Origin of the sequence: Flavobacterium sp., from assembly GCF_044339515.1 — a bacterium.
In the GTDB taxonomy this organism is placed as follows: Bacteria; Bacteroidota; Bacteroidia; order Flavobacteriales; family Flavobacteriaceae; genus Flavobacterium.
The window spans coordinates 1-48,217 of record NZ_JBIIVK010000025.1 but is presented as its reverse complement, the minus strand read 5'-3'; the positions used below and the strand labels follow the sequence as shown (position 1 = coordinate 48,217).

General features: G+C 34.7%; 45 protein-coding genes and 1 pseudogene. 14 read left to right on the top strand and 32 right to left on the bottom strand.

Going from position 1 to position 48,217, the window contains the following annotated elements:
- A pseudogene (locus ACIQ0M_RS08670) lies at positions 1-166 on the bottom strand (lipoyl(octanoyl) transferase); the annotation flags it as partial.
- 295 nt (positions 167-461) lie between these two features.
- On the opposite strand from ACIQ0M_RS08670, the gene lysS reads away from it, so the two are divergent.
- Positions 462-2,153, top strand: a complete 1,692-nt coding sequence (gene lysS, locus ACIQ0M_RS08665) for a lysine--tRNA ligase (RefSeq protein WP_396151453.1) — start codon at positions 462-464, stop codon at positions 2,151-2,153.
- Positions 2,154-2,209: 56 nt separating this feature from the next.
- Here lysS and ACIQ0M_RS08660 read toward each other — a convergent pair whose 3' ends face one another.
- Positions 2,210-2,470, bottom strand: coding sequence for a hypothetical protein (locus ACIQ0M_RS08660; RefSeq protein WP_396151452.1), 261 nt, complete (start codon positions 2,468-2,470; stop codon positions 2,210-2,212).
- A gap of 138 nt (positions 2,471-2,608) precedes the next feature.
- Between ACIQ0M_RS08660 and ACIQ0M_RS08655 the strand changes: the two genes are divergently transcribed.
- Positions 2,609-3,073 (top strand): hypothetical protein, encoded by a 465-nt coding sequence (locus tag ACIQ0M_RS08655; protein WP_396151451.1) that lies wholly within the window; start codon positions 2,609-2,611, stop codon positions 3,071-3,073.
- A gap of 77 nt (positions 3,074-3,150) precedes the next feature.
- Positions 3,151-3,522, top strand: a complete 372-nt coding sequence (locus tag ACIQ0M_RS08650) for a hypothetical protein (RefSeq protein WP_396151450.1) — start codon at positions 3,151-3,153, stop codon at positions 3,520-3,522.
- Positions 3,523-3,552: 30 nt separating this feature from the next.
- Here ACIQ0M_RS08650 and hemL read toward each other — a convergent pair whose 3' ends face one another.
- From hemL to ACIQ0M_RS08630, 4 genes are all read right to left on the bottom strand, one after another.
- Complete coding sequence (hemL, locus tag ACIQ0M_RS08645) at positions 3,553-4,839, bottom strand: glutamate-1-semialdehyde 2,1-aminomutase (RefSeq protein WP_396151449.1); 1,287 nt, start codon at positions 4,837-4,839, stop codon at positions 3,553-3,555.
- Between the two features lie 15 nt (positions 4,840-4,854).
- Positions 4,855-5,553: a glucosaminidase domain-containing protein gene (locus ACIQ0M_RS08640; RefSeq protein WP_396151448.1), complete on the bottom strand. Its 699-nt coding sequence runs from the start codon at positions 5,551-5,553 to the stop codon at positions 4,855-4,857.
- Positions 5,554-5,707: 154 nt separating this feature from the next.
- Complete coding sequence (locus ACIQ0M_RS08635) at positions 5,708-6,616, bottom strand: 1-aminocyclopropane-1-carboxylate deaminase/D-cysteine desulfhydrase (RefSeq protein ID WP_396151447.1); 909 nt, start codon at positions 6,614-6,616, stop codon at positions 5,708-5,710.
- 82 nt (positions 6,617-6,698) lie between these two features.
- Positions 6,699-8,624: a T9SS sorting signal type C domain-containing protein gene (locus tag ACIQ0M_RS08630; protein ID WP_396151446.1), complete on the bottom strand. Its 1,926-nt coding sequence runs from the start codon at positions 8,622-8,624 to the stop codon at positions 6,699-6,701.
- 403 nt (positions 8,625-9,027) lie between these two features.
- On the opposite strand from ACIQ0M_RS08630, the gene ACIQ0M_RS08625 reads away from it, so the two are divergent.
- Both ACIQ0M_RS08625 and ACIQ0M_RS08620 read left to right on the top strand, forming a co-directional pair.
- Positions 9,028-10,716 (top strand): hypothetical protein, encoded by a 1,689-nt coding sequence (locus ACIQ0M_RS08625; protein ID WP_396151445.1) that lies wholly within the window; start codon positions 9,028-9,030, stop codon positions 10,714-10,716.
- Between the two features lie 186 nt (positions 10,717-10,902).
- The gene (locus tag ACIQ0M_RS08620; RefSeq protein ID WP_396151444.1) at positions 10,903-13,374 is read left to right on the top strand and encodes a T9SS sorting signal type C domain-containing protein; all 2,472 of its coding nucleotides are present in this window, start codon (positions 10,903-10,905) and stop codon (positions 13,372-13,374) included.
- On the opposite strand, the gene ACIQ0M_RS08615 is transcribed toward ACIQ0M_RS08620, so the two are convergent.
- A complete protein-coding gene (locus ACIQ0M_RS08615) occupies positions 13,371-13,697 on the bottom strand; it encodes a hypothetical protein (protein WP_396151443.1) in 327 nt (108 codons plus the stop codon). The two genes, ACIQ0M_RS08620 and ACIQ0M_RS08615, sit on opposite strands and share 4 nt — an antisense overlap.
- A 28-nt stretch (positions 13,698-13,725) precedes the next feature.
- On the opposite strand from ACIQ0M_RS08615, the gene ACIQ0M_RS08610 reads away from it, so the two are divergent.
- The 8 genes from ACIQ0M_RS08610 to ACIQ0M_RS08575 all read left to right on the top strand — a co-directional run bounded on the left by ACIQ0M_RS08610 (position 13,726) and on the right by ACIQ0M_RS08575 (position 23,090).
- Complete coding sequence (locus ACIQ0M_RS08610; protein WP_396151442.1) at positions 13,726-13,902, top strand: DUF5522 domain-containing protein; 177 nt, start codon at positions 13,726-13,728, stop codon at positions 13,900-13,902.
- Between the two features lie 30 nt (positions 13,903-13,932).
- Positions 13,933-14,409: a hypothetical protein gene (locus ACIQ0M_RS08605; RefSeq protein ID WP_396151441.1), complete on the top strand. Its 477-nt coding sequence runs from the start codon at positions 13,933-13,935 to the stop codon at positions 14,407-14,409.
- 53 nt (positions 14,410-14,462) lie between these two features.
- Positions 14,463-16,457 (top strand): urocanate hydratase, encoded by a 1,995-nt coding sequence (locus ACIQ0M_RS08600; RefSeq protein ID WP_396151455.1) that lies wholly within the window; start codon positions 14,463-14,465, stop codon positions 16,455-16,457.
- A 112-nt stretch (positions 16,458-16,569) separates the two neighbouring features.
- Positions 16,570-17,112 carry a DUF4136 domain-containing protein gene (locus tag ACIQ0M_RS08595; RefSeq protein ID WP_396151440.1) on the top strand — a complete coding sequence of 181 codons (543 nt, stop codon included), beginning with the start codon at positions 16,570-16,572 and terminating at the stop codon, positions 17,110-17,112.
- Positions 17,113-17,407: 295 nt separating this feature from the next.
- A complete protein-coding gene (locus tag ACIQ0M_RS08590; protein ID WP_396151439.1) occupies positions 17,408-17,731 on the top strand; it encodes a hypothetical protein in 324 nt (107 codons plus the stop codon).
- Positions 17,732-17,739: 8 nt separating this feature from the next.
- Complete coding sequence (locus ACIQ0M_RS08585; RefSeq protein WP_396151438.1) at positions 17,740-18,849, top strand: HigA family addiction module antitoxin; 1,110 nt, start codon at positions 17,740-17,742, stop codon at positions 18,847-18,849.
- A 211-nt stretch (positions 18,850-19,060) separates the two neighbouring features.
- A complete protein-coding gene (locus ACIQ0M_RS08580; RefSeq protein WP_396151437.1) occupies positions 19,061-20,821 on the top strand; it encodes an ATP-dependent nuclease in 1,761 nt (586 codons plus the stop codon).
- Positions 20,802-23,090: a UvrD-helicase domain-containing protein gene (locus tag ACIQ0M_RS08575; RefSeq protein ID WP_396151436.1), complete on the top strand. Its 2,289-nt coding sequence runs from the start codon at positions 20,802-20,804 to the stop codon at positions 23,088-23,090. The genes ACIQ0M_RS08580 and ACIQ0M_RS08575 overlap by 20 nt, the downstream gene beginning before the upstream one ends.
- Before the next feature lie 231 nt (positions 23,091-23,321).
- Here the strand turns inward: ACIQ0M_RS08575 and ACIQ0M_RS08570 are convergent, their stop codons facing one another.
- From ACIQ0M_RS08570 to ACIQ0M_RS08480, 19 genes are all read right to left on the bottom strand, one after another.
- The gene (locus ACIQ0M_RS08570) at positions 23,322-23,837 is read right to left on the bottom strand and encodes a hypothetical protein (RefSeq protein WP_396151435.1); all 516 of its coding nucleotides are present in this window, start codon (positions 23,835-23,837) and stop codon (positions 23,322-23,324) included.
- Between the two features lie 8 nt (positions 23,838-23,845).
- Positions 23,846-24,892 carry a helix-turn-helix domain-containing protein gene (locus ACIQ0M_RS08565; RefSeq protein WP_396151434.1) on the bottom strand — a complete coding sequence of 349 codons (1,047 nt, stop codon included), beginning with the start codon at positions 24,890-24,892 and terminating at the stop codon, positions 23,846-23,848.
- Positions 24,893-25,330: 438 nt separating this feature from the next.
- Positions 25,331-27,394, bottom strand: coding sequence for a thiamine pyrophosphate-dependent enzyme (locus ACIQ0M_RS08560; protein WP_396151433.1), 2,064 nt, complete (start codon positions 27,392-27,394; stop codon positions 25,331-25,333).
- A 101-nt stretch (positions 27,395-27,495) separates the two neighbouring features.
- Positions 27,496-28,560 carry a branched-chain amino acid aminotransferase gene (locus tag ACIQ0M_RS08555; RefSeq protein WP_396151432.1) on the bottom strand — a complete coding sequence of 355 codons (1,065 nt, stop codon included), beginning with the start codon at positions 28,558-28,560 and terminating at the stop codon, positions 27,496-27,498.
- Positions 28,561-28,603: 43 nt separating this feature from the next.
- On the bottom strand, positions 28,604-29,884 hold the full coding sequence (locus ACIQ0M_RS08550) for a dihydrolipoamide acetyltransferase family protein (protein WP_396151431.1): 1,281 nt from the start codon (positions 29,882-29,884) through the stop codon (positions 28,604-28,606).
- A gap of 67 nt (positions 29,885-29,951) precedes the next feature.
- Positions 29,952-30,548 (bottom strand): transferase hexapeptide repeat family protein, encoded by a 597-nt coding sequence (locus tag ACIQ0M_RS08545; protein WP_396151430.1) that lies wholly within the window; start codon positions 30,546-30,548, stop codon positions 29,952-29,954.
- Between the two features lie 85 nt (positions 30,549-30,633).
- Positions 30,634-31,383, bottom strand: a complete 750-nt coding sequence (locus tag ACIQ0M_RS08540) for an enoyl-CoA hydratase/isomerase family protein (RefSeq protein WP_396151429.1) — start codon at positions 31,381-31,383, stop codon at positions 30,634-30,636.
- Positions 31,384-31,461: 78 nt separating this feature from the next.
- Positions 31,462-33,957 carry a phenylacetic acid degradation bifunctional protein PaaZ gene (gene paaZ, locus ACIQ0M_RS08535; RefSeq protein WP_396151428.1) on the bottom strand — a complete coding sequence of 832 codons (2,496 nt, stop codon included), beginning with the start codon at positions 33,955-33,957 and terminating at the stop codon, positions 31,462-31,464.
- A 51-nt stretch (positions 33,958-34,008) separates the two neighbouring features.
- Positions 34,009-35,214, bottom strand: a complete 1,206-nt coding sequence (gene pcaF / locus ACIQ0M_RS08530) for a 3-oxoadipyl-CoA thiolase (RefSeq protein WP_396151427.1) — start codon at positions 35,212-35,214, stop codon at positions 34,009-34,011.
- A gap of 2 nt (positions 35,215-35,216) precedes the next feature.
- Positions 35,217-35,720 (bottom strand): hypothetical protein, encoded by a 504-nt coding sequence (locus ACIQ0M_RS08525; RefSeq protein ID WP_396151426.1) that lies wholly within the window; start codon positions 35,718-35,720, stop codon positions 35,217-35,219.
- An 18-nt stretch (positions 35,721-35,738) separates the two neighbouring features.
- The gene (locus ACIQ0M_RS08520) at positions 35,739-36,143 is read right to left on the bottom strand and encodes a PaaI family thioesterase (protein ID WP_396151425.1); all 405 of its coding nucleotides are present in this window, start codon (positions 36,141-36,143) and stop codon (positions 35,739-35,741) included.
- A complete protein-coding gene (locus ACIQ0M_RS08515; RefSeq protein ID WP_396151424.1) occupies positions 36,143-37,306 on the bottom strand; it encodes a 3-hydroxyacyl-CoA dehydrogenase NAD-binding domain-containing protein in 1,164 nt (387 codons plus the stop codon). Before ACIQ0M_RS08515 ends, ACIQ0M_RS08520 begins: the two co-directional genes overlap by 1 nt.
- Positions 37,296-38,078: an enoyl-CoA hydratase-related protein gene (locus ACIQ0M_RS08510; protein ID WP_396151423.1), complete on the bottom strand. Its 783-nt coding sequence runs from the start codon at positions 38,076-38,078 to the stop codon at positions 37,296-37,298. The genes ACIQ0M_RS08515 and ACIQ0M_RS08510 overlap by 11 nt, the downstream gene beginning before the upstream one ends.
- A 97-nt stretch (positions 38,079-38,175) precedes the next feature.
- Positions 38,176-38,676, bottom strand: a complete 501-nt coding sequence (paaD, locus tag ACIQ0M_RS08505) for a 1,2-phenylacetyl-CoA epoxidase subunit PaaD (RefSeq protein WP_396151422.1) — start codon at positions 38,674-38,676, stop codon at positions 38,176-38,178.
- A gap of 51 nt (positions 38,677-38,727) precedes the next feature.
- On the bottom strand, positions 38,728-39,480 hold the full coding sequence (paaC, locus tag ACIQ0M_RS08500; protein WP_396151421.1) for a 1,2-phenylacetyl-CoA epoxidase subunit PaaC: 753 nt from the start codon (positions 39,478-39,480) through the stop codon (positions 38,728-38,730).
- A gap of 1 nt (position 39,481) precedes the next feature.
- Positions 39,482-39,766: a 1,2-phenylacetyl-CoA epoxidase subunit PaaB gene (gene paaB, locus ACIQ0M_RS08495; RefSeq protein WP_396151454.1), complete on the bottom strand. Its 285-nt coding sequence runs from the start codon at positions 39,764-39,766 to the stop codon at positions 39,482-39,484.
- A gap of 70 nt (positions 39,767-39,836) precedes the next feature.
- A complete protein-coding gene (paaA, locus tag ACIQ0M_RS08490; RefSeq protein WP_396151420.1) occupies positions 39,837-40,793 on the bottom strand; it encodes a 1,2-phenylacetyl-CoA epoxidase subunit PaaA in 957 nt (318 codons plus the stop codon).
- A gap of 20 nt (positions 40,794-40,813) precedes the next feature.
- A complete protein-coding gene (paaE, locus tag ACIQ0M_RS08485; RefSeq protein ID WP_396151419.1) occupies positions 40,814-41,887 on the bottom strand; it encodes a 1,2-phenylacetyl-CoA epoxidase subunit PaaE in 1,074 nt (357 codons plus the stop codon).
- Positions 41,888-41,981: 94 nt separating this feature from the next.
- A complete protein-coding gene (locus ACIQ0M_RS08480; protein WP_396151418.1) occupies positions 41,982-42,572 on the bottom strand; it encodes a TetR/AcrR family transcriptional regulator in 591 nt (196 codons plus the stop codon).
- A gap of 238 nt (positions 42,573-42,810) precedes the next feature.
- Here ACIQ0M_RS08480 and ACIQ0M_RS08475 point away from each other — a divergent pair, with 238 nt between their 5' ends.
- Positions 42,811-43,119 (top strand): rhodanese-like domain-containing protein, encoded by a 309-nt coding sequence (locus ACIQ0M_RS08475; RefSeq protein ID WP_396151417.1) that lies wholly within the window; start codon positions 42,811-42,813, stop codon positions 43,117-43,119.
- Here ACIQ0M_RS08475 and ACIQ0M_RS08470 read toward each other — a convergent pair whose 3' ends face one another.
- The 6 genes from ACIQ0M_RS08470 to ACIQ0M_RS08445 form a co-directional block, all read right to left on the bottom strand.
- Positions 43,120-43,812: a DUF4230 domain-containing protein gene (locus tag ACIQ0M_RS08470; protein WP_396151416.1), complete on the bottom strand. Its 693-nt coding sequence runs from the start codon at positions 43,810-43,812 to the stop codon at positions 43,120-43,122.
- Positions 43,813-43,841: 29 nt separating this feature from the next.
- Positions 43,842-44,492 (bottom strand): response regulator, encoded by a 651-nt coding sequence (locus ACIQ0M_RS08465; RefSeq protein ID WP_396151415.1) that lies wholly within the window; start codon positions 44,490-44,492, stop codon positions 43,842-43,844.
- A gap of 4 nt (positions 44,493-44,496) precedes the next feature.
- A complete protein-coding gene (locus ACIQ0M_RS08460; protein ID WP_396151414.1) occupies positions 44,497-44,763 on the bottom strand; it encodes a hypothetical protein in 267 nt (88 codons plus the stop codon).
- Between the two features lie 74 nt (positions 44,764-44,837).
- Entirely contained in the window at positions 44,838-46,736 is a 1,899-nt protein-coding gene (locus ACIQ0M_RS08455; RefSeq protein WP_396151413.1) for a tetratricopeptide repeat protein, read from the bottom strand.
- Between the two features lie 315 nt (positions 46,737-47,051).
- Complete coding sequence (locus ACIQ0M_RS08450; protein ID WP_396151412.1) at positions 47,052-47,582, bottom strand: DUF6252 family protein; 531 nt, start codon at positions 47,580-47,582, stop codon at positions 47,052-47,054.
- A 95-nt stretch (positions 47,583-47,677) separates the two neighbouring features.
- Positions 47,678-48,076, bottom strand: a complete 399-nt coding sequence (locus ACIQ0M_RS08445; protein ID WP_396151411.1) for a hypothetical protein — start codon at positions 48,074-48,076, stop codon at positions 47,678-47,680.
- Positions 48,077-48,217: the final 141 nt, after the last annotated feature.

Genomic DNA, 48,217 nt, shown 5'->3' with positions numbered 1-48,217 from the left:
GCGGATGTTCTACAAATAAAAAATAATTTGATGTTGGTAAGTTGACCTCTTCTCGCCTGTTTCGTATTTTTAAATCGACAATCTCCTTAAACAAAGCCTCCTGAAAATCCCAAGCCAATTTATAATCCAACAAACCTAAATCATCCTTCCAAACAACTTTATTCATAATCTCGTTTTAATGTACAAAAATACAATTTTATACCTTAATATATATCCCTATTTTTTTTGAAGCGAATGGCTCGGGCTTTTTCAGTAAACCATGTTCCCGCCATCCGCTTTATCTTTTGCTTTGCAAAAGGATGCCGCTGCTGTCGGGGCTAAAAAGTAATCCTTGTAAAAACCCCACTTCAAAATAAATTCATACCGAAAATTAACTCATCAATACATCGACACATCCACACATTAAACCATTGACACATTCCCAAATAATCCCTATCTTTGCACGCTTAAAAAACGATACTATGCAACTTTCGGAACAAGAAATCATCAGAAGAGAAAAACTGAACGGACTTCGTCAGTTAGGGATCAATCCCTATCCTGCCGATTTATTTCCTGTAGACCATACTTCCAAACAAGTGAAAGAAAACTTTGAAGAAGGAAAAAAGGTGATCATCTCCGGAAGAATCATGAGTATTCGCGATCAAGGAAAAGCTTGTTTTGCCGAACTGCAAGACAGCACAGGTCGTATTCAACTGTATGTGAACCGTGATATGCTTTGCCCGGGCGAAGACAAAACCTTATACAACCAAGTTTTTAAAAAGCTAACCGATTTAGGCGATTTTGTAGGTATAGAAGGTGAATTATTTACCACAAAAGTGGGTGCTCAATGCGTTCGTGTTGATCACTTTACTTTTTTGAGCAAAACTTTACGTCCACTACCTTTACCAAAAACAGACGAAGACGGGAAAGTATACGACGCTTTTAACGATGCTGAATTACGTTACCGCATGCGATATGTTGATTTAGTTGTAAATCCGCATGTGAAAGAAGTTTTTGTAAAGCGAACAAAACTTTTTAATGCCATGAGAACGTTTTTTAACGACAGAGGTTACTTTGAAGTTGAAACTCCCATCTTGCAATCTATTCCAGGTGGAGCAGCGGCACGTCCGTTTATCACACACCACAATAGTTTAGACATTCCGTTATACATGCGAATTGCCAATGAATTATACCTGAAAAGGCTAATTGTTGGTGGATTTGACGGTGTTTATGAATTCTCCAAAAACTTCCGTAACGAAGGAATGGACAGAACCCACAACCCGGAATTCACTGCCATGGAAATTTATGTAGCCTACAAAGACTACAATTGGATGATGGAATTTACTGAAAACTTATTGGAATATTGTGCTTTACAAGTAAACGGTACGACGAATGCAACATTTGGTGAGCATAACGTGAATTTCAAAGCACCTTATGCACGTGTAACCATGACCGATGCCATCATTCAATTTACGGGTTTTGATATTTCCGGAAAATCGGAAGATGAGCTCAGAACAGCTGCTTTAGGAATGGGAATCCAAGTGGATGACACAATGGGAAAAGGAAAATTGATTGATGAAATTTTTGGAGCAAAATGCGAAGGAAATTTTATTCAACCCACTTTCATCACTGATTATCCAAAAGAGATGAGTCCGCTATGCAAAGAACATCGCTCAAACCCTGAACTTACGGAACGATTTGAATTAATGGTTTGTGGCAAAGAAATCGCGAATGCTTATTCTGAATTAAACGATCCGATTGACCAACGCGAACGTTTTGAAGCCCAATTAAAATTAGCCGATCGTGGTGATGATGAAGCCATGTTTATTGATAATGATTTTTTAAGAGCCTTAGAATATGGAATGCCACCCACATCCGGTTTAGGAATCGGAATGGATCGCTTAATTATGTTTTTAACTAATAATCAATCCATTCAAGAAGTTTTATTCTTTCCGCAAATGCGTCCTGAAAAAAAGCAAGTTGAATTGACCGACGATGAAAAAGTAATTATCGAAATATTGAAAACGTCCAACAACATTGGCTTAACTGAACTAAAAGAAAAAACTGCGTTAAGCGGAAAAAAATGGGATGCAGCCATGAAAGGTTTGGCTAAACATGCTTTAGTTAAAGTAAATGTTGATGGAGAATTAAAAACTGTTGAGTTAAAAAGCTAAGAAGAACACTTTAGTAAAACAAATCCCGACTTATAAAAAGTCGGGATTTTTTATTTCTAGTAGCTTTGTGAACCTGCAAGAGCTGAAGCAAATATTGCTCCAAACAAAACGCCAAATAAGATCACCAAACCGATTACTACAGCTAAAACAATCAACTGTGCTTTGGCCCAATTTTTCCTATTTACATTTTCGGTATCGCTAAAAGCATATACAAAAAGCATAATAAAACCTACCAAAGGAATGGCCATAATTAACAAGGTAATAAGCCAGTCTTTTACTGACATTGGTTTTTGATTTGAATTGTCTAATTCATTCATGATTTTAAAGTTTTTTATGGTTAATTTCATGCAATATATAAAATATATTTTCTTAATCTGTGTGCAAATAAAAAATTAAAAATTAAACCTTTTTCTACTTACATAGTCTTAGCTATATAATCATTAAAATCAAAGGAAATGAAAAAATTAGTAGTTGTCGCAGTTCTGTTAGTTGGATTTCTAACATTTGCACAAGAAAAAGGAGAACAAAAAGGAGACAGAAAAGCCCGTATGGAAAATCGTGAAAGTCTTTCCCCGGAACAGCAAGCCGAACTTCAAGTGAAAAGAATGACTCTTGATTTGGATTTAAATTCAAAACAACAGGGAGAAATTAAAAAAATTGTGTTGGAACAAGCTAAAAAAAGAGAAGCTAAAAAAACGCAATGGAAAGCAAATAAAGAAGCCGGAAAAACAGCAAGTAAAGATGAAAAATTTGCTATGAAAAATGAAGCATTGGATGAACAGATTGCTATGAAAGCTGAGATGAAAAAAATTCTTACAGCGGAGCAATTTTCAAAATGGGAAGCCAAACAAGCTGAAAGAAAAGACAAAATGGAAAAACAAAGAGACAGAAAAGCAAAAAAACAAAATGAACGCAAATAAATTTAAAGATAATATTTTGTTAATTAGCCATTTTGATTTATATTCGCCTTTTAACTAATCAAATAATTAACTTTATCATGAAAAAAATTGTTTCTATAGTAGTATTAATGATTGCTTTTGGCTTTTCAGCAAACGCTCAATCTAATTTGAAATTAGAGTCTGACGCAAAATCAAAAGATCAAAACGTTAAAGAAATGGCATACAGCGAGTTGAGAGAGCTTTCATCTGTTGTTGAATTAACACCTGAATTAAAAAATGATTTTCTTACCTTGTTAGTAATGAGAAATGAAGCCGTAAATAACGCTAAAACTTATGAAGAAAAGGCTGCAATTTATGAGCGATTTGGTCAAAAACTTTTAAGTGGTTTAAGTGAACAGCAATCAAAAAAGTTGTCAGAAAACAAAGAGCTATATAATAAATTAACGAATTTAAAATACAGCATGAAATAAAAAAATCCCGGTTTAAAACCGGGATTTTTTTTATAAATTTTTTGAAACTTTATCAATTGCTTTAATTGTAAAATCTAAATCGTCATAAGTTAAAGCATCTGTTATAAACCATGTTTCGTAAGCTGAAGGAGCAATGTAAATTCCTTCTTGCAATAATCCGTGAAAGAACTTTTTAAACCTATCATTATCCCCTCCTTTTGCTGTTTCAAAATCAACTACCGGACTTTCATTAAAATGAACCGAAATCATTGAACCAACTCGGTTAATTGTAAAAACGACGTTGTTTTGATTCAAAACCCGACGAATTCCATTCTCTAAATAAGCAGTCTTTTCGTCTAATCGTTTGTAAATATCTTTTTCGCTGTTAAGTTCTTTTAACATTGCCATACCGGCTGCCATAGCCAAAGGATTTCCGGACAAAGTTCCGGCTTGATAAACCGGTCCTAATGGAGCCAAAAAGTTCATTATTTCACTTCTTGCTGCAAAAGCTCCCACCGGCAAACCTCCACCAATAACTTTTCCAAAACAAACGATATCCGCATATACATTGTACAATTCTTGTGCTCCACCTTTTGCAAGTCTGAATCCTGTCATAACTTCATCAAAGATTAATAAGGTTTCGTTTTCATTGCACAAATTTCTTAATCCCTCTAAAAATCCCTTTTGCGGTGGAATACAGCCCATATTACCGGCTACGGGTTCTACTATGATAGCTGCAATTTCATTTTTATTATTTTCAAATAATTCCTGAACGTTTTTCAAATTATTATATTGAGCCAATAAAGTATCTTTAGCGGTTCCTTGGGTTACACCCGGACTATTTGGTATACCAAACGTACTAGCCCCACTTCCTGCCTGAATTAAAAAAGAATCCGAATGACCATGATAGCAACCGGCAAATTTGATAATTTTATCTCTTTTAGTAAATCCGCGAGCAAGACGAATGGCACTCATACACGCTTCTGTACCTGAATTAACGAAACGAATTTTATCAATGTTGGGCACCATTGAAACAACTAGTTCTGCTATTTGTGTTTCCAGTTCAGTGGGCATTCCAAAAGAAGTTCCCAATTTGGCTCTTTCCGTGATGGCTTGGATGACAGGTTCATGGGCATGACCCAGAATCATTGGTCCCCATGAATTTATATAGTCAATGAGTTTATTTCCGTCTTCATCATATAAATAAGCACCTTTGGCACTTTTAGCAAAAATTGGAGTTCCACCTACTCCTTTAAATGCTCTTACCGGAGAGTTTACTCCGCCTGGTATTACTTTTTCAGCTTCCGCAAATAATTTGCTGCTTCGTTGGTATTGCATGGGTAATTTTTTGAATTATTTTAGATAAATAACCTGACCTACAGATAATGAATCTGATTTCATGTTATTATTGCGTTTTATTTCTTCTATCGAAATATTGAACTTTTTAGAGAGTGAATACAATGTATCACCTTTGGTTACCACATATTCCTTATCTACAGATTTACTTGAAATAACTTTTTTCGAGGAAGAAGCTGAACTTCCTAATACTTCTTCATCATATTGATTTAACTGATAGCGTTCAATCAAGCTGATCAATTTGTCAGGATATTTTGTGTCGGTTGCATATCCTGCTGCTCTGAGACCATTTGCCCATGCTTTGTAATCATCTTTTGGCAATTCAAAAAGGGATGCATAACGGCTTCTTGTAGTCAAAAACAAAGAGTGGTCTCGGTAGGAGTCGGCTGGGTCATCATATTTTCTAAAACATTCTTGAGCGGCATCATCATCATGTCGAACGCTTGGTCCGCTCCATTCTTTATGACACTTTATTCCAAAATGATTATTAGCTCTTTTGCTTAAAGAGCCTTGTCCAACTCCCGATTCCAGAATACCTTGAGCAAGAGTTATACTTGCAGGGATTCCATGTTGACGCATGTTGTCTTTCGCTATATCTTTAAAATCATCGATGTAACTGAGAACCATTTCTGTTGTCACTTTTACATTCGACGTAGCTTCCAAAACCTCTGTTGTCGGTTTTTCAGAATTTTGCATTGGTTTTTGAGTCGATTTACCGGAGGTTGTAGATTTAGCTATAGGTTTCTTTGTGGTACGAGTTACTGGTGTACTTTTCTTAGTTGTTCGCACAACCGGTTTCGAACTTGAACAAGCAACTATTAGTAACAAACCGAAAATAAATAACATTCTTTTAAACATCGAACTCTATTTTTTGTAATTTTTTGTTTTCTAACTTTACATTCATCCCCTTAACACCTTGTAATCCGCCGGTATGTATGGCTAAGATTTTTGAGCCTATTGGAAAATAATTTTTCTTTATCAAATCCTCTATTCCAAACATCATTTTACCTGTGTAAACGGGATCTAAAGGTGTTTTAGTGTTATTGTAAAATGAATTTATATATGCTATCAATTCATTTGATGTTTTAGCATAACCTCCAAAAGTATACTCTTCTATTAATTCCCAATTTTCTTTGGTTACAAATTTACGAATATCATTTTTTAAAAAACCTCCTGATAAAGCTGAAAAACCAATTATTTTTTGATGTTTTAAGCTAGTGTTTATTAATCCGGAAATCGTTCCGCCGGTTCCTACTGAACAACAAATATAGTCAAACGTATTGTCATCTTCTGTTAAAATCTCTTCACAGCCAAGAATGGCCAATGTATTTGTTCCTCCTTCCGGAAGCAAATAAAAGTTTCCAAAAAGTGATTTTAAATTCTTTAAGTATAATTCTGAATCTTTATTTCTGTAGTTTTCTCGTGTTTCAAAGTAGAATTTCATTCCGTTTTCTTGAGCAAACGAAAGGGTAGAATTTTCCATTACTTTTGATGAAAGTTCTTCTCCGCGAATTACACCAATCGTTTTAAAACCATATTCCTTTCCGGCAAAAGCAACAGCGGCAATATGATTTGAAAAAGCTCCACCAAAAGTCAATAAGGTTTTATGTCCTTCTTCTTGTGCTTGAATGAGGTTATATTTGAGTTTTCGATATTTATTGCCGGATATAAAAGGATGAATCAAATCTTCTCTTTTTATGTAAAGCGAAACTTGATTATTAAATTCTTTTATTTCCTGATTAAAAACATCAAAAATCATAGAGATACAAAGGTATTGAAATGCTATTAAATAAAAAAGACAGCTCGTTTGAACTGTCTTCGAATTATTGTATAAATTATTTTTAATTCACTCTAAAAATAGAAACTTTTTTACTTATTTCTTGATTGTCTGCTGTTACTAATTTTACAATGTAAATACTTTCACTCAATCCAACTGTAGGAAAGGAATAAAGCTCCTCGGCTCCTAACTTTTCTTTTGTAAAAATCAATTTACCAGTAATATCAAACAATGTAGCTGATTTCAAATCAACTAAATTGGGGTTTTTGATGGAAAGTAATTCATTTTCATTGTTTTGTACAATCATGAATTGTTCACTTTTAACTGTTTCATTACCCAACGATTCGTCTAAGAAAGTAACTTCAAATCGATTTGCTGTAGTTCCACCAGCCGGTAAAGTAATATCTACAAAACCATTTTTGATATCATGATAAATATTGGTTTCACTATCAAAAAGAAAGATATTCTCAGCATCATTAAAATTTATAATTTCGCCAACATAGACTCTGAAAGTAGACTGATTAACCGCTTTTAAGGCAAATGGAACTCTTTTATTAATAATGAAAGGCAATGTTGAAATAGCAAATTGGTTATTATCGGTTAAAGGAAAATAAACGTCTGTCGGTAAATTTAAACCTTGCATTGGTGCGTCGTAAGCATTGTCAAGACCATCGGTTGCGTTTGGATTGAAAGCTAAAACAACCTCTCTGGTAAACTGATCATTCAGTATCGTTTGAATCCTGATTTGAGGAACTTGCAATTTAGAAAACTGTGTATAATCAGTTCCTGTTAAATTTGGAATTGAAGGCCAATTCATATCTGATTCTGAATTTGTCAAATCGTTTGTTGCATTACGTTCAAATTGAGAATTTTCCACAACACCTTCTTTATTGAAAACTCGGTAGCGATTTCTCATTATTGCATTTCCTGAAGCAACTGATCCTTTTATGATAAATCCTTGTCCGACTGGAGAAAACATTCTACGGTAATTTACTCCTGAGGATCCAGCAGATGTATTTGGAGAACCATCTCCATTGTAAGTGTTCCAAGGAGCACTCGTATAGGTTCCGGGAGAAAATGCGTTAACATTATTTGGTGTATAAACCCCATAACCGCCAACATAATCTGATAAGGTATGCGATGTAGCCGGTTTCTGGTGTTCCCAAAAATAAGCAAGACCATTGATTATTGGCGAACCTGAAGGTGTCACAACCCCAGTTACATAATCTACAGAGTAACCGTTATTTTCTAATAAAAACAAATTTAAATTAATTGCAGAAGGATATGGATTACCTGTTAAAGTACTTTCTGTATATCCGGTTCCTCCATCAACAGAATTTCCGACAGGAATATTAATTGTACCATCGTTTGGTTTACCTCTGAAATCATAACGCTGGTTGTTTCCGGGATTATTTTGAACACCTAAAACAGTGGTATTATCAGAACCGCTTACACCTTTCATTGTGAAACCTTGACCGGCGGCAATGGAAGTGGCTGCAGCAATGTAACTCCAATTTGAATATTGACTTGTTGTAGTTAGTGTATATATCCAACGACTTGAAATAGTAAGTGCAGTATTAGTGGTAGAACCATTCAAACTTGTTGTAATAGCTTCGCCTCCAAATGACGTTAAACCGGTTGGACGTTTTAATAACGTAATTCCAAAATTTGAATTACCCACAGAGGCAGAAGGCTCACCTACGGGTGAACACCAATAATTATAACCAAAATTATTTGAAGTTCCTTCTTGAAAAGCGGACAATGCTCCTAATCCTGTATTGGAAGAACCTCCTGTAGTCTTTTGAAGCAATTGACTTTCATTTCGCAAATAAATATTTCCTGTGCTAGCCAAATTTACATCTTGGGTAACCGTTACATACTGATCATTCACATACAAAAAGCTACCGGAGCTAACAAACAATTGAGCTTGAGATTGCACCGCGAAAGTAACAATTCCGATAAAGACAAAAAACTTGAGTAATCTTCTCATAATTAAAAACTTAAAAAACAAATTTAACTATTTATTTCATTCAGTAATGATTTACAGATATTTTTTTTTAACAGAATAAGAAAATAAGCTAATCATTGTTAAAAAAAGTATTGAAATTATCGACAAAGAGCATATAAAATTAACATTTAAATATTACTTTTCTTATATTTTAAATATTTTTATGCATTTCATCGATTTTTTTATACACTTTATCGACTTTGTGATATATTTGTCCAGTCAAAAATTAAGAAATGAAAACTCAATTTAAAATTAATAAGTTATGAAAAATTATTCTACACTAATTAATAGCATAAAGATAGTTTGTTCAAGTGTGAACAAAATAACAAAAATAGTTATAGTATTTTGCTTGCTTATAAGTCAATATTCTATATCTCAAACTGTCTTGATTGATCCTAATACAGTCGGCGGATTTGAGAGCGGAACAACTTTTGCGGCAAATGGATGGACAGCAACAACAGGAACAACATCTCAAAACCAATGGGTATGTAGTTCTGGAGCAACCGCAGGATTTTCTGGTGCTCGCTGTGCATATATTACGAATAATACGGCCGTTCCGACTCCACCCCACAATTATACATTGAATGCAAACCGCAGAACTCATTTATACAGGGATGTAACAATACCTTCGGGAGAAACAAATATTGAATTATCTTTCGATTGGATTGGAAGAGGTGAAGTAACAAATGACCGATTAAGAGTTTGGGTTACACCCACATCATTTACCCCAACATATGGAAATGCTATCGGTGCATCAGGTTCTGCACCAACAGGTAGAATATTAATTGGCACCTATGATAATCAAGCAAGTTGGACAAATGCAACTTTAAACTTACCTACAAGTTATGCAGGAAATTCATTTCGTTTAATTTTTGAATGGGTTAACAACAGTAGTTTGGGAACACAACCACCAGCAGCGATAGATAATATTTCGTTAACATCTGTTGTGCCCCCTGTTAATAATGAATGTTCAAATGCTATATCATTGACGGTTAACGGTGGATTGAATTGTACATCAACAACGGTTGGAACATCGAGCAATGCTACTGAATCACAAGTAGCTTGTTCAGGTACTGCAGATGATGACGTTTGGTATAGTTTTGTTGCCACATCATCCAGACACTTTGTAACAGTTTCAGCGGGAACAATGCTAAATCCCGTTTTGGAAGTTTTTAGCGGTAATTGTGGCTCACTTACTAGTATTTCATGTAGAAATGCTAATAGTGACAATAGTGACGAAGTAGCCTCTCTAACTGCTCTAACGATAGGAAATACCTACTATGTTAGAATTCATAGTAATGGGAACAAAACTGGTGAAGGAACTTTTACATTGTGTGTGACTAGCTTAAATGATAATTGTTCGGATGCTATTGCACTTATGGTAAATCCAGATTTAACCTGCTCATTAATAACAAATGGAACAACTCAATCAGCAACTCAATCTCAAGCCGGTTGCTCCGGAACCGCAGATGATGATGTTTGGTATAGTTTTGTGGCAACTTCAACCTATCACTTCGTAACTGTATCAGCAGGTACTCTTGTGAATACTGTTTTACAAGTTTTTAGTGGAAATTGTGGTTCACTTACTAGTATTTCATGTAGAAATGCTTTCAGTAATAACAGTGATGAAGTAGCTTCATTTACAAACTTAACAGTTGGTGCCACCTATTTTGTCAGAGTACATAGTGCTGCAAATGGTAGTGGTCAAGGAACTTTTTCTTTGTGTGTCACAACCATTCCAAACCCTATTAATGATAATTGCCCTAATGCTATTGCTTTACCTGTAAATCCTGATTTATCATGTTCACTAACAACTAGTGGAACTTCAGAATATGCTTCACAATCTCGAACGGGTTGTACGGGAACAGCAGATGATGATGTTTGGTATAGTTTTGTGGCAGTTAGTGACTTTCAAGTTATTACAGTTACTCCTGGCACAATGAACAATGTTGTTTTCGAGGTCTTTAGTGGAAACTGTGGAGCATTAACAAGTATAGTATGTAGAAATTTAACAACCGGAAGTTCTGCCGAAACAGCAAATGTTACAGGCTTAACTATTGGAAGCACCTACTAAGTAAGAATTTATAGTACCACTAACACTACTGGTCAAGGAACATTCACAATCTGTGTTAATTCTTCAAACGAAAATTGTGGTGGTGCTTTCAATGTACCTGTCAATCCCACCTCAACTTGTTCTACCTCACTAAGCGGTACTTATGCTCCACCCTATCAATTTAATTGTCTCCAAAATCCGGTGAGTGTGAATATTGACGACATTTGGTCCCCCGTAATTAATATACCTTTTGATTTTTGCTTTTATGGAAATACGTATAATTCCTGTATTATGGGTTCAAATGGTATGATTTCGTTTGACACGACTAATGCAAGTAGTCCTTCTGGATACGCTTTTAGTAATAATCTTCCAAGTTTAGTAGGTGCTTTATTCCCCAATACAATTTACGGCGTTTACCACGATATTGATCCTAGTGTTGGAGGAACAGTTGGATGGGAGTTAATTACACTAAACACGGGCTGTAGAGCACTTGTGGCTTCATGGAACGATATTCCCATGTTTTCAGCTACTTGTAATTCAATACTCTATACCGGAATGATTGTTTTATATGAAGACACGAACGTAATTGAAGTTTACATCAAAGAAAAAAATGTTTGTGCCTCATGGAACGGTGGAAATGCAATCGTAGGTATCCAAAATGAAACAGGAACGCAAGCCGTTGTTGCTCCGGGTAGAAATGGCCTCGATGCAGATTGGACTGTAACCAACGAAGGGTGGCGTTTTGTTCCTGCCGGTCCTTCGATAACTTCAATACAATGGTTTGAAGGTTCCGGCACATCAGGCCCTGTTGTTGGTAATACTGATACAATTAATGTATGTCCAGCTGTGACTACTACCTACACTGCACAAGTTACTTATTCACTATGTAACGGCAACACAATTGTTGAAAACGATGAAACCATTGTTACCGTTTTAGGTGACAAAACTTGGAATGGTTCAATTGATTCAGATTGGAACAAAAACAACAACTGGACACCTGTTGGTATTCCAAACAATACCGATTGTGTATTAATTCCGGTTACACCAAACGACCCAATAATTTCAGGAACAAATTACAATGGCTTAGCAGGAACTTTACGCATTTTGAATAACGCAACCTTAACCGTAAATTCTAATAACAGCATCACTGTAACTGATTGGGTAAACGTACAACCAAACGGAACTTTTGAAATTCATGATAATTCCAGTTTAGTTCAAATCAATAATACCGCCAACATCGGAAATATCATTTACCGTAGAGATACAGATATTCGAAGATTGGATTATGTCTATTGGTCTTCTCCAGTTTCCGGATTCAATGTGAGTAATATTCCTTCTCCAATTGCCCCCGGTCCAATATTTACCTGGAATACTACTTTTGCAAACCCGAATGGAGGTCAAGGTTACTGGATTGGAGCTGCCGGAAGCACCATGCAACCTGCTGTTGGTTACATTATGAGAGGTCCTAATAGTTTTGGGAATACACCCACAACACTAAACGGAAGCTTTATTGGTGTACCAAATAACGGTCAAATTACAACTACCATCTCACGCGGAAGCGACACCAATACTGCCACTCATTATGGTTTAAATGGCACAGAAATTACCAACTTGAGTGATAACTACAATTTGATAGGAAATCCTTACCCTTCAGCAATTAGAGCCAGTCAATTCTTATTTAATAACAATACTAAAATTGAAGGTAATGTGCGACTTTGGACGCACGGCACTTTACCCGCAGCTATAACCAGTCCGTTTTATGATACGTATACTTATAACTACACACCCGGAGATTATTATATATACAATTTTACAGGTGTTACTTGTTGCCCTGCCGCAGGTTCAGATTTATTTATTGGAGCTAGTCAAGGTTTCTTTGTTCAAATGATTGATGGACCTCCCGCTTCAGATATTGTATCATTTAATAATGGTTTACGAAATCCTAGCTATGACAATAGTTTGTTTTATAGAAATGCAAATCAAATTGAAACACAAACTAATTTAACCGATTTAGAAAGACACAGAATGTGGTTCGACATCATTAATTCAGATGGATTAAATGATCGAACTTTAATTGGCTATGTTGAAAATGCTACGATGGGCAGAGATAGTTACTTTGATGCAAATACAGCAGTAGCCGGAAATATGATAATTTATTCGCTTTTAAATGAAGAAAAACTAACCATTCAGGGAAGAAGTTTACCTTTTGATGTCAATGATGTTGTACCAATGGGCGTTCACATTCCAACTAGCGGTCAATACACCATTGCTCTTGCAGCTATTGATGGTTTATTTGAAAATCAAGCTATCTACCTAATTGATAAATTGACAAATGACATTCACGACATCAAAGAAAATCCGTATTCATTTAGTTCAGAGCAAGGAACATTCAATAATCGTTTCGAAATTATATATCAAAATGAATCGCTCAGTAATCCTGATTTTTCTTTAGAGAATTTAATCAGAGTAACATCAAATGAAAACCTTACAGTATATTCAACAAATGAATTAATGGAATCTGTTTTGGTTTATAATGTGTTGGGACAAAAATTAGCCGAATACAATAATGTTAACGCAAATCAATTGGTTTTAAATACTTTACAGAAAAATAATTCCACTTTATTATTGAAAATAAAATTACAAAACGGAACAACTTCCATCGAAAAAGTAATTTATTAAAGATAATTCATAAAACGCCAAAAAGACCTTTGCTTTACATAGTAAAGGTTTTTTTCGTTTTGATAGGCTTCTCGCTCAAACGAAATGTTCCTGTAAGCCAAATTTCTATCTTTATATTGAATCAAGCGGACTAAATATTCTAAACTATACCAAACATAAAAAGGCACAACCAACAATTCAATTTGTTGCCGAATATGAATGCGTTCGTGGTTCAATAAAACAACATTTCCTTTATCTGCTTTGTCTTTTAAAAACACAAACGGATACAAAGTGAGTCCTCGAAAACCTTTCGGGGTTAAATATTTAATAACTAATACAAACATTTGTGGCAAAGTTGCTAATTTTGTAGTTATGAATACACCAAATCCTGAAAATAAATTAATCGAAGGCGAAGATTTTTATTATACGCCCGAAGGTTACAAATGTTTTACAGAAAAATATCATTTAAAAAGAGGCTATTGCTGCAAAAGCGGATGCCGACATTGTCCATATGGTTTTGATAAAAAAACTGGAAGGGTGAGAAAGTAATTAGTGAATAGTTGTGCATAATGTTGAAAAATGAAATGGAGTAAATTAAGAAAAGAGTTGAAAGATAGATTGGCGGATAATTTAAAAGACCGACTTGACTATCATTTGACTACTTATAAAAATTCGACAGGTTATATAGGTAGAGCTTGGATAACTTGGGAAGGAAAAGAGATTTTGAATTTCTCTAACCAAGACACTTGGAATGAATTTCAAAGCTATTCTAATGAATTAGCCGAAACTCATTACATTTCTCACGAAGGAATAAAAACAACTGACAGAACTGAAGGAAAAATTATGGAAAAAGGTGAATTTTCAAAATATGATTTTGCAGATAATGCCTTCCGATTTTTAAACCTAAATGTTCAAGATGCTATTAAAAGTAATAATCCTATTATTAGGGCTCTCGCAGTAGTTGATAAACGAATTGGAAAAAGAACGCTGAGTGAATTGAATAAAGCGGAAAATCATCCAATGATCAAGCAATTGATTGAACTAAGACTTGAATAAAACACAATATAATGGCTTTAATTAGTCAAATCAGATTATTAAACAATCCAAAAATGGAAGCAATACATACCAAGTCATTCAAAGAGCAAATTTCAGAAGGAATTCCAACCGAATTACCTTCTCCAAAACCGTATGAAGTTGATATAAATCACGCTCCAAAGCGAAAAGAAATTCTTTCGGATGAAGAAAAAAAATTAGCTCTTCGCAATGCGTTACGCTACTTTGAACCAAAAGACCATGCTACTCTCCTACCTGAATTCAAAGAGGAATTAGAAAAATACGGTCGTATTTACATGTATCGTCTTCGTCCGGACTACCGAATGTATGCCCGACCCATTTGGGAATATCCCGGAAAAAGTGAGCAAGCAAAAGCAATTATGTTGATGATTCAAAATAATTTGGATTATGCTGTAGCTCAACATCCGCATGAATTGATTACCTATGGCGGTAACGGTGCTGTTTTTCAAAATTGGGCACAATATCGACTAACCATGAAATACCTTTCGGAAATGACCGATGAGCAAACCTTGGTCATGTATTCCGGTCATCCGATGGGGTTGTTTCCTTCGCACAAAGATGCTCCAAGAGTCGTGGTTACCAACGGAATGGTGATTCCAAATTATTCCAAACCCGATGATTGGGAAAAAATGAATGCATTAGGCGTTTCACAATACGGACAAATGACAGCCGGAAGTTATATGTACATTGGTCCGCAAGGAATTGTTCACGGCACTACTATAACGGTTTTAAATGGCTTTAGAAAAATTAAAAAAGATCCAGTCGGTGCATTGTTTGTTACTTCAGGTTTGGGCGGAATGAGTGGTGCTCAACCCAAAGCCGGAAACATTGCCGGTTGTGTGACCGTTTGTGCCGAAGTGAATCCGAAAATAACACATATTCGTCATTCTCAAGGTTGGATTAATGAAGTGATTGAAAATGTAGATGATTTAGTAATTCGTGTACGAAAAGCTCAAGCAGAAAAAGAAGTAGTTTCTATTGCTTATCTCGGCAATATCGTTGATGTTTGGGAACGATTTGATGCGGAAAATATTCATATTGATTTAGGTTCAGATCAGACTTCGTTGCATAATCCTTGGGCGGGAGGTTATTATCCGGTTGGACTTTCTTTTGAAGAATCGAATGAATTAATGGCCAATAATCCTGAACTTTTTAAAACCAAAGTGAAAGAAACGTTAGTGCGTCATGCAGCAGCTGTAAATAAACATACGGCCAAAGGAACCTATTTCTTTGATTACGGAAATGCCTTTTTATTAGAGGCTTCTCGTGCCGGTGCTGATGTAATGGCGATTGACGGCATTCATTTTAAATACCCGAGTTATGTGCAAGATATTATGGGTCCGATGTGTTTTGATTATGGATTTGGTCCGTTCCGATGGGTTTGTGCCAGCGGAAAACCGGAAGATTTAGTCAAAACCGATCAAATTGCTTGTGATGTTTTAGAAGAAATGGCGAAAACCGCTCCGATCGAAATCCAACAGCAAATGCAGGATAATATCAAGTGGATAAAAGAAGCTCAGAAAAATAAATTAGTCGTGGGTTCACAAGCTCGAATTTTATATGCCGATGCTGAAGGAAGAATGAAAATTGCTGAAGCATTCAATAAAGCCATTGCTAAAAATGAAATTGGTTATGTCATTTTAGGTCGCGACCACCACGATGTTTCCGGAACCGATTCTCCTTATCGAGAAACGTCTAACATTTATGATGGTTCGAGTTTTACAGCTGATATGGCAATTCATAATGTGATTGGCGACAGTTTCCGTGGAGCAACTTGGGTATCCATCCATAATGGTGGAGGAGTTGGCTGGGGCGAGGTAATTAATGGCGGGTTTGGTATGGTTCTTGATGGTACAGAAGAGAGCGACAGACGATTAAAATCGATGTTGTTTTGGGATGTAAATAACGGAATTGCCCGAAGAAATTGGGCAAGAAATGAAGGAGCGATTTTTGCGATAAAAAGAGCCATGGAGACGCAACCTTTATTGAAAGTTACCATCCCTAATTTAGTGGATGAAAATTTACTTTAATTGATATAAAATTTATTGGTTAAAAAAGAACACAGATTAGAAAAATTTTTAAAATTTCTTTAATCTGCGTTCAAAAAAATAGTTGAAAATTGTCTCTTAATTAAATAAAGCTATGAAAACACTCAAATTTTTACCCCTACTTCTGCTCTTTATGCTTGCTTCGTGCAGCTCCGTTAGAGTTTATTCTGATTATGATAAAAGTGTTGATTTTACGCAATACCGAACGTATGCTTATCAAAAGAGCGGCATCGATAAAGTCGAAATTTCCGATTTAGACAAAAAAAGAATCCTTCGTGCTATTGACGAACAAATGACTGCCAAAGGCTTTAGCAAAAGTGAAAATCCTGATTTGTTGGTTAATATTTTCACGAAAGAACGTGAACAAGTGGACGTAAACCAATTCAACGCCGGATGGGGTTGGGGTTGGGGATGGGGCTGGGGTTGGAATCCTTGGATGTGGGGTGGCATGAACACCAGCGTTTCCTCTTATGTTGAAGGAACATTATTCATTGATTTAATAGACAACAGAAAAAAAGAACTCATTTGGCAAGGCGAAGGCATTGGTGTTTTAACCCGAAACATCGATAAAAAAGACGAACGCATAAATGAATTTGTGGCGAAGATTTTAGCTCAATATCCACCGAAGAAGAAGTAAACAGTTTGCAGTCGCAGTTTGCAGTTACGCTGAAAAGATAGAACCGGAGTAGAGATGCTTCGGTTTTTTTTATGCTTTAAGGTTTTTGATTTATTTTTTAGAAACTTTCCCAAATTACAGATTTCCGTAAAATTTTTGAATTTTTAGTGAATAGTTTTACAGAAAAGTGTTAATAAGTAAAGTTGATTTAGGTTGTGAAAAAATCTAAATTAGCAAGATAAAATAATTTATATTATCATTTTGTTCACTTTTTTGTGAACAATAAATTAAATTTACATATCTTTGCCAAACAATTATGGAGATAAAATTTCAAAAAGAATACTTGTCTGATCTTTATACTGGAAACATAAAACCTTATAAAGAATACAAATCTAATCCGCAATTAGTAAAACAGTATGTCAAAACAATTAATACGTTAAAATCCGTCACTCGTATTGAACAATTGTATCAACTTAAAAGTTTACATTATGAAAAGAAAATTGGTAACCTAAATGGAGTGAGTGCTGTTTATGTAAACAAACAATACCGTATACTTTTTAATGAAGTTGCATCTGTAGAAGATGGTCTTGAAATTGATATATTAGAAATAGAAGATTTAAGCAAACATTACGAAAACTAAAAAACAAAATGACGACAATAAAAAACCTTTTCCCGGCTTATGCAACACATCCCGGTTTGATGCTTGCAGACGAAATAGAAGCAAACGGTTACAATCAAATTGACTTTGCAAAACTGATAGATTTAAAACGCAGCCAACTTAACGAAATAATAAAAGGAAAAAGAAATATCAATGCAGATTTAGCCTTATTGTTAGAAAAAGCATTAGGAATTGATGCCGATTTTTGGATGGAAGCCCAAAAAAATTATGACTTAGACAAAGCTCGAATTGAAGCTAAAAATAAAGAACAACTAGAAGCAATAGAAGTTTGGAATGTTGCCAAAGAATTCATTCCTGTTTCTTTCTTAAAAAAAGAACAAATTATTACCGGAAACCCTTTATTAGATATTAACAAAGTAAAAGATATCTACAATGTTGATAATTTAGACCAATTGGCCATCCTAAGTGTACAGCATAATTATGCTCGATTTAAGAAATCAAATACGCTTAAAGCAGATGTAATCAATATTATGGGTTGGGTAAAATTAGTGCAATACAAAGCTTTGCAATTAAACGTTGTGCCATTTGATAATGAAAACAAAGAACAGTTAATTGAAAAATTGAGAAATGTACTTTTCGAAAATAAAAATGTATTACCTACCGTTCAAAACGTATTACACGAAAACGGTATTAAATTAGTCTATCAAACCAAAGGAGAAAAAACGCCTGTTGATGGCGTTTCGTTTTGGAGTAATGGAAATCCTGCGATTGGATTGACGTTAAGACACAACCGAATGGATAATTTTGCCTTTACTTTATTTCATGAATTAGGACACATTTACGAACACTTAATCAATAATAATCAAGCAGAATTTATTGATTTGGATTTAAAAAACGAAAAAGAAGAATATCTAAATTCAATCGAAGAAAAGCAAGCTAATCACTTTGCTGAAAATAGCTTAATTAAAGCGGATGATTGGAACGAATTTAAGAAGAACTTAGATCAAAACAATACCGATGAAGCCATCATTGCTTTTGCAAAAAGAATTAAAATCAATCCGAGTATAGTGCGAGGAAGAGTTTGCTTTACACTAAACAATTTTAGAACTTTTACCCAAATTAGTAATGAAATAAAGTAAGCAAAAAAATTAAAATTTGCTATCATTTTTAATCCTGCAAGGTTTTTGGAACCTTGGAGGATTTATTTTTTAAAAAACTTCTTCAAATTACGGATTTCCGTAAAATTTTTGCATTTTTAGTTTTATAGTTTTACAGAAAAGTGTTAATAAGTAAAGTTGACAATAACTTTTTGAAATGTTAAATTAGCAAATTATTGAAAATCAAAAACAAATGTACATATCAGAACTTAAACTTTGGAATTTTAGAAAGTACGGATCAAATGAATCGTTTGATTTAAACAATCCTGATTTAATTGTCCCTTTCACTAAAGGTTTGAATGTATTAATCGGTGAAAACGATTCTGGTAAAAGTGCCATTTTAGATGCTATTAAGTTAGTTCTCAAAACTCATGCCTACGAATGGATTAAAGTTGAAAAAGAGGATTTTAACAATGATACTGATAAATTAAGAATAGAATTAGAATTTTCAGGTATGACTGATGATGAAGCCAAACATTTTATTGAATGGTTGGGTTGGGAAGATGAAGAGATTAAAGAAGGAAAATTTGAGAAACGTCCTAAACTTATTTTGATTTATCAAGCAGAATACAGAAATAATAGAGTTATTCCATCTGATGTGAAAGCTGGAATGGATCGAACTGGTCACTTATTAAATGCAGACGCAAGAGATTATTTAAAATGCACTTATCTAAAAGCTTTGAGAGATGCAGATAGCGAATTAACAGCGAAGAAAAACTCTAGGCTTTCACAAGTCCTAAAAGAACATTCACTTTTTAAAAAGACTGAAGGTATAAAACATGACTTTGAAAATCAATTCAAAATAATAAATGATGAAATCACAAATGATTTCAAAATAGACCCAAAAAAGAAAGGATATAAAGAAAAAATAAAAGATGTTATCGATGATTTTCTAGAGGGTTTTATTGATGACAAACATAAAGGAGAATTTTCTTTTGGAAATCCTGACATAAAAAATATTTTAGAAAAATTATCTTTAGGAATTGAAGATCAAAATGGTTTAGGGCTTGGCACAATGAATCGTTTGTATATGGCTGCCGAATTGTTACATTTAAGAAAAGAAAATTGGAATGGATTGAAACTTTGTATGATCGAGGAACTTGAAGCTCATTTGCATCCTCAAGCACAAATGAAAATTATTGATAAATTAAGTAAGGAAAAAGACATTCAATTTATTTTAACAACTCACAGTCCAAATATTGCATCAAAAATTGATTTAAAATCTTTAATAATCTGCAAAAATAAAGATGTTTTTCCTATGGGCGAAGGAAATACAAAACTTGAAAACAAAGATTATATTTACCTAAAACGCTTCCTGGATGTTACAAAATCAAATTTGTTTTTCGCAAAGGGAATAATTATAGTTGAAGGTTGGTCAGAAGAAATCTTAATTCCAGAAATTGCAAAAAATCTAAGTATTGATTTAACAAAAAAAGAAGTTTCAATAGTTAATGTGGCATCAGTTGCATATTTACATTTTGCAAAAATATTTTTAAGAAATGACAGCAGTAAAGACATGAAAGTTCCTGTTTCAATTGTAACCGATTTAGACAATAGACCTGATGAAAATGGAGATTTTAACGAAGGAGATGAAAAAACTAAAACAAAAAGAGCGAATTTAGATTTACTTGAACTAGAACTAAAAAATACAAGTGTTACTCTAAGACTTGCTAAACAATGGACTCTAGAGTGGTGTCTTTATAAATCTACAAGTTTATCAAAACTATTTCAAGAATCTGTTTCCGAAGTTCATCCGCAAATCTTCAATGCTGAAAAGGTGAATTTTGAAAGTGAATTAATTTTACGATTAAAGAATAAAGAAATTGACAAAGTAAAGATTGCTTCAACATTAGCAGAAAAAATAGAGAATTCAAAAGATTTAACAATTGATGAAAATGATGAATATATAGATTATTTAATCAAAGCAATAAAACATGCTTGCAATGAAAATTGAGATAGATGATAAACACATAAAAGAAGCCGAAAGCAATTTTATTGGAGGAAATCCTTTTGACAAAGAACGTATTAATTTTATAAAGAAACTTGATACTTGCGATTTACTTGCAGTTCCAGGAAGTGGAAAAACAACTGCTTTGATAGCAAAGCTATATTGTCTGTCCCAAAAACTGCCTTTTTCTGATGGTTCGGGAATTTTAGTTTTAGCACATACACATAATGCGATTGATGAAATAGAAAACAAACTTAAAAAACATTGCCCTCATCTTTTTGAGTACCCCAATTTTGTAGGCACTATTCAAAGTTTTGTTAATAGATTCATGGCAAATCAATCTTGCTTTGAGAAATATGGTTCATATATAAGAAAAAATGAAGATAACTTGATTTACGAAAAAATAGCTAAAGAAATTTATTATAGTAAGTCAAGTTCCATCTTTAAAATGTTGGATAAAAACATCAAAGACAAATTTAATTGTTTGAATGAAGATTTTTTAATCAAATATAATATTCAAGAAAAAAAAGCATTAATAAACAAGTATAAAGAATTAGGTTTTATAGATAAAAATAACACATTAATTAGTATTAAAAAAAACTATGAAAAAATAAAATCATCAAACCTAATACAGGAAGAAAAACAAATTTTATTTGATTTTAATTCTCACTTAAAGACTTATTCAACAGATTTTAAAAAAATATTAGATTTAGTTGAAGATATAAATATTAATGAAAAGGAAGGTTTTTTTTATTCAGGGATATTTCCAGCAACATGGCATAAGAAATTAAGTTTTACAACAAATTCTGGTAAAGAACTCAAAACTATTTATGAAAACTTAAGAAAAGAAGGTTCGTTATTGTATTTTGATTCTTTTGAATTAGCAAATGATCATTTAGAAAATTTTCCAACAATTAAAGCAATACTTCAAAAGCGTTACAAGTACGTTTTCATAGATGAAATGCAAGATTTAGAAGAATTTCAAATTAAAATCATTGATGATATTTTCTTTTGCAAAAGTTCTAAAACTGTAATTCAAAGAATTGGAGACATAAATCAATCTATTTATAGTTCTGGTAAAAAGATAAAAGTAGAATGTGATTGGAAACCAAGAAAAATTGAATATTTAAAGAGTTCATATCGTTTAACCGAAGAAATTGCAAGCTTAGTAAATGGCTTTACTTTGGATCCACAAAAAGATGAAAATCAAAACCCACGTTTTGTTGTAAATGGGTTGAACAAACTTGATAAAATAATCAAACCACATTTAATTGTATTTAATGAAAATACAACAGGAGTGCAATTAGAACAAAAATTTGAAGACTTGATAATTGAGAATAATTTGCATGATTGTGAAGAAAATATAAAAAATGGTTTTAAAATAATTGGATGGAGTACAGTTTGGGATAAAGGTGAGCAAAAGCAAAACAAAGATGGTATAAACAAAATTCGTCTTAAAGATTTGTTTATAAAATATTCCAAAGAGAGTAAAGCTAAAAAAGAAGATTTTGATTGTTTAAAAAAATATTTGCAATTATTTGAAAAAGAAAAACAGACATTAGAAGCGGTCAGAAAATCTATTTTAAATTCTTTTTTAAGAATTTTAAGGTTTGAAGATATTTATTTTGATTTGGAAACAAAAAAACATTTTAGAAAAAGCACATTAATTATTTTTATAAAAAATCAAGGTGAAGAAGTTTATAATAATTTTATAGCAAGTCTCTTTGATTGGTGTTTTTGTCTGGTAACAAAAAATGATTATGAAAATGTATTTCAAAAAATTAAAGAGTATGTTTCAAATACATTTATAAAATGGAATTGGTATATGGAAGAGAAGTATATTCCGAAAACTACAAATAAATCGAATGATTTTATTAATAGTGTAAATTATCAATTTACAGAAATTATCAAAAATGATACAGCTAACATAGGAAAATCAAAAAATGGAATTAATATTGAAATAAGTTCTGTGCATTCAGTAAAAGGTCAAACTCATTGTGCGACAATGTATATAGAGTCAGCATATAAAACACCTGTTTACGAAACAAATAAGTTATCGAGACAAACTAAAAGCAATCCTCTTTTCTTTCAAAATCATGACTGTATCAAACCAACAGGTAAAGAAGCAATTAAAATGATGTATGTTGGTTTTTCTCGTCCAACACACTTACTATGCTTTGCTGTATTGGAAGATAATGTAAGTGCAGAAGAATTATTAAAATTTGAAAATGATGATAGATGGAATGTTGATAAAAAACTAATCGAACTAAACTAAATTACCCACAAGGCTCCAAAAACCTTACAGGATTTAAATAAAAAAGTTCTTTTGAAACCCAATCCCCTAGCCCAGATTGCAACGGAAAGCTTTTTTTGAAAAAACAAATTAGTTTTGTTGGCTTTACAAAGCGACCAATCCCGATAATTATCGGGAGCTCTTGGAAAGGCTTACAAAACTTTTGTTTTTCAAAAAAACTTGTAGTGGAAAGCTGGATTAGCTTCTTAAAAATCACTCAACAAACTTCCCCAACGACCAACTAGCAACTCTATCATTCTTAGATTGAATTGGTAGTCTTGGATTTAATTCATAGAGTTGCTCTAGTTTTTCTATGGCAAGTTTAAAGGAAATAATTTCGTGTAGTAATAATTGGTCAAAAACATATAAAATTCCTTTTACAGAAATACCGTTTGCCATAGCTTGTTTTCTTAATTTTCCATCACCTGAAAGTAATATTCCTTCAAGTTTATTGGCATAATGCCATACGGAACAATCTTCAAAACTTAAACCTGAACTATTTTCTAAAATAGTCATAATACTTTCAAAATCTTCCTCTGTATCTGTAAGAATTAATTCAATGTCATCAGAATTAATATAAGCTTCAATTATAACTTTTTGATCTTGATTAAGCTCCTCAAAAACAAAATCCGTTGTTTTCAAATCTAAGTTTAGCTTAATAAATTCATTCATTAAATCTAAATGAACCAAATCAATTAAAATATTTGCATCGTTTATAATAATTCTCATTTTATAAACTATAAAAGTGAATTTTCAATTAATGAATTTATATCTTGATTCAATAAGGACGATGCTTTGCTTACAGATATTATTTCTTGAGATAAAGCTCTGTAAACCAGTTGTTCAAATCGATTTGATTTTTCTGGAGTTTCAAATCTTGATAAATTAACTTTTTCTTTAATACTTGGATTAAAATTTATTTTTTTGTAAAAATCAGTTTTTCTGTTTTCAGTAAAAATTCCCGCATCAACTAATCTGTAAACTATTGCTTGAATACTGATACCGTACTTTTTTTGTACTTCTATCAATTCGTTTAATGAAATTAAATCTCGCTTAATACCAAATTCTTTAACTACGAGTTTTTTTGGAAAAAGGAATTCAGAGGCAAATTTATTACAATAATTTTCTTCAGCTTTTACGTCACATTCCGGAAGATTGAGTAGTAAATGCCCTAATTCGTGTAATAAAGTAAATCGTTTTCTTTCTACAGGAAAATTCCCATTTACAACAATCACTGGAAATTTGTCATTTACAAAAGTTGCTAAACCATCAAAAGTTTCCTCTACATCAAACAATTCAATTACTTTTATTTCATTGTCTTCTAAAAGTTGGATTATATTATGAATCGGGTCAAGACCAATTTCCCATTCATTTCGTAATGATAAAACTAGCCTTTCTATATCTTTAATAGAATTCACTTTTTCGTTACCGATTGAATTTTTAAAAGAATAATCAATTTGCAGCAAATCTTCAATCTCTAGATAATTTTCTAAATTAAGTTTTATTAATTGCTCAAGTGATTCTTGTTTTTTATTTGAAAATGAACTTTTCTTTCTAAAATTCAAAACTCCTAACTCAATTTTGCTAGGTTTGAAAAAATAATCAATCTTAACTTTCAAAGATTTCCCTATTTTTAAAAGATTAGAACTACTTGGAATAGATTCACCTTTTTCGTACTTACTAATCATTTGCTTAGAAACACCTATCATATCTGCTAACTCTTGTTGAGAAAACCCATTGAGTGCTCTAGCATTTTTGAGTTTTTGTGAGACTATTTCTTTCATGACTATTTAGTTTAGTTGACAAAAATACAAAATTAATTATGTTTTGTCAACTAAAAACTTATTTCTTTTGAAATGCAACTCCCCTAGCCCAGATTGAAATGAAAAGCCCGCAAAGGAAAAACAAATTAATTTTCTTGCTACAAAAAAGCGACCAATCCCGAAAGCTTTCGGGAGCTCTTTTTGTTGTGTAGAAAATTTTTGTTTTTCCTGCGGACTTGAAATGGAAAGCTGGAATGGCTTCTGAAAAAAGTCTTCAGTCGCAGTTTTCAGTAACCGGTTGTTGAATCCTAAATAAGCATTACTCCCTAATGTTATGAGATTCCTCCTGCGTCGGAATGACAAGATTGTGGAGACACTGCGACTGAACACTGTGACTGTGACTGAAACTGTAAACTGTGACTGAGACTGAAAACTGTGACTGAAAACTGCTACTGAAAACTAATAATTCAACAACTCCTCCATCTTCGCACAAACCTTATCCACATTTGGAATCATTGTAAATTCTAACGTGCTGTTCAATGGAATCGCCGGCATATTTTCGGATCCGATGACCATCACGGGAGCATCGAGGTGTTTGAAACATTTTTCCTGAATGAGTCCGGCTAGGCTGCGTGCAAAGGAATTATTAGTCGGTTCTTCGGTAACAACCAAACACTTTTTGGCTTTTTTAACGGATTTGAAAATGGCTTCTTCATCCAACGGATACAACGTTCGCAAATCGATGATTTCAATCCTCTGTTTGTCATTCTGAGCTTTGCGAAGAATCTCAGAAGCATTTAACGCCCAATGAACACCCATTCCGTATGTAATAACAGTCATTGTTTCAGCCGTTTCTTGTTCCCAAATTTCTTGAACAATATTGGCTTTTCCGAATGGTAACATATAATCTTCGCTTGGTTCGTTTACACGGGCGAAATCGGTTCCTTTGACTTTGCTCCAATACAGACCTTTGTGCTCCAAAATCACTACCGGATTCGGGTCGTAATAAGCGGCTTTCATCAAACCTTTTAAATCGGCACCGTTGCTTGGATACGCAATTTTGATTCCGTGAATGTTAGTCAACACACTTTCAACAGAAGAAGAATGATAGGGACCGCCACTTCCGTAGGCACCAATTGGCACACGCAAAATCATACTCACAGGCCATTTTCCGTTAGATAAATAACACGAACGGCTCACTTCAGTGAATAATTGGTTCAATCCCGGCCAAATGTAATCGGCAAATTGTACCTCAACAATCGGTTTCAACCCGACGGCTGACATTCCGACCGTTGAACCCACGATAAATGCTTCTTGAATTGGTGTATTAAAAACGCGTTCGTCACCAAATTTCTGTGCTAAAGTTGCTGCTTCACGGAAAACACCACCTAAACGTCCGCCCACATCTTGACCGTATAACAAACATTCAGCGTGTTTTTTCATTAATTCTTCAACGGCAAATAAGGCACAATCGACCATCACGACTTTTTCCTCACGGGATGGATTTCGCTCGCCTACTTCTTCTGTGATGGGCGTTGGTGCAAAATCGTGTGTGAATAAATCTTCAGGTTTTGGGTCTTCGGCTTGTTGGGCTTTGATAAAATCCTCTTGGACAGTGGCTGAAGCCACCGCCAATTGATTTTCAATTTCTTCTTTTGAAAATCTGGCATCCAACATTTGCTGAATTAAAACCGGATAAGGATCACGGGATTTTGCTTCTTCCAAATCATCACGATACCACTCCATCCGAACGCCCGAAGTGTGGTGATTTAACAACGGAACTTTAGCATGAACCAAAAACGGACGACGTTCTTCACGAATGGTTTTGACCACTTTTTCAAGAGCCAAATAACTTTCGGTGAAGTTTGCTCCGTCTATTGAAATGGCTTCGATTCCGTTAAAACCTTTGGCGTATTCAAAGGCATTTTGAGCTCTGGTTTCGGCGGCATTCGCTGAAATATCCCAGCCATTATCTTGGACTAAATATAATATTGGCAATTGTTTTAAAGCGGCCATTTGAAAGGCTTCTGCAATTTCGCCTTCGGTTACCGATGCATCGCCTAGTGAACAAACCACAATTGGTTTTAACTCATTGTCTTCTTGAATTCCTATATTTTCTTTATACCAAAATCCCATCGCTGCTCCAGTTGCAGGTATCGCTTGCATTCCTGTAGCAGAAGATTGATGTGGAATTTTCGGCTTATCAGCATCTTTTAAACTGGGATGACAATAATAGGTTCGACCTCCTGAAAACGGGTCTTCTTTTTTGGCCATTAATTGCAACATCAAATCATACGGACGCATCCCGATTCCGAGTAACATGGCATCGTCACGGTAATAGGGAAAAGCATAATCTTGTGGCAATAAATGCATCGCCATTGCAATTTGAATGGCTTCGTGACCGCGTGAGGTAGCGTGAACGTATTTGGAAACAATTTTGAAATTATCTTCATACAGTTCAGCCATAGACTTGGCGGTTGCCAAGGTGGAAAAGGCTTTTTTCAGGATATTTTTGTCTAACATATTTACAATTTGATAATCTATTTCTTTAGGAACACAGATTTAAGAAATTCTAAAAATTTTAAAAATTTCTTTGATTTCTTATATCGGTGTTCACAAAATTTTTACTTCGCTTCAACAATCCAACCAAATTGGTCTTCTTCTTTTTGAAGTTTTATAGCGTTTAGGGTATCATTTACCATCACAGAAACGGGATTATTTTCCGGTAATTTAATCGTAAAATCATTGTTTCCGATTTCATCAATCATCGCTATTCCAACAGCTGTTCCAGTTCCGAAGGCCTCTTCCAAAGTCCCGTTTTTGGATGCTTCGATGATTTCAGAAATTTTGATGGGTTTTTCAATGACTTCAAAACCTTTTGAACGCAACAAATCAATTACACTCATTCTCGTAATTCCGGATAAAATAGAACCGCTTAAATCGGGTGTAATAAATTTACCATCAATTTTAAAGAAAATATTCATGGTACCCACTTCTTGGATGTACTCAAAATAGTGAGCATCTAGCCACAATACTTGATCATATGATTTTGCTTTGGCATATTCGGTTGGGCGAATGGCTGCAGCATAATTTCCGGCAGCTTTAGCTTCTCCTGTTCCACCATTGAAAGCACGCACATATTTTTTCTCCGCATACAATTTAATTTTTCTACTGAAAAAAGGTCCGGCTGGAGAGGCAATCACTATAAATTTGAAACTAGTTGCGGCACGCATTCCGATAAAGGGTTCATCGGCATACATAAACGGACGTAAGTACAATGCACTTCCTTCTTTGGTAGGAATCCATTGTTTTTCCAAGGCAGTAAATTGTTTTAATGCTTCTACAAACATATCCTCGGGAAAAGTAGGCATTCCCATTCGGTTAGCACTGAAATTTAATCGCTTTGCATTTTCATAAGGACGAAATAACAAAGGAGTTCCCTCTTTTCCCAACGTGGCTTTCATTCCTTCAAAAATCGCCTGACCATAGTGCAAAGCCATGGCAGCAGGATGTGTCGGAATAAGCTGTAAAGGTTCAATTCGCGGATTTATCCACTCGCCGTTTTGATAATCGCACACAAACATGTGATCGGTGAATTTGAAACCCATCACGATATTGTTTAAATCAACTTCTCCAACAGTGGAATGTGCTGCTTTTGTTACTTTAATTGCTGTCATTACTTCTTGCATTGTATTTATGATTTGCTCTCGATTCAAATAATGAAAAGAGAAATTATATTTTTATAGTCGTATCAAATTGTTCCAAATTATCCCCTACTCGTTTTAAGAATGACCCTCCCAAAAATCCATCCACTACACGATGATCAAAAGATAAGGATAAAAACATCATACTTCTGATAGCAATTTCATCTCCTTTTTCAGTGGTAATTACTTCTGGTCTTTTTTTGATGATTCCTAAGGCTAAAATGGCTACTTCAGGTTGATTGATGATAGGTGTTCCCATCAAACTTCCAAACGTCCCTACATTAGAAATGGTAAACGTGCTTCCTTGAATATCTTCAGGTTTTAACTTATTATTTCGAGCATTCTCTGCTAACTGATTGACTTCTTTAGCAATCGATATCATGTCTTTTTCATTGGCTTTTTTCACCACAGAAACAATCAAATTTCCGTTTGGTAAAGCGGTTGCCATTCCAATATTGATGTCATTGTGAACAATGATTTTGTTCTCATCAACGGAAACATTAATCATCGGAAAGTCTTGAATGGCTTTTGCTACAGCATCGATAAAAATGGGTGTAAACGTTAATTTTTCACCGTATTTCTCTTGAAATGTATCTTTATTTTCATTTCGCCAATTCACTACATTTGTTACATCTACTTCCAAATAAGAAGTTACATGTGGCGATGTTTGCTTGGAATATACCATGTGATCAGCAATCATTTTTCGCATGCGATCCATTTCCACAATTCGGTCTTTTCCTTCTACAAAATTGATTTTAGGTTTAGGAAAGGTTGTCGGTTGTCGGTTGTCGGTTATCGGTTTTGACTGTAATGGATATTTTCTGTTTTTTAGATAATTAAATACATCACTTTTTTGAATTCTTCCATCAATTCCTGAACCCGGAATACTTTGAACTTCTTCCAAGGAAAGATTTTCTTTTTGAGCTATTGAAATGATTAATGGTGAAAGAAAAGCATCAACGTTGCGGGTTGCGGGTTTCGGGTTGCGAGTTTCCGTTTTTTGACTTAAAACTACTTCATCTTTTTTTACTTCAACATTTTGACTTCCAGCTCCCGGCTTCTGACTTCCAGCCTTTTCATTTATTAACGCCAAAACAGTCCCCACTTCCACCACATCATCTTTTTGAAAACGAATTTCAGTAATGGTACCGGAAACAGGTGATGGTACTTCACTATCGACTTTATCGGTAGCGACTTCCAAAAGAGTTTCTTCCGCTTCAATATAATCACCAACGTTTTTTGTCCAACTGATGATGGTGGCTTCTGATATGCTTTCGCCCATTTTGGGCATTTTGAATTCTGTTATCATATTTTAGTCTTCAGTCGCAGTCGCAGTCGCAGTTCCAATTATATCTGAAAACTGAGACTGAGACTGACTACTTATTTTTAAATTCTTCTAATGTTTTATAAAAAGCTTCTTGCGATGGACGATTCTCCGGTATTTCTCGTAATGGCTCAACTTCTTTCAATGACTCATAACATTCTGATGGTAATTGCTGGTACAATGCCGTTCCCTTTGTTTTCCAATCAATCATTTCGTCTGAAACATCTTTGATGATGATCGCCGGATTTCCAACGACCATTTTTCGGTTGGGAATTTGCATGCCGGCTTTTACAAAGGCTAAAGCTCCAATGATACATTCGTCACCCACATTCACATCATCCATGATGACAGCATTCATACCTACTAAACAATTTCTACCGATATTGGCTCCGTGAATAATGGCTCCATGACCGATATGAGCTCCTTCTTTCAAAATCATTGACTTACCCGGAAACATATGGATGGTGCAATTTTCCTGCACATTACAACCGTCTTCAATAATGATTTCTCCCCAGTCACCACGAATGGCAGCTCCGGGACCCACATACACGTTTTTCCCAATGATTACATTTCCCGTAACCGCTGCTTGCGGATGGATAAAACTGCTTTCGTGTATGACGGGGATGAACCCTTTGAATTCGTAGATCATAATTTTTTTTTAGATAAAAGAGAATAGAATATAGAAAATAGATATTTGGTTTTGTCTATTCTCTATCTTCTATTTTCTATATTCTTTATTTAAATTTCTTCAACGTTTCTTTCGTAAAATCCGATAAAACTAAACGTCCGCTAATGGCGGCTCTTTCGGCTAATAGATTATCCCAATCGTCGGTGCCTCGCCAGAAAATCTTTTTCATTTCCAGCATGGCTTCCGGATTATAGGTGCAAAGGTGTTCTGCAAATTTTTGAACGGCTTCATCTAATTCTTCAATCGTTTCAAAAACAGACGCATATAATCCTTTTTCTCTTGCCCAATTCGCTTCATAAAAGGTGTTGGCATCAATGGCGATTTGTGACATAGCTGACACACCCATTTTGCGTTCAATGGCAGGTGAAACAACAAATGGTCCGATTCCGACATTGAGTTCACTTAGTTTGATTGATGCAAATTTTGTAGCCATACAATAATCGGTTGTAGAAGCGATTCCTACGCCACCACCAACCGTTTTCCCTTGAATTCGTCCGATGATGAATTTTGGACATTTACGCATGGCGTTGATGACATTGGCAAATCCGGAGAAAAATACTTTTCCGGTTTCGGCATCGTTGATGGCGATTAGTTCTTTAAAACTGGCTCCGGCACAAAACGTACGGTCGCCACCACTTTTGAGGATGATGACTTTCACTTCGTCGTTGTTTCCAGCTTCGGTGATGGTGTTGGCTAATTTTTTTAAAACATCACTGGGTAACGAATTTTGTTCGGGATGAAAAAACTCGATGGTGGCGATGTAATTGTTTATTTCTATTTTAACGTATGCTTCCATATTGATTTATTTGATTGAAGATTAACGATTTTAGAATTTCAATTCAGTATTCAAAAATCGTTAATCTTCAATCGATAATTATAGTATTCCAAATTGTTCAAAATGATGGTTCAAATGTTTTCGTTCGAGCAAATACGATTCATATTTATTCAAATGTCCGAACACCATGTTCTTTAATTTAGCTTCCGGATTTTCTTTGAAAAATAATTTATACGACTCTCTGGCCTCGAAAAATTTTGCTTTGGCTGTTTCAAAATTAGGATGAATCAAATCTTCCAATTCTCCTTTTTTCATGGTTGGAAAAGCGGTTCCTTTTGGGAATTTTTCGTAATTGTATAACGAGTTATGTACTTTATCTAAAATCTTTTCAGGCGTTGCAATTTCAAAATCTTGAATTTCTCCGGATAAAATACGATATCCTTGCTCTAAATGTTCCAAGAGGTGTTGTGGAGTTAAAATTCCCCATTGAGGCTTGGTGTCCGGTTTGAGTTTATTGATGCACTCGGCTACTTTCTCATCGGTCATTTCTATAAAAACTTCTTGCTTTTTCTGAACCATGGTTAAAATAGTGGCGACAGCAACGAGTTCATTTTCGGCATCAAAAACTTCCACAAACCATTTTACAATTCCGCTTGGATGCTCAGCTGAAGCGACGTCGCGTTCGATTTTTTGTTTGCAGGTTAGGCGAACATAAATCGTATCGTTGTGATAAATCGGACGTAAAAAACGGCATTCTTCCAATCCGTAATTGGCGGCAACCGGTCCTTTATTTGGATACACAAATAATCCGGCAGCAGCAGCTAAAATAAAATATCCGTGTGCGGTTCGTTTTTCAAAAATGCTTCCGTCTAACGAAGTGATGTCGGTGTGAGCATAAAAATGATCCCACGTTAAATTGGCAAAATTGATGATGTCAGTATCGGTGACAGTGCGTTTATGCGTTTTGAGTGACATTCCGGGTTGAATATCTTCCCAATGGTATTGAAACGGGTGTTGCGAAATTTCTTTGTAAGCCGAATTCGGTTGATAAATTCCGGTGATTTCGGTCAATGTGGTGGGTGAACCTTGAATAGCACAACGCTGCATGTAATGTTTGATGCCGCGAACACCACCCATTTCTTCTCCGCCTCCGGCACGGCCGGGACCTCCGTGAATTAATAAGGGAAGTGGCGAACCATGACCGGTACTTTGTTTAGCATTTTCACGATTTAGAACCAAAATTCTACCGTGGTGAGAAGCGGCATTAACAACATATTCTTTGGCAATTTCATCTGAGTTAGTCACTATGGATGAAACTAATGAACCTTTACCCATCTGTGCTAATTCGATTGCTTCGTCTAAATTTTTATAAGGCATGATGGTTGAAATCGGTCCGAAAGCTTCTGTTTCATGTACAGAAAGATTGTGAAATGGATTATCTTCCCGCAACACAATCGGACTCACAAAAGCACCTTTTTCATTTGCTCCAATCAAGTTCACTTTTTCTAAATTTCCATACACAACCGAAGCTGTTTTGGATAATTCATTTACTCTGTTTTTCAACACATCGGCTTGGGCTTTGCTTACTAAAGCTCCCATTCGAACTTCTTTCAATCGTGGGTCGCCAATGGATACTTTGTCTAAGGATTTTCCTAGAGCGATTTGAACGTCGTCGATTAATTTTTCAGGGACAATCATTCGACGGATGGCGGTACATTTTTGTCCACATTTCACGGTGATTTCACTTCGAGCTTGGTTAATAAACAAATGAAATTCGGGTGTTCCGGGAACGGCATCTTCTCCCAAAATGGAAGCATTTAAAGAATCGGCTTCCATGGTAAACGGAACGGATTCTTGAATGATTCTTGGATGAGCTTTTAATAATCTTCCGGTTGAGGCTGAACCGGTAAAAGTAATCACATCCTGACTTTCTACCGTATCAAATATATTTTTAGCTGTACCGCTAATAAGTTGTAATGCTCCTTCGGGAAGTATGTTGGATGCGATGATTTCTTTTACGACTGCTTCAGTTAAATAAGCAGTTACTGGAGCCGGTAAAACTACTGCCGGCATTCCGGCCATCCAGTTGACGGCACATTTTTCTAACATTCCCCAAATCGGGAAGTTGAATGCATTGATGTGAATCGCCACTCCTTTTTTGGGTACTAAAATATGATGAGCCATGAATCGACCGCCTTTTGACAAATCGATTGGATCGCCTTCTACATGATACGGTTGATTAGGGAATAACTTTCTTAAAGATGCGTTGGCAAATAAATTTCCGAAACCACCTTCGATATCAATCCACGAATCTACTCGTGTTGCTCCGGTGCGGTAACTGATTTCGTAGAATTGTTCTTTGCGTTTGGTTAAATATAAGGCCAAACTTTTTATCATGTTTCCACGTTCTTGGAAAGTCATTTTGCGGAGTTTTTCTCCACCTTTAGTTCTTCCGTAATGCAAAATGGCAGGAATATCTAAACCTTCTACTGTTGTGGAAGCGATAAATTCTCCTGTAACGGCATCGAATGAAGGAATTCCTTCACCGGTTCCGGTGGTCCATTTTCCTAGGATGTAATGTTGTGTTTTGTTCATAATTTATCTTTTTAACCGCAAAGCACGCAAAGGATTTTCGCTAAGTTTTTCTTAAGCTCTTTCAATAATGGCTGCATAGCCTTGACCAACTCCAATGCACATTGTAATTAAAGCATATCGCTTTCCGGTTAGTTGCAATTCCAAAGCAGCAGAATAGGCAATTCTGGCACCTGTTACGCCAAGCGGATGACCGATAGCAATCGAACCACCATTTGGATTTAATCGAGGGTCGTTGTCGGCAATTCCCCAAGCTCTGGTGCAAGCTAGTACTTGTGCGGCAAAGGCTTCATTTAGTTCAATAATATCCATATCGGCTAAAGTTAAACCAGCTTTCGCTAATGCTTTGTTAGTGGCTTCAACTGGACCAATTCCCATGATTCTTGGTTCTACTCCAACCACAGCCGAGCTAACGATTCGAGCTAATGGTTTGAGGTTATATTTTTTTACGGCTTCTTCAGATGCGATGATGGTTGCGGCTGCTCCGTCATTTAATCCGGATGCATTTCCTGCGGTCACACTTCCTTCTTTTCTAAAGGCCGGACGGAGTTTTGATAATCCTTCTAACGTTGAATTTGGTTTTACAAATTCATCTTTATCAAATAAAATTGCATCTCCTTTTCGTTGTGGAATTTCAACTGCTACAATTTCTTTTGCTAGGCGTCCGGATTGTTGAGCTGCAGTGGCTTTCATTTGACTATTAAAGGCAAAAGCATCTTGATCTTCTCTTGAGATATTGTATTTATCAACTAAGTTTTCTGCGGTTTCTCCCATGGCATCCGTTCCATATTGTTGATGCATTTTCAGATTGATAAAACGCCATCCAAAACTGGAATCGTACATTTTACTGTCGGTTCCAAAAGCAGCTGATGGTTTGGAAACCACTAATGGTCCGCGAGTCATGTTTTCGATTCCTCCAGCTATGAAAATGTGTCCGTCTCCGGATTTGATGGCACGGTTGGCATGAATGATAGCTGATAATCCCGAACTGCACAAACGATTTACAGTTTCACCGGGAACTGAATACGCTAGTCCCGCTAGTAATAAGGACATTCTTGCCACATTCCTATTGTCTTCGCCGGCTTGATTGGCACAACCCATGATGACATCGTCATAGGCTTCTTTTGGAATGTTTGGATTTTTTTCTACAACGGTTTTGATGACCAAAGCTCCTAAATCATCCGGTCGAACGGCTGATAAGGTTCCTTGATAACTTCCGATTGGAGTGCGGACTCCGTCTATGATGTATGCTTGACTCATTATTATTCTTTTAGTTTTAAAGAAGCGATTGCTTTATCAATATGTGGTTTATAAACTGATTCTTTTCCTTTTTCAAAAAAAGAAGTCATTGTAAGTGATGATTCTTCGTTATGCTCTTTGCAATAAATATAAATGATGTATTCTTCACCTTCTTTTTCAACCAATTGTTTAATAAATAATACTCTTTTACCATTCATTAACAATTCTCCTTTTTCTAGTGTTTTGAGACCTTCCTTTTTTTTATCTTTATTCATATCCGCTTTCATCTTTTCAAAAGAAGCAGGAACAAGCATTGCTATGATTGCTGACTTTTCGTCTTCTGTAAAATAGGAACTACCTTGATTGACACTATAAACCGACGCATCGATTTCAATATCAAATTCTGAATTAAACATTTTACTCATAGCGTTTAAAACCTTTTCTTCATCTTTCTCAGAAATTGTATCATTTTGTCCAAAACCGGTCAACGATAACAATAGCAGACCTAAAACAAGTATTTTTTTCATTTATTTATGATTGTTAAATTAATTCCACTCTTTTTCGCTTCTGAAGACAGTTCCTTTGAAAAGTGCGACTGTTTTTTCTTCTTTTTTTATTTCGATGGTATAAAACCCAAATTTTTTTTTTAGAGCATTTTCGGTTGCGATGGCAATGATCTTATCACCTTCTTTCAATGCTTCAATATGGTTAATTGAAGTATCGATACTAACGGATTGACGACCATGTGAATTAGCGGCAAATGCCAAAGCACTATCGGCCAATGAATACGTGATTCCGCCGTGAGCGATGCCAAAACCGTTTGTCATTTCTTTGCGGATGGTCATGGATAAAACGCATTTTCCTTCTGAAATTTCCTCTACGGCAATGCCGAGCCATTGGCTAAAAGCATCGTTTTGGAACATTTTATTTACAATTTCAGAAGGATTCATTATTTGTAAAAAGTTAAACTTTCACGTTCCATTTTTCTTAAAATCGGACTGCAGCGGTAGCGATCTTCGTGATATTCATCATATAATTCATCCATTTTTTCGACGCACCAATTGATTCCTTTTTCGTCTGCCCAAGCAAGTAATCCTTTTGGGTAATTTACTCCTTTGGTCATGGCATTATCGATGTCTTTTACTGAGGCAATATTTAAAAAGTAAGCTTCAGCAGCTTCGTTGATGAGCATCACTAAAATTCTATCTACAATATATTGTCCCAATTGAATATCTTCAGTTGGTTTTGGTAATTCTTCAGTGTAATCATAATATCCTCTTCCTGATTTTCTACCCAAAAAACCGGCTTCTGAAAGTCGTTTTTGAGTGAAAGAAGGTTTGTATCTCGGATCGAAATAAAAAGCGGTAAAAACGGTTTCAGTAACGGTATAATTGACATCGTTTCCAATGAAATCCATCAACTCAAAAGGTCCCATTCGGAATCCGCCGATGGTTTTCATGGCCCAATCTATGGTGGCGAAATCCGCTTTTCCTTCTTCATAAATTCTAAGTGCTTCACTGTAAAAAGGACGAGCCACACGGTTGACAATAAAACCAGGAGTATCTTTGGCAATGGCAACAACTTTTTTCCAATCTGTGATGGTTTGAACGGTTTGTTCAATTACTACTTGACTCGTTTGAACAGCAGGAATTACCTCAACCAACTGCATTAAAGGAGCCGGATTAAAGAAATGAATCCCAATTACACGTTCCGGTTTTTGACAGGAAGCAGCAATGGAAGCGATGGATAAAGAAGATGTATTCGAGGCTAAAATGGTTTCGGGTGAAACATAATTTTCTAATTCTGAAAATAGTTTTCTTTTGATATCTAAATTTTCAATAATGGCTTCGATGACTAAATCGGAATGGGATAACTCGGCAAATGAAGTTGCATAGGAAATATTATTGATAATTCTGTTTTTTTCAGTTTCATCAATTTTGGCTTTTTCAACTAATTTGGTCAACGTGTTTTCAAGGTTAATTTTACTCTTTTCCAATACGGTGTGATTGGTGTCGTAAAGATGAACTTCACAACCGGCTGTAGCAGCTACTTGTGCGATACCGCTTCCCATAGTGCCTGAACCGATAACTGCTATTTTCAAATTAGTTCCCATTAAATTGCGGTTTTCTTTTTTCAACAAAAGCGGTTACGCCTTCTTTATAATCGTTGGAAGAACTGGCTTCAATTTGTAAATCAGATTCTAATGTCAATTGATTTTCTAAATTATTTGTCATGGACTGATTCAATAATCGTTTGGTTAAACCGATGGCTTTGGTTGGCATTTCTGCTAAGGTTTCGGCTAATTTGGTTACTTCGTCCATAAATGATTCTAGTGCAATTACTTTGTAAACCATTCCTAATTTCTCCGCTTCAACTGCAGAAACTTTACCACCCAACATCATTAAAGCGGAAGCTTTTTGAAAACCGATTAATCTAGGCAGGAAAAATGTTCCGGCACTATCAGGGATTAATCCGATTTTGCTGAAGGCTTGAATGAAAGATGCATTTTCGGAAGCTAAGACAATATCACAAGCTAGAGCAATATTGGCACCTGCTCCTGCTGCTACACCATTAACTGCTGCAATGATTGGTTTTTCAATCGTTCGTATTTTTTGTATAATCGGATTGTAATGTTCTTCCAAAATTTTTCTGAAACCGGGATTTAAGTCCGGGTCTGTGACTTCTTTTAAGTCTTGTCCGGCACAAAAAGCTTTTCCGTTTCCGGTAATCACAATGGCTCGAATAGAAGTATCTGTTGCACAATTATCTAAAATATTTTGCAAAGACAAAGCCATTTCACGGTTGAAACTATTGAACACATCCGGTCTGTTCAATGAAATGAAGGCTACTTTATTGTTTATATTTAATTCGATGGAATTGGTCATATTATTTATTTAAGATTGATGATTAACGATTTTTGATGATTAGAACTCTTTCAACTTCTAAAAATCAAAAATCAACATTCTACAATCGTTAATCTTATTACTTTAAACATTTAAAATAGTCAAAAGGTTCCAAGCAATCGTCGCATTGAAATAATGCTTTACAAGCTGTTGAACCGAATTGACTCACTAATTTTGTATTGAATGAACCACATTGTGGACATTTTACTACTTTTTTATTACCTAATAATGCTTCTTTGTCAGCAGTTTCATTTAAAGGAGCTGCAATACCATATTTTTCAAGAGCTAAACGACCTTTTGGAATAATCCAATCGGTGGTCCATGCTGGTGAGAGAACGAGTTCTACTGTTGCCTGTAATCCTTTTTCATGAAAGGCCTTTTTGATGTCATCACCAATTACATCCATTGCCGGACAACCGCTGTAGGTGGGAGTGATTTCAACGTTCACGATTCCATTTTGTAATTTTGCAGAACGAACGACACCCATTTCCATAATCGATAAAACCGGAATTTCCGGATCGGAAACTGTTTCGAGAATTTCGAAAAGTTGTTGGTCGATATGTTGGATTTGTTCTGTCATTTTATTTAACCGCAAAGGAGATAAAGGTTTTACGCTAAGTTCGCTAAAATCTTACCACGTCATATTAGGATATGTGCGTTGCATATATTGCAAATCAGACAACAAATAGCCCATGTGTTCACTGTGAATTCCTAACTTACCTCCTTTTTGAAAATACTCAACTTGAGGAATTTCAAGTGTAGCTTCTTCTAAAATGGAGTTTATTTTTCTGTAATATTCCTCTTTTAACAAGGTTACATCGACACCAATTCCAAGCTGTACCATTTCTTTATCCGCATCGGTTTGATGAAATAATTCATCGGTAAAAATCCACAAATCATTGATTGCAGTTTGGATTTTTTGATGACTTTCTTCAGTTCCATCGCCTAATCGTTTAATCCAATCAGAAGAAAAACGTACGTGATACGAAACTTCCTTGATACTTTTATTGGCAATTGCTTTGAGCATATCATCCTTGCTATTTTGTAATTCATTTAATAATGCCAAATGAAATACATCAAACAAAAACTGTTTTGCAATAGAATAGGCAAAATCGGTATTTGGCTGTTCCACTAACAATACATTTTTGTATTCTCTTTCCAAACGTAAAAAGGCAACGGTATCTTCGGTCGCATCACCTCCTTGTAATTTGGCAACATACTGATAATAACTTCGGGTTTGACCTAATAAATCAAGTGAAATATTGGTTAAAGCAATATCGGTTTCTAAACTGGGTCCGTGACCACAAAGTTCACCAAGACGTTGACCTAAAATCAAGCAGTTATCAGCAACTCCAAAGATGTATTGAATTAAATTTTGATTCATGTTACATGTGTTTTAATTCGTCCGGAAGTTCATAAAAAGTAGGATGACGATACGCTTTGTCTATTGCCGGTTCAAAAGTTTCTCCGTTTAATTCCGGATTGGAAGCGGTAATTTGAGTTGAAGGTACGACCCAAATGCTCACGCCTTCCATTCTTCTGGTGTAAACGTCGCGTGCATTTTGCAAAGCCATTTGAGCATCTGCGGCATGCAACGAACCACAATGACGGTGTTCTAATCCGTTTTTACTTCTGATAAATACTTCCCAAAGAGGCCAGTTTTTCATAATTTTATAGGTTGTCGGTTGTCGGTTGTTGGTTGTCGGTATAGAACAGACAACGGATAACAGACAACAGAATTTATATTGCTTTTTTCAATTCTCTATCTTCTTGTTTTTCAGCATACGCCACGGCTGCATCACGTACCCAGGCTCCTTTTTCCCAAGCCGATTTTCTGGCTTCTAAACGTTGTTTATTACATGGTCCGTGTCCTTTAACTACTTGCCAAAACTCATCCCAATCTAAATCACCAAAGTCGTAATGTTTGCGTTCTTCGTTCCATTTTAAATTAGAGTCAGGAATGGTTAATCCTAAAATATTAGCTTGCGGAACTGTTTGATCTACAAATTGTTGACGTAATTCGTCATTCGTTTTGCGTTTTAATTTCCATTTTACGGATTGTTCGGTATTAGGAGATTCGGCATCTTTAGGTCCAAACATCATTAACGAGGGCCACCACCAACGATTCAAGGCATCTTGTGCCATTGCTTTTTGTTCCGGTGTTCCATTGCATAAAGTTAGTAAAATTTCATAACCCTGACGTTGGTGAAAACTTTCTTCTTTACAAATACGAACCATTGCTCTGGCATACGGTCCGTAAGAAGTTCCCATTAATGCCACTTGGTTCATGATGGCCGCACCATCAACCAACCAACCCACAGCACCCATATCCGCCCAAGTTACGGCAGGATAGTTGAAAATACTGGAATATTTTGCCTTTCCCGAATGCAATTGCTCGTACATTTCTTCTCTTGAAATTCCCAATGTTTCAGCTGCACTGTATAAATACAATCCGTGACCGCCTTCATCTTGAATTTTTGCCAATAAAGCTACCTTTCTACGTAAAGAAGGTGCACGCGTAATCCAATTCGCTTCAGGTAACATTCCCACAATTTCAGAATGAGCATGTTGCGAAATCTGACGAATATGCGTTTGACGGTATTTCTCCGGCATCCACTCTTTCGGTTCAATTTTTTCGTCCCGATCGATGCGGGCTTGAAATAAATCTTCTAAACTTTTTAATTCTTTTTCAGACATTTTTTTTAATTTTTTAAGGATTAAATACCAAAATCAATGACTACTTTTTTAGATAACGGAACGGCCTGACAACTCAATACGTAGTTTTTGGCCAATTCATCTTCTTCTAACGAATAATTTAATTTCATTTCAACATCGCCTTCTACCACTTGACAACGGCATGTACTACAAACACCACCTTTGCAAGCATAAGGTAAATCGGCACCGGCTGCGATGGCTCCGTCTAACAAATTATCAAAATCTTCACCCATCACAAAGTGAAACTCTTTTCCACCATCAATAATCGTTACTTCTGTGCCTTCTACTTTTTTCTCTAAAATTTGAGAAATGCGTTTTTTATCATCTTCTGACATTCCCGAAGTAAACAGTTCGTAATGGATATTTTCTTTTGGTAAACCGGCAGCTTGCAATTCATCACGCAAAAGGAAAATCATTTCTTCCGGTCCACAAATAAAACAAGCATCTGTAGAGGAAACATCAATAATTTTATCGGTTAGTATGTTAATTTTTTCTTTCGTAAATCTACCGTTGAACAATTCTGCAGAACGATGTTCTTTGGTTAAAAAATGAAAAATTTCAAAGCGATTGAAATAAACATTCTTTAATTGCTCAATTTCTTCTTTAAAGATAATGGATTTTACACTTCGATTTAAATAAAACAACTTAAACGTTGCATTTGGTTCTGCGGCTAAATGTGTTTTGATAATGGACAAAATCGGTGTAATTCCGCTACCGGCTGCAAATGCGATATAATTTTTAGCTTTTTGAGGTTCAATTTGTGTGTGAAACGTTCCGTTAGGTGGCATCACTTCTACTACATCTCCTTTTTTTAATTTTTCATTTACAAAAGAAGAAAACAACCCTCCATTTATTTTTTTAACAGCCACTTGCCATTTATTTTCAAGCGGACTCGAACATAAGGAATAAGAACGCCTTACATCTTCACCGTTAATATCTTTTTTTAGTGTTAAATGTTGCCCTTGTTGAAACTGAAAAAGGGGTTTCAATTCCTCCGGAACATCAAACGTTATTACGGAACAATCCTTGGTTTCCTTGTAAATGTCCGCAACAGTAAGGTTATAAAAATTTGCCATAAATCGTATTAATCAAAACTAACAATTGTTAGTTTAATAGGCAAATTTACTGATTTTTTTTGAAATACGAAAACGTTTGAAAATTTAACAATTGTTAATTACCGGCAATCATTTCATTTTCCAAACCTTTAAAATAGAGCGAGGTAAAGGATTTTAATAATGTTTTTTCATCCAACCCTTTTGATTTGGAATGCCAAAGATACATGGTTCGCAAAGAGGAAAGAATGGCATAAACCATGACATCTTGATTGGATTTTTTTAGTTGACCGTTTTGAATTCCTTCTTGAATAATTTTTCTGAAATTTTGTTCGTAGTCTTCCCGCATTTTAATAAAATACGACAATTGATCATCCGTAAGGTGCATCCAATCGTTATTTAAACAGGCTAATGCATCAGAATTTCGTAACGTGATTTTGATATGCAATTGAATTACTCTTTCAATTTTTTTTAAGGTTGAAAGGTTGGAAGAAACTATTTCGTTCATCACCGAAGTAAATTCTTCTGCAATTTCAATAATAATAAGCACCAAAATTTCCTGTTTGGATTGAATGTGATTATACAGACTTGCGGCTTTGATATCCATTGCTTGGGCAATGTCACGCATGGTTACGGCACTGTATCCTTTTTCTTTGAACAAGCGAGCCGCTACGGCAATAATCTCAGTTTTTCTATCGGAAATTTTCATACGATTCAAAGATAGAGAGTTTTTTTGAGTTCGGTAACTTTTGTTACGGAATGGTTTTGAAGAAGTTGTTACTTTTGTTTCAAATTAAAATATCAAAAAAATCTAAAGAATTGAAAAATCAAAAAGATGAGCTTTTCATTTGAACATAGGTTGAAGAAATTTTAGAAATTTAAAAAATAATTGAACCATTAAGCAATTAAGATTCATAAAGTTAAAAAACTAATTAAAAAAAATAAACATGGGATTATTAAGTATGTTAGGAATTGGAGGAAAATCGGAAAGTGTAAAAGAATTCATGGACAAAGGAGCGGTCATTATTGATGTGAGAACTGCCGGAGAATATAGAGAAGGGCACATCAAAGGTTCAAAAAATATTCCGTTGGACACCATTTTTTCAAAAGCAGCAGAGATTAAAAAATTAAATAAACCGGTTATTGTGTGTTGTCGTTCCGGTATGCGAAGCGGTCAAGCGGCTTCTATACTGAAAAACAGCGGTGTGGAAGTGATGAATGGTGGCGGTTGGGAAAGTTTAGAGGGTAGATTATAATCAGGTTTTAATTTTTTTGGACAAACCGGTTGATGTCAGAACGGTTTCTCCATTATACTCCAATTTCCAACCCATTGTATTTGTCAAAATCAAAATTTTAGACAATTCGCTAATCAATCGGTTTTCGGCGTTTGTTTTCAATTTTGATTTTTCCATTTTTTTGGCAATTTCAGCTTTTACTTTTTTATTGATTTTATTGTAATCGGCTGTGCCAAATGGATTAAAGGTACTTTCATCGATGCTGTAAAAATGAATATCGGGGTTGATTTTCATTTCCGCCTCTGGAATATTTTTAATAGAAATGGTTTTTGTCGTTTCATTTATATCATACTTAATTTGACTCAAATCATATGAAACCGTCACATCTGCATTTACGACCATTAACGCTTTCTTCTCAAAAGAAACCATATCCATGAAGTATTTCTTTTGATCTTTATAGGTCATCACTTGTGAATAATGTCCTTCTGTCACTACTAATTTCGAAACATTTTTAAGTTGTTTTTCAATTAATGCAGAATTGTATTCAATGGTTGAAGAAGCGGACGAGCGAGTAAAAAATTGGTAAGCAAAAAATATAACAATCCCAATAATAATCAAATAAATTAATTTACCGGACCTGCCAATTGCCTGAATAATTGGCACCAATACATTCTTAATCTGTGTTTCTGTGGATTGATTTCTTCGTGTAGCCATCGACTATAAATTTATACGAAGATAAAAATTTATATCAACTTATTCGATTTGGCTTTTTGAATGGCTTCTAACTTATTGTGTACTTGTAATTTAGTGTAAATATTTTCAATATGTTTTCGAACGGTGGAAGGGGAAAGAATCAAATTATCGGCAATTTGGTTGTAATTTAGTCCTTTTGAAAGTTGCTCCAACACTTCAATTTCACGCGTGGAAAGTTTGATTTCTTCTTCTTCCGTTTTCGCATCAAAATCGATGGGATTTCGCAATAATTTTAAAGTTTTCAAAGCAATAGATGGATTCATCGCAGCACCGCCATTGAGTGTTTCAATGATACCTTGGTGCAAATCGGTCGGGTTGACTTCTTTGAGCAAATAACCATCGGCTCCGGCTTTGATGGCGTTGAAAATATTTTCATCATTGTCAAAAGCCGTAAGCATAATCACTTTAATGTGTGGATATTTTTGTTTGACGATTGCGGTTGCTTCAATTCCGTTTAAAACCGGCATTTCGATGTCCATTAAAAGAACATCTAAATTGTGATTTTCATCCAATTTCGTTAACAACTCCGCTCCGTTTAAAGCCGTAAATTTGATGACAATGTCTTCAAAAAATGACAATTTCTCCCGAATGGCTTTAATCAAAAAACTATTGTCATCTATGATAGCGAGTTTGATGTTCATTTTTTTAAAAATTAGTTTTACTAAAAAGATGTAAAAATTCCAATTTCAATTGAATGGCGGTTAATTGTTGCTGCGTGTTTTCTTCCAATTCAGCTAAATTATTTATGGAATCATTCATTTTGTCTTTTTTATTTTTTTCTGAAACCAGTTGATCTTGTATACAAAAAACACGGTAAAGATGCTCTTTTGTATTCTCACTGTTTTTTCGTTTGAAATATAAAATCAAAAACAAATTAATGAAAATAAATACGATTAAAAGGGAATGATTCATGATAATTACAATTTTTGACAACATTCAAATGTAGTGAAAAGCAAAACTGAAATCCATACGGCAATTGCCTTATTCTATACATTATCTTTGGAAATCGAAACCATCGTTCCTTTTCCTTTTTCTGCTTCAATCTTTAATTCAGCTTTTAACTCTAAGGCTCTTTTTTTCATGTTATTCAAACCATTTCCGAGTTCAATTTCGCCTTCTGAAAAACCAATTCCGTTATCGCTGATAGAGAAAATCATCTTATTGCTTTCTTGTTGCAATTGAATTTTTATTTGAGAAGCATTGGCGTACTTAATCGCATTATTGACCGCCTCTTGAATGATTCGGTAAATATTCATTCCTTCAATAGATGAAAATTCATGTGAGGCGTTTACGTTCTTTTCAATAGCAAAATCAAAGGAAATTCCCTGAGTCGCTAATTTTGCTTGATCAATAAAATTGGTGATTCGAATTTGCAAATCTTCAATAGAAATAGCGTTTTTATTCATGGCCCAAATGGTATCACGCAATTCGGTAATCGTGTTCTTGGTAAAACCGCTAATGTTATCAAATTTGGAAACTAGTTTCTCTTTGGCGATGTCAAAATATTTCAAATTATCAATCGAAGAAATGATGAAGGTAAGTTGTGAACCAATATTATCATGCAAATCTCTTGAAATCTGTAATCGATGTTCTTGTAATTTATTTTGGGTTTCAATTTTAACAAGAGCTTCTTTGAGTTCGGCTTCCTTGATAAGTTGATTATTTTTAATTTTTTGTTGATTATATAAAAGATAACCCAACAATCCCAGTACAAAAGCAAAACCTAATGAACCAAAAATTATTGTGTTTTTCTTTTTTAATTTCAATTCTTTTTCGGCTAAATCGGCTCTGTTTTTAGCAATTTCTGTATCTTTTTTGGCGGTTTGGTATTTTGTTTCCAGCTCTTGAAGTTGTTTTACATTGGATAATTTTTGGATACTATCATGAAAAACTCCTTTCTTTTTATAAAATTCACTTGCTTTTTTATAGTCATTTTTGGCTTCATACAATAAAGCATAATAATTTAATGTGTTTTCTATATCAAAAGCTGATTTGGATTTTTTGGCATAAAAAAAGGCACTGTCAAAACATTTTTTTGCAGCATTATAGTCCTGTTTATACAAATGAACATCACCAATATTATTATAAGAAGACGCTAATCCGGCAAAATTTTGAATGGAATACTCCGTTTTTAAAGCTTTATTAAAATATATAAAAGCTGAATCTGTTTGCTCCAAATAATAGTAAACGCCAACAACATTATTTAATGATTCGGCAATTCCTCTTTTGTCATTAAGTTGTATTTCAAAATCAAGTGATTTTTTAAAATAGAATAATGCTTGCTCTAAATTATTTTCTTCCACATACACAATCGCCAAATTGTTATAGGCTTCCGAAAGTCCTTTTTGATGATATAGTTTTTGATAAGCATCAATGGCTTTTTCATGATAGATTTTGGCTTTCTCAACCACTCCAAGTGATTTATAAACCAAACCTAAATTATTATTGATAATAGCTTGGTTTAAAAAATCCTTGTTTTTATCGTAAATCTTAATTGATTTTAAATACGCTTTTAACGCCTCTTCATACAAGCCAAGATTTCTTTTGCAGGAACCTATATTGTTATAAGCTGAAGCAACTATTTTAGAATTTTTGGTTAAAGCCAATGCTTTTTCAGAAAAATCAATTCCTTTTTCATAATCACCCTTAACTCGAGTTACAATTCCCATGTTGTCTAAGGTGTAAGCCAAAGACAAATTAAGTTTTTCCCTGCGGGAAATTTTTTCGGCCTCAGTGAGAAATGTCATGGCCTCATTTGTATTTGAAGCATATATTTTCAATGCTTTCAAATTCAAACTGTCAACAACTTTATGCTCATTTACTTGAGCAACAAGTTGCATACAAAATAATCCGAAAAAAATGATACCATTTAGTTTTTTTGTCATCTTGTTTGAAGTTTGGAACTAATCAAATTTAATCTTTTGTAATGAAGTCAACAAAAAATGTTTAGTAAATATTGATTCAAAATAAAATGCTTACTTTAAAACCACGATTAAATTGAGTAGTAAAACTAAAAATACCATAAAATAAAGGAGCAGCACGATGCGTAATGATTTGATTGTTTTCATTTTTTTGAATGTTGGGATAGGACAAAATTCAGATAATTAACACTGTGAAACAATACGACAAATGCCGTATAAAAAGAACTTCCCAACCGAAGCAGATTTTCGATTGGGAAGTATAAAAAACCACTAAAAAAATTAGTTCAATTCAACATTGAATGAACCTTGTGTTATTTGTTTCATACTGTTATCATCCGTATTTTTTGCAGAGAATGTAAATGTCCCTTTGATGTTTGTCTCAGTTACTTCAGATACATTAATCTCACCTACTTTATCGCCCCCTTCATAAGGTGCAGACCATATTTTTGATTCAAAAGCAGTTGGATTTGAAATATCAACTGTAATTTCTGTATAACTAGCATTTGCTTGTCCTAGACCTAAAGTTCCACCAATATCGTAAGTACCTACCCCATCAAAAGTAGTTATATTCAAAACGATTGCTTTACTGGAAGTTCCTCCGGTATTACCTTGAATACTTAACATTGAACCAACTTGATTAGCAAATGTTGTCATTTCTAAAGTTGTAACGTTATTACCATCCACTTTAGCCGTAATAGTTCCGGCAGCTGCACTTCCGCTCCCGCCTCCATCATCATCACTACTACATGATGTTACAAAAAAAGAAGTTGTTACTAAAAAGCACGCACAGATAAATTTAATTGTTTTCATAATTGTTAAAATTTAAATTGGTTAATAATTCGAGTCAAAATTGATACTAATCTTAGTCACTTTCAATAAGGCAAATGCCGTATTTTATAGTTTTATTAGTAATTACTTAGAAATTCGGTGGTGTGGTGTTTCAACATTTTACTGCCTGCATTGTACAATCCTAAAGCGTATTTTTGAGAATCAACGTCTAACCATTTGGTATTTTCGCTATAACTTGGACCTACAATAACAATGGGAGTGATAGAAGTTACCGTTGCTGATCCTTGTTTTGAATAAACCACCATTTTCTCTTTTTTAATTACACCATCAATCTCAAGAGGGGTTTTTAGAGATCCTGTATACTGTGTTTCGGCTCCTAGTCCAATTTTCCCCTGCGTAAACACAACTTTTGACTGAATATTATCAAACGTTTGAGCCCCTTTTAAACCAATCACTTTATTTTCTTTTGGTGCAGAAACATAATGTGTATTAATCAATCTGAAGTTGGTAAACATTTTAACCTGAGCACCGTCAGGCTGTGAATAAACCCTTATTTTCCTTTACTATCATTTTCTAATACTTGTATAGCTTCGGTTTAAGCCATGCTAAATTTTGATGTGTTTTGCTTGGTTTCAAAAATAATTTGGGCTAAAAAT

What these genes read in the sequence shown, in the direction of transcription:
- ACIQ0M_RS08580 (WP_396151437.1), top strand. Translation starts at nt 19,061, where the DNA reads ATGTACATATCAGAACTTAAACTTTGGAATTTTAGAAAGTACGGATCA.
- ACIQ0M_RS08560 (WP_396151433.1), bottom strand. Translation starts at nt 27,394, where the DNA reads ATGTTAGACAAAAATATCCTGAAAAAAGCCTTTTCCACCTTGGCAACC.
- ACIQ0M_RS08630 (WP_396151446.1), bottom strand. Translation starts at nt 8,624, where the DNA reads ATGAGAAGATTACTCAAGTTTTTTGTCTTTATCGGAATTGTTACTTTC.
- ACIQ0M_RS08575 (WP_396151436.1), top strand. Translation starts at nt 20,802, where the DNA reads ATGCTTGCAATGAAAATTGAGATAGATGATAAACACATAAAAGAAGCC.
- ACIQ0M_RS08635 (WP_396151447.1), bottom strand. Translation starts at nt 6,616, where the DNA reads ATGATTTTTGATGTTTTTAATCAGGAAATAAAAGAATTTAATAATCAA.
- ACIQ0M_RS08655 (WP_396151451.1), top strand. Translation starts at nt 2,609, where the DNA reads ATGAAAAAATTAGTAGTTGTCGCAGTTCTGTTAGTTGGATTTCTAACA.
- hemL (WP_396151449.1), bottom strand. Translation starts at nt 4,839, where the DNA reads ATGCAATACCAACGAAGCAGCAAATTATTTGCGGAAGCTGAAAAAGTA.
- ACIQ0M_RS08515 (WP_396151424.1), bottom strand. Translation starts at nt 37,306, where the DNA reads ATGGGAACTAATTTGAAAATAGCAGTTATCGGTTCAGGCACTATGGGA.
- ACIQ0M_RS08595 (WP_396151440.1), top strand. Translation starts at nt 16,570, where the DNA reads ATGAAAACACTCAAATTTTTACCCCTACTTCTGCTCTTTATGCTTGCT.
- ACIQ0M_RS08570 (WP_396151435.1), bottom strand. Translation starts at nt 23,837, where the DNA reads ATGAGAATTATTATAAACGATGCAAATATTTTAATTGATTTGGTTCAT.
- ACIQ0M_RS08600 (WP_396151455.1), top strand. Translation starts at nt 14,463, where the DNA reads ATGGAAGCAATACATACCAAGTCATTCAAAGAGCAAATTTCAGAAGGA.
- ACIQ0M_RS08545 (WP_396151430.1), bottom strand. Translation starts at nt 30,548, where the DNA reads ATGATCTACGAATTCAAAGGGTTCATCCCCGTCATACACGAAAGCAGT.
- ACIQ0M_RS08455 (WP_396151413.1), bottom strand. Translation starts at nt 46,736, where the DNA reads ATGACAAAAAAACTAAATGGTATCATTTTTTTCGGATTATTTTGTATG.
- ACIQ0M_RS08585 (WP_396151438.1), top strand. Translation starts at nt 17,740, where the DNA reads ATGACGACAATAAAAAACCTTTTCCCGGCTTATGCAACACATCCCGGT.
- paaE (WP_396151419.1), bottom strand. Translation starts at nt 41,887, where the DNA reads ATGGCAAATTTTTATAACCTTACTGTTGCGGACATTTACAAGGAAACC.
- ACIQ0M_RS08590 (WP_396151439.1), top strand. Translation starts at nt 17,408, where the DNA reads ATGGAGATAAAATTTCAAAAAGAATACTTGTCTGATCTTTATACTGGA.
- ACIQ0M_RS08650 (WP_396151450.1), top strand. Translation starts at nt 3,151, where the DNA reads ATGAAAAAAATTGTTTCTATAGTAGTATTAATGATTGCTTTTGGCTTT.
- paaD (WP_396151422.1), bottom strand. Translation starts at nt 38,676, where the DNA reads ATGACAGAACAAATCCAACATATCGACCAACAACTTTTCGAAATTCTC.
- ACIQ0M_RS08520 (WP_396151425.1), bottom strand. Translation starts at nt 36,143, where the DNA reads ATGAATCCTTCTGAAATTGTAAATAAAATGTTCCAAAACGATGCTTTT.
- ACIQ0M_RS08540 (WP_396151429.1), bottom strand. Translation starts at nt 31,383, where the DNA reads ATGGAAGCATACGTTAAAATAGAAATAAACAATTACATCGCCACCATC.
- paaC (WP_396151421.1), bottom strand. Translation starts at nt 39,480, where the DNA reads ATGAATCAAAATTTAATTCAATACATCTTTGGAGTTGCTGATAACTGC.
- ACIQ0M_RS08470 (WP_396151416.1), bottom strand. Translation starts at nt 43,812, where the DNA reads ATGGCTACACGAAGAAATCAATCCACAGAAACACAGATTAAGAATGTA.
- lysS (WP_396151453.1), top strand. Translation starts at nt 462, where the DNA reads ATGCAACTTTCGGAACAAGAAATCATCAGAAGAGAAAAACTGAACGGA.
- ACIQ0M_RS08450 (WP_396151412.1), bottom strand. Translation starts at nt 47,582, where the DNA reads ATGAAAACAATTAAATTTATCTGTGCGTGCTTTTTAGTAACAACTTCT.
- ACIQ0M_RS08640 (WP_396151448.1), bottom strand. Translation starts at nt 5,553, where the DNA reads ATGCAAAATTCTGAAAAACCGACAACAGAGGTTTTGGAAGCTACGTCG.
- ACIQ0M_RS08525 (WP_396151426.1), bottom strand. Translation starts at nt 35,720, where the DNA reads ATGAAAAAAATACTTGTTTTAGGTCTGCTATTGTTATCGTTGACCGGT.
- pcaF (WP_396151427.1), bottom strand. Translation starts at nt 35,214, where the DNA reads ATGAGTCAAGCATACATCATAGACGGAGTCCGCACTCCAATCGGAAGT.
- ACIQ0M_RS08480 (WP_396151418.1), bottom strand. Translation starts at nt 42,572, where the DNA reads ATGAAAATTTCCGATAGAAAAACTGAGATTATTGCCGTAGCGGCTCGC.
- ACIQ0M_RS08565 (WP_396151434.1), bottom strand. Translation starts at nt 24,892, where the DNA reads ATGAAAGAAATAGTCTCACAAAAACTCAAAAATGCTAGAGCACTCAAT.
- ACIQ0M_RS08605 (WP_396151441.1), top strand. Translation starts at nt 13,933, where the DNA reads ATGAAATGGAGTAAATTAAGAAAAGAGTTGAAAGATAGATTGGCGGAT.
- ACIQ0M_RS08510 (WP_396151423.1), bottom strand. Translation starts at nt 38,078, where the DNA reads ATGACCAATTCCATCGAATTAAATATAAACAATAAAGTAGCCTTCATT.
- ACIQ0M_RS08660 (WP_396151452.1), bottom strand. Translation starts at nt 2,470, where the DNA reads ATGAATGAATTAGACAATTCAAATCAAAAACCAATGTCAGTAAAAGAC.
- ACIQ0M_RS08555 (WP_396151432.1), bottom strand. Translation starts at nt 28,560, where the DNA reads ATGCAAGAAGTAATGACAGCAATTAAAGTAACAAAAGCAGCACATTCC.
- ACIQ0M_RS08460 (WP_396151414.1), bottom strand. Translation starts at nt 44,763, where the DNA reads ATGAATCATTCCCTTTTAATCGTATTTATTTTCATTAATTTGTTTTTG.
- paaA (WP_396151420.1), bottom strand. Translation starts at nt 40,793, where the DNA reads ATGTCTGAAAAAGAATTAAAAAGTTTAGAAGATTTATTTCAAGCCCGC.
- paaZ (WP_396151428.1), bottom strand. Translation starts at nt 33,957, where the DNA reads ATGAACAAAACACAACATTACATCCTAGGAAAATGGACCACCGGAACC.
- ACIQ0M_RS08615 (WP_396151443.1), bottom strand. Translation starts at nt 13,697, where the DNA reads ATGTTTGTATTAGTTATTAAATATTTAACCCCGAAAGGTTTTCGAGGA.
- ACIQ0M_RS08610 (WP_396151442.1), top strand. Translation starts at nt 13,726, where the DNA reads ATGAATACACCAAATCCTGAAAATAAATTAATCGAAGGCGAAGATTTT.
- ACIQ0M_RS08465 (WP_396151415.1), bottom strand. Translation starts at nt 44,492, where the DNA reads ATGAACATCAAACTCGCTATCATAGATGACAATAGTTTTTTGATTAAA.
- ACIQ0M_RS08550 (WP_396151431.1), bottom strand. Translation starts at nt 29,884, where the DNA reads ATGATAACAGAATTCAAAATGCCCAAAATGGGCGAAAGCATATCAGAA.
- ACIQ0M_RS08475 (WP_396151417.1), top strand. Translation starts at nt 42,811, where the DNA reads ATGGGATTATTAAGTATGTTAGGAATTGGAGGAAAATCGGAAAGTGTA.
- ACIQ0M_RS08445 (WP_396151411.1), bottom strand. Translation starts at nt 48,076, where the DNA reads ATGTTTACCAACTTCAGATTGATTAATACACATTATGTTTCTGCACCA.